We start from the raw sequence: 56478 nt of genomic DNA, 5'->3' as shown, positions 1-56478 counted from the left end.
CAGCCTTGTTGCCTGGCAACTTGCGCCCAAGGAACGGAACTGCCCATGACCTCTTTCTTCAAGCTCAAGAAGTTGATCTTCTTGTCGGCTGCGCTATTGGCCGCCTCCAGTTCGGCCATGGCCGAAGAGCCCAATCCGATTGGCGACTGGTGGATTATCTACGGCAACGGCGTGCCCCAGAAAAACATCATGTACGTCGCCGATGCGACGTCGGTGGTGCCTTCGCAGAAAACCAAAGGCGCGACCATGGTCGCGGTGACGCTGGTGTATGAAGAACCCGGCAAACCGATGATCGACGTCTACAACCTCGAAGCCCAATGCTCTACGGGCAAGGTGCGTTTCATCAATGGCCAGTCCATCGAGCGTTTGGCCTACACCATGCGTCATCTGAAAGTTGCCAACCAATGGCAGACCCCGAAAGAGTTCTGGGTCCAGCAAGCGCTGAAGTTTGCCTGCGCGCCGGGCAGTCGCGCGAAAAACGACATGGCCGCCGTGGGCAAGATGGAATACCTGCAGATGATCGAGATGCTGCAGCAGATGTTTTTCAAGCTCGCGCCGATTCAGCAAAAGAGCCAGATGATGGACAACATCGACAGCCTGCTCGAACTGAAGAAATAAGCCGAGGCATCCAATGACTTACACACGTTTATGGCTGGCAACCCTGCTGGCAGGATTGCTCTTGAGCGGCTGTTCCACTATCGCGCAGAGCCGCTGGGAAGGCCGTGATATGCAGGAAGCACTGGACCTGTTCGGCACGCCCGACGCGATGGCAAAGGAAACCGGGCCGAACGGCGAACCCTTGGCCGTACTGACCTGGCACAAGTCCGCGAGCTGGACCTCCACCGAAGCGGCCGGCACTTCGATGACCCATACCGGCAATGGCATGGTCTACACCGAGCACTATCAACAGGTCGGCCACAGTTCTACCTGCAAGTTGCAGGCGAAGATCAATCAGCAGAAGAAGATCGCCCAGTTCCTGATCGAAGACGGGCGAATACTGCACGGCAAGTGCGCCAATGTCCGCTATGTTCCGGGTTACGTTCCGCCCGGCTTATAAGGGCAAAGCGCTCAGGGCGCAGCGGGCAGGAGGAACCGCGCAATCACTGGCAAATGGTCGGAGATGCGCAGGGTATCGTCCTGCCGCACCTGCGCTTGCAGGCGTTTGAGCTTCGGGCTGTAGAAAAGATAGTCCACCGTGCGATCCGGACCGTTGAGGCCGGGGTCGTTGGGGTAATGGGTCAGCCATTTAGCCCGGTCGATGCCGCCGGCCTCGTTGTTGGTCGGGATCATCGGGTACTTGTCCCACAGCAGATGCAGTTCGCTGTCGGCAGAATAGGGCGTGCGCCGCTCGACCGGCAGGCGTCGATACTGGCCCAGCGGCAGCAGATTGAAATCGCCACCGATCAGCCACGGCAGGCCTTGGCTTTCATATTTGTCGAGGACTTTGGCCACGGCAGCCACTTGCGCCTGCACGTTGCCGTCCGCCTGGCTGGCGCGCTGCAAGTGGGTGTTGAACACGGTCAGTTGTCCGCCATCGCTGAGCGGCAGTTTGACTGCGAGCAAAGCGTCTTTGGGCTGGAACTGGCGGCTGATGAAGTTGCTCGGGGCCACGGGCAGTTGCAGGCGTTCGGCGTGTTCGATGCGATAGCGGCTCAGCGTGGCCAACTGGCGGCCGACGCTGCCGTAGATGTGGGGCTCGGGGACAAAATCGGCTTTCCAGTCGAAGGCGCTGGCACTGCACGGATACAGGTCGGCGACGCGTTCCTGCAACAGCTTGAGCTGATTCTGGTAGTCACTGGCCTTGGCGCCGTCGTCGAGCTCCTGCAACAGCACCACATCCGGTTGTTCGTCACGGATCACCCGCGCCACTTCGTCGAGGCTGAAGGCCATGTCTTCGGCGGTCGGCGCTTCATCGTCGCCTTCGGCCAGATCATTCCAGAACACGTAGCGCTTGCCGGCGAGGAACTGCACGTTCCAGGTCATGACTTTCAGTGCTTGCCCGGGCACCAGCGTCGGCGCGGTAGTGCCGCAACTGACCGGCAGGGTTTCGCGGGCATCGGGGCGCCAGGTCAGGCTGAACAGCAGTACGCCGAACAGGACGACGGCAAGGATGACGAGGAGCAGGGTGTAGCGCAGCAGACGGGTCATGGCTCGGCTTATAGCGTTACAGAAAGTGGCCCCGAGCATACCTGACGGCAGCGACGAAGCCCAAGCACGGCGCGGTCAGACTGCGCCGTTACGTTTGTCAGGCAATTCGCTGATCAGCATGAACAGGCGGAACAGCACCACACTGGTGAACAGTTGCAGGAAGCTGTGGGCGCTGTCGATCAGCCCGGCAATCAGCGGATTCTGCGGTTCGGGGTACACCGCCAGCGTCGCGCCCTTGAGCAGCCACAACGGGGTCATCACGCAGAGAATGCACAACAGGATGCGCCAGAAGTGCCCACGGGTCAGGCGCAGACTTTCCTTCATCGCCTGCAACGGTCCGAGGCCGCGCAGCACCAGCAGGTATTCGGCGAAGGCGAGCATGACCATCAGCATCAGGCCCGGCAGGAAGTACAACGACAGGCCGAGCAGAATCAGCAAGGTATTGAGCGCGGTCAGCACCGCGAAGCGCGGCCACAGGGTTGCGGCCATCGCCAGCAGGTCACGGTTGCGCGGCGACTCGCCACGGCTGCGCGCATCGAGAAACAGGATCAGCGCGGCGGTGTACAGCGGATACACCAGCAGGCCGACGATGATGCTGACGCCGGCGAAGGTGTCCGGTCCGGTGGCGTGATCGACTGCCTGCTGCAAGAAGGCTTCGACAATCACTAGCGGCAGGCACAACTGCACGATGCTGCCCAGATGGCGTTTGAAAAAATACAAAGAGTCGCGCAGTACTTCGAGGGCATTCATCAGTCGGTATCGCAGGTCGAAAACAGTGGCTCACTTTAACCGATGCAACGCGGGGCGACACAAACGTAAACATTCGGTAAAGGCCATTGAAACGTTTTGTCACTGTCTCCATTACAGGAGAGCACCGCGCTCAAAGTGGGCACGGGCATGTTATTACCGGCAATCTACGAGGTCGCCATGAACAGCGAAGAGCAAACCCTGATCGATGGACTGTTTTCCCGGCTGCAACAGGCCGAAACGGAGGCAGCCCCGCGCGACGCCCAGGCCGAGGCGCGGATCAAGGAACACCTGACGCGCCAACCGGCGGCAGGTTATTTCATGACCCAGGCGATTCTGGTGCAAGAGGCCGCGCTGAAAAGCCTCGACGAGCAGAACAAGCAACTGACCCAGCAAGTCCAGCGCCTGCAGGCCGAGCTGCAATCGGCCAAGGCCCAGAGTGGCGCTCCGTCAGCGAGCGGTGGCGGTGGCTTCCTGTCGAGCATTTTTGGTGGCGGCAATTCACGTCCGGCGCCGAGCCAGAGCGCAGCGCCGTCGTCCTCCGGCGGCTGGCGTGAACCGGCACCGCAGCAGAGCTACCAGGCACCGGCGCCACAACAGAGCTTCGCCGCCGCGCCGCCCAACTATGCGCAGCAGGCAGCCCCGGCGGCGGGCAACAGCTTTCTCGGCGGCGCGCTGAAAACCGCCGCAGGCGTGGCCGGCGGTGTGATGCTGGCGCAGGGCATCGGCAGCCTGTTCCACCACAATCAGCAACCTGAAGAAATCGTCGAGGTCATCAAGGAAGAACCGGCGCAGGTCGCCGACCAGAGCAACAACGGCTGGGGCGATGAGCAGCGCGTGGCGGACAACGGTTTCTCTGGCAATGACCAGGGCGGTTTCAGCGACGCCGATTACAGCAGCGACAATTCGTCGTTCTTCGATGACGACGACTCCTATGTCTGACATAGCCTCTGAAGGCTGACATGTACACTGTGGCGAGGGGATTTATCCCCGCTGGGCTGCGCAGCAGCCCCGCTTTTCCTGATTGGAGCGAGGACTGCTGCGCAGCCCAACGGGGATAAATCCCCTCGCCACACTCACCACTCGTCAGCAGCACCTTTGCGCCTGTGGCCGATTATTCGCGGAACCCTCCTTCGGGCTGGCATACTGAGCGCCTTTTTCAGGCCTGATCGCCTGACCCCGCTTCGTGCGCTTGCGCGCTCACAGGAACTCCGGTGAAAAAAATCGCAGTGTTCGCCGATGTGCAGAACCTCTACTACACCGTGCGTCAGGCCTATGGTTGCCACTTCAACTACGCCGCATTGTGGGCCGACATCAGCAAGAACGGGCAGATCGTCGAGGCTTACGCCTACGCGATCGACCGTGGCGACAGCAAGCAGCAGCAGTTTCAGCAGATCCTGCGCAACCTCGGTTTTACCGTGAAGCTCAAGCCCTACATCCAGCGCAGCGACGGCTCGGCCAAGGGCGACTGGGACGTGGGCATTACCCTGGACATCATGGACGCCGCCGACCATGTCGACGAAGTGGTGCTGGCCTCCGGTGACGGCGATTTCGACATGCTGCTCGAACGCATCATCAACAAGCACGGCGTGCAAGCAGTCGCCTACGGCGTGCCCGGCCTGACCGCCAACTCGCTGATCCGCGCCGCCAGCCGCTACGTGCCGATCGAAGGCGCGCTGTTGCTCAAGAGCTGAGCTGAACAACAGATTTGAACGGAGTACACCCCGGTTTGGAACGCATTGCAGTCATCGACTTTGAAACCACCGGCCTGTCGCCGAACAGCAGCTGCCGCGCCACGGAAATCGCCGTGGTCATGCTGGAAAACGGCCGCATCGTCGAGCGTTACCAGAGCCTGATGAACGCCGGCGTGCGCGTCCCCGCGTTCATCGAGCAACTGACCGGCATCAGCAACGCCATGCTGCGCACCGCGCCGCCGGCCGAGCGGGTGATGGAAGAGGTCAACGAATTCGTCGGTTGTACGCCGCTGTTGGCGCACAACGCCTCGTTCGACCAGAAGTTCTGGGATTTCGAACTGGGGCAGATCAAACGCACACGCCTGCAGAATTTTGCCTGTTCACTGCTGCTGGCGCGGCGCCTGATGCCGGCGGCGCCAAATCACAAGCTCGGTACGCTCACCACGTTCGCGCAGTTGCCGCATACCGGCCAGGCTCACCGGGCCATGGCCGATGCGGAGATGGCCGCCAATCTGATGGCGCATCTGGCTGAAGAGCTGCGGGGCAAACATGGAGTGCGCGAGTTGAATCACGACCTGTTGTGCAAATTGCAGAAAGTCCCTGCCGCAAAGTGGGCGAGCATTTGCAGCGTTATCGCTGATCCCTAGCCCACTGCAGAGTGCTGTACACACCACCTTAACCATTATGGGATAAGACGATGTGTACATTGGAACATCAAATGTCCTCTAGGAGCTGCCGAAGGCTGCGGGTTTGGCTTTAAGCCAGACTGTTGAATTGCTGGCTATTGATCTTGCTTACCGGCATGAAGCCTGTCGTTTTCTTGAAGTTCATAGCGTGTACAAAGTTCTTCATCGAGTCTGATGGATCGATGCTTTGCATGTTGAGCTTGGACAGTGTCTCGCGAGAAATAGCGACGCTGAGGATGGGCTGATCCTCTAAGTGGCCGGTCGCGGAGTTGAGGAGTAAGTCAACGGCCGTAACGATGACGAGGTGTTCGGGAAGAATATTTAGCAGTTCTTGACCCACACGCAGAACGCAGCTGGATACGTAGTCCTGTAACAGCTCATTAAATTTACTGATCGGCATTTTTTTCACCGACAGTTTTCCACTCTGTAGCAGCGACTTGATGTCTTGAGGAATCACTTTGGTCCCGTGTACCGAGAGTGTGCATTCGAGAATGCCGTTATCTGCGACCGAGAAATTAATTGACGTGCCCAAGTGGGAAATATCCGTGAACGGGTTCACGCGAAGAACTGCATCAATTTTCGATTGGCCATTGCCAGCGAGAATTCCTAGCGCGAGTTCGTGATCTATTTTCCAATCCTGATACTCGTTTTTCCACTCCGCTATTTCTTGAGCCAACTGCTGCGTGTCTTTGGCAACCGCTGCTTGAATAGCGTATTCCAGTTTTTTACGCTGTCTGGCCTCAAGTTTTAAAGTGCGCGTAATGAAGCCAGGTTTATAGCTAGCCTGTTTCGCCCTCGCTTGGTTTTCATGAGCATTTAGTGCGGCTGGTTTTATCGGTGGAGGTTGATTTGCGAACTCACTCCAGTCGATCCTTTCGCCGCAGTCTTTATGCACAGACAGCAACAAATCTATGTGATTTTCGTAGACCTCAACTTCGTAGGCGGCCTGCTCAAGGACCTCCATTTTTTCGAATTCTTTCTGACGCACCTGCAATTCCCTTTGCCGCCGTTTTGAGTTGCGCTCTGCTCTTCTCGCTGATGCCTGCATTGAGCGTAGGGTTCCCTTCCAAGTCATTTTTGAACTCCTTTCATGTCCATCGGTTTTTTGAGAACGGTCAATTCTCGGCATGTTCAGGACATTAGCCGCTGCGCTGGGTGGCGTCCATCGAACAAAAGTCTCCCGTAATCGGTTTGTTTAATTACGTGTATGGCTCGGCGAAGCATCCTACTGAAGTTTAGGGGGAATCCGTCTTGAGCCTAGATAACCCTGCCGTTAACCTCTGTGCGTCGCTGCAAATTCAGCGATCGGGACTGCAAGCCCGCCGATAGTTTGTTAGGAGACCACTGGCAAACCTATAATCGCGTCGCTTCAATTGGCGACTATCGATTTATGGTAGCTGTGTGCGGGAGACCTTCGGGTCTGCCGAGGTCTCCTACTCGGTCTTGCAGACCCGCGCACAGCTGCCACCCATCATCTGCAAGTGATGCGGGCAGCTCCGATGTTTTAAGGAGATTTGTCATGGTCAAGGTTGTCCCCACGCACTCAGAAAATTTCGATTCAGCATTCCCTCGTGAGCCGCTCATACAGCCCCAATTATTCATCCGTCATCACATTCAACTGCGGGCCACTCTGCAACATGCGGAGGCTTGGTTCTGTGCCCGAGACATCGGTCGTCTCATGGGGCTGGAAATCAATGCACGGCAAGTGCTCAAGCTGGATGAGGATCAGAGGCAGATGATGCATCTGTCTGGGCATGAAGGTGTTGACAAGGCTTTGATGCTGAGTGAGTCCGGTGTCTATTCGATGCTGATCTACCACTACTCCCCTGAGAACCGACACCTTCGCCAATGGCTTACGCATCAGGTCGTGCCCTTGCTTCGGCAGGACGCCAAGTCGGTTGCAGACCCGCATTTGCGTTTACTCGCGTGTGCCGGAGAAACGGTGAGGCTCCTGCATTGGCGCAATGAGCCTTGGATCCGTATGCGGGATATGCCGTATTTGCTGACCGAGGAGGGCCGCAGTTACGGTTGAATATTCGGCTGGTCGCTATGGCGGTGTGTCAGTCAGCTTTGTATTGATTGATGCACCGCCTTCGCGAGCAGGCTCGCTCCCACATTAATCTTTTCGGTGTGCCTGATTATTTACCGTTGCCTTCGATGTGTCCCAACGGCACACGCTTTTCGACTGCGCTTGAAAGCACAATCGACGTCTTGCTGAACCCGAACTTCGCCACCCGATCGATCAACTCTTCCAGCTCCGGCATCGAGGCCACCGCCGCTTGCATGATCACGCACGGGTCGCCGGTGACCCGATGGCATTCGGTGATCTGCGGGATTTTGATCAGTTCATCGTAGGCCTTCTGGTTGCCGTGCTGGTTCAGGCGCAGTTCGATCACGCACTGGATCGGCAGGCCGATTTTCGCCATATCGATTTTTGCTTGATAACCGGTGATCACTCCGGCCGCTTCTAGTTTGGCCACGCGTTCGGCGACGGCGGGGGCTGAGAGGTTGATCTTGCGCGCCAGATCAGCGTAAGACGCTCGGCCGTTTTCCAGAAGTGCGCCGAGCAGCATGCGGTCGTATTTGTCCAAGGCGAACTCCTGAAATGGCCAGACTTTAGAAATCGCGGCTTAACTCGGCGATCTCCGTGTTTTCCAAAGTGTACCGGCGCGAAAAACAGGTTTTGTAACTTATTTTTGCGCGGCGGCCTTTCTAGAATGACCGGTCCACAGAAATCTGACTGTCGAGCTGCCCATGCCTGCCTTGCGCCGTTTTTCCCTGTCGTTGATCGCTGCGTTTTTTGCGTTGTACGTGATCTGGGGGTCGACCTATCTGGTGATCCGCATCGGCGTCGAATACTGGCCGCCGCTGTTGCTGGCCGGGGTACGCTTCGTCATTGCCGGCAGCTTGATGTACGCCTGGCTGCGCTGGCGTGGGGCTCCGGCGCCGACCTGGGCGCAGTGGAAAGCGGCGGGGCTGGTCGGCATTCTGCTGCTCAGTTTTGGTAATGGCGCGGTCAGCGTGGCCGAGCACACTGGTGTGGCTTCCGGCGTTGCCGCGCTGGCGGTGGCGACGATGCCACTGTTCACCTTGTTGTTCGGCTACTTCTGGGGTGCGCGCAATACGCGGCTGGAGTGGGCCGGTGTCGCGTTGGGGATTATTGGCATCGCCATGCTCAACATGGGTTCCAACCTGCAATCGAGCCCGCTCGGTGCGATGTTGCTGATTTTCGCGGCGGCGAGCTGGGCGTTCGGTTCGGTGTGGAGCAAATACCTGCCATTGCCGGCGGGGGCGATGGCCAGCGCGGTGGAAATGCTGGTTGGCGGCGTGGTCTTGCTGATCGGCAGTGCGCTGAGTGGCGAGCACCTGCAAGCCATGCCGCCGCTCGAAGGGTGGCTGGCGCTGGCCTATCTGATTTTCTTTGGCTCGATCATCGCCTTCAATTCCTACATGTATCTGCTCAAACACGTGCGCCCGGCGGCAGCGACCAGTTATGCCTACGTCAACCCGGCGGTGGCGGTGTTGCTCGGCGTGGTGTTTGTCGGCGAGACCATCGGCATCGAAGAAGCGCTGGCGATGCTGGTGATCATCAGCGCGGTGCTGCTGATCAGCCTGCCGCAGTGGCGTCGACCTGCGCAGCCACCCGTGGAAGAGGCGAAAGCCGTTCCGACGGAAGCGCGTACGAATTAGGGTAAACTGCGCGGCATTGCATCCCCGCGTCATTTTTTCCTACGGTACTCCCATGACTTTCGCCTCCCTTGGCCTGATCGAACCCTTGCTGCGCTCCCTTGAGACGCTCGGCTACCAGACCCCGACGCCGGTGCAGGCGCAAGCCATTCCGGCGGTGCTGGCCGGTCGCGACCTGATGGCAGCGGCCCAGACCGGCACCGGTAAAACTGCCGGTTTCGCCTTGCCGCTGTTGCAGTTGCTGGCCATGGAAGGGCCGAAAGTCACCGCCAACTCGGCGCGTGCGCTGATTCTGGTGCCGACCCGCGAGCTGGCCGAGCAGGTCCACGAAGCCGTGCGCCAGTACGCGGAAAACCTGCCGCTGCGTACTTACGCGGTGTATGGCGGTGTCAGCATCAACCCGCAGATGATGAAGCTGCGCGGCGGCGTCGATGTGCTGGTCGCCACACCCGGTCGCTTGATCGACCTGTTCCGCCAGAACGCGCTGAAACTCAATCAGCTGCAAACGCTGGTGCTGGATGAAGCCGATCGTATGCTCGACCTGGGCTTCTCGGAAGAACTGGCGAACATTTACCGCATGCTGCCGAAAAAGCGCCAGACCCTGCTGTTCTCCGCGACCTTCTCCGATGACATCCGCCTGCTCGCCGGGCAGATGCTCAATGATCCTTTGAGCGTCGAAGTCAGCCCGCGCAACGTCGCCGCCAACACGGTCAAGCAGTGGATCGTCACCGTCGACAAGAAGCGCAAGGCTGAACTGTTCGTGCACCTGATGCGCAAGAACAAGTGGAAGCAGGTGCTGGTGTTCGCCAAAACCCGCAATGGCGTCGATGCGCTGGTGGAAAAACTTCAGGGCCTCGGTGTGAATGCTGACGGTATCCATGGCGACAAACCGCAGGCTACGCGCCAGCGCGCGCTGGACCGGTTCAAGCTCAGCGAAGTGCAGATTCTGGTCGCGACCGACGTCGCCGCTCGTGGTCTGGACATCGAAGATCTGCCGCTGGTGGTCAATTTCGATCTGCCGATCGTCGCCGAGGATTACATTCACCGCATTGGCCGCACTGGCCGCGCGGGTGCCACCGGTGAGGCGATTTCGCTGGTGTGTGCCGATGAAGTGAACATGCTCTCGGCGATCGAAATGCTGACGCGGCAGAACCTGAAGCGCCAGAACGAACCGGATTTCGAACCCGAGCACCGCGTGCCGGACACCGATGCCAGCGGTCAGGTGATCAAGAAGCCGAAGAAACCGAAGAAGCCGAAAGCGTCGGGCGGTGGCGGTGGTAAGCGCAATCTGGGCAAGTGGGTCGACAGCGGCGAGACCTCGGCACCGGAGCCATCGATCAAGCCGGTGCGCAAAGTGCCGGTGTTCAATACTGGACCGCGCAAGCGCAAGCCTTGAGATCAAAGATCAAAAGCCCCTCACCCTAACCCTCTCCCGGAGGGAGAGGGGACTGATTGGGGGATGCTTGTGAGTTACGCCGACCTGATATATCAGATGTGAATGCATAATCGACACGATCGCTCAGGTCGTGCATGACGTCAGACACCTCGGTCGGCTCCCTCTCCTAGGGGAGAGGGCTGGGGTGAGGGGGCGAGGGCGACTCAGTTCCCGCGCCCTAACCAGCTCAACATCCCCAACCCAGCCGCCCGCCCACTGGCAAAACACCCGGTCAGCAAATAGCCTCCGGTCGGCGCTTCCCAATCAAGCATCTCGCCCGCACAAAACACCCCCGGCAGGGCCTTGAGCATCAAGCGCTCATCCATCGCTTCGAATCTCACGCCACCAGCACTGCTGATCGCTTCATCCAGCGGACGGGTTTTCACCAGTGTGAGCGGCAACGCTTTGATCGCTCGCGCCAACAGCGCCGGATCGGCGAACGTTTCGGCGTCGGTCAGCTCGCGCAACAACGCGGCTTTAACCCCATCAATCCCCACCTGACTGTGCAGATGCTTGGCCATTGAGCGCGAACCACGTGGTTTGCTCAGCGCCGCCTGCAATTTATCCACAGGCCGGCCGGGCAGCAGGTCGATGTGGATAACCGCTGCGCCGTAGCGATTGATTCCCTCGCGTATCGGCGCCGACAGCGCATAGATCAGGCTGCCTTCAATGCCGGTCGCGGTGATCACGCATTCGCCCAAGCGCGGGATGTCGTCGTTCAAACCGATGGCAATGTTTTTCAGCGGTGCGCCGGCGAATTTGCTCACCATCAGCTCGCTCCAGGCTTGCACCTCGAAGCCGCAATTGCTTGGCTGCAACGGCGCCAGATCCACGCCGCGCTGCTCCAGCGGCAACATCCACGCGCCATCCGAGCCCAGGCGCGACCAACTGCCGCCGCCGAGGGCGAGCAGGGTGGCGTCGGGGTTTACGCTGATTTCGCCTTCCGGGCTGGCGATGCGCAGTGCACCGCTTGCGTCCCAGCCGAGCCAGCGATGGCGGGTGTGGATAACTACGCCGCTGTCGCGCAGGCGCTTGAGCCAGGCGCGCAACAGTGGCGCGGCTTTCATGTCGGTGGGGAACACGCGGCCGGAGCTGCCGATGAAGGTTTCGATGCCCAGTTCGTGAATCCACTGGCACAGCGCATCGGCATCGAATGCGCGCAGCAGCGGGGCGATCTGCGGTGCGCGCTCAGCGTAGCGGGAGAGGAATGCCGGGTAGGCTTCGGAATGGGTGATGTTCATGCCGCCGACCCCGGCCAGCAGGAACTTGCGCCCGACCGAGGGCATGCCGTCGTACACGTCGACGCGGATTCCGGCCTGACTCAGCACTTCGGCGGCCATCAGGCCGGCGGGGCCACCGCCAATGATGGCGACGTGGGTGTTGGCGGGGGCGGAATTCTGGGTCATGGGCGTGCGCTGCGGTATGGCGGGACAAGGCGCGCATTCTAACAGCGCTGAACCCTGTGGGAGACACCATGTGGGAGCGAGCCTGCTCGCGAACGCGGTCTGTCAGTCAATTAGATGTTGTGGGTGCTAAAGCTTTCGCGAGCAGGCTCGCTCCCACCGGGGCTGCGGTGTATTTCGAGGCTGGTTAAAAAATAAACAGTGCGCTGGGCGCCTTGGGCAGCATGGCCTGCAGTCCCTTTCGCTCAGGTTATCCACAGGCAGTTCCACAGCGATTGTGGGTAACGCAGCACGTTTCAATGACAGCCGTGTGAATCCCACACTCGTTGCGCGCTGTGATGGAGGATGCCGTGGCGGCGGGCGAGGGCGTGGCGGTCCTTGCTGTAGCCGCCGCCGATCACCCCGACCACCGGAATGTCGCGGCCCAGGCAATGGCGCATCACCCGTTCATCGCGCTCGGCCACCCCGGCGTCGGTCAGTTGCAGATAACCGAGGGCATCGTCCTTGTGCACATCAACGCCGGCGTCGTAGAGCACCAGATCCGGTTGATACAGCGGCAGCAGGTAATTGAGCGTGTCATCGACCACCTGCAGATAATCGGCATCGCCCATGCCTTTGGGCAGCGGAATGTCCCAGTCACTTTCGGCTTTGCGTGCGGGAAAATTCTTCTCGCAGTGCAGGGAAACGGTAATCGCCTCCGGCGTGTCGTGGAGAATTCGCGCAGTGCCGTCGCCCTGATGCACGTCGCAATCGAAGATCAGCACGCGATTGACCCGGCCGCTCTGCAACAGGTACTGGCTGATAATCGCCAGGTCATTGAAGATGCAGAACCCGGCGGGGTAATCGTAGTGAGCGTGATGGGTGCCGCCGGCCAGATGACAGGCCAGGCCATGTTCCAGCGCTTGCTCTGCGGCGAGAATCGAACCGCCCACCGCGCGCACCGTGCGTCGCGCCAGCGCCTCGTTCCACGGCAGGCCGAGGCGCCGTTGGTCTTCGCGGGACAACTCGCCGCTCATGTAGCGTTCGATATAGCTGCGGTCATGGGCGAGGGCGAGGATGTCGTTGGGACAGATCTGCGGGCGCAGCAGGTCGGCGTCGCGGGTCAGGCCGCTGTCGACCAGGTGATCACGCAGCAGCCGGAACTTGTCCATGGGAAAGCGGTGATCCGCGGGAAACTCGGGGCTGTAGTCTTCGTGATAGATCAACGGCAAGGGCATGGCTTGTTTCGCGCAGAACCAGGGAAAGAATGAACGATCCTACCAGCGATGTAGACTCAACGGCATGGAAATGGAGGGGACGATGGAGCCGATACTGGAGCTGCAAAGCGCGCGGTTGTTGATGCGTCAGTGGCAGGACGAGGATTTGCCGGCATTCGCCGCGATGTGCGCCGATCCACAGGTCATGCGCTACTTTCCGGCGCCGTTGACCCGGCTCGAAAGCGCCGCATTGATCGGCCGCGTGCGCGGGCATTTTGCCGAGCATGGCTTTGGCCTGTGGGCGCTGGAGCGCAAGGACACGGGCGAATTCATCGGTTTCACCGGGTTGGGCGTGGTCGGCTTCGATGCGCCGTTTACCCCGGCGGTGGAGATCGGCTGGCGGCTGGCCAAGGAACACTGGGGCCTGGGTTACGCCAGCGAAGCGGCGTGGACCGCACTGCGGGCGGGTTTCGACCAGTTGAAACTGGAGGAAATCGTCGCGTTTACCGCCGCGCAGAATGCGCAGTCGGAGAAGGTCATGCAGGCGATCGGCATGCATCACGATCCGCAGGATGATTTCGATCACCCCAAGCTTGCGCTCGATCACCCGTTGCGCCGCCATGTCCTGTATCGCATCAGCCGCGAACAATGGTTGCAAACCTTGCATGAATAAGCCGACACGGACGTTTACAATGGCCGCCATCGTATTTGGCCCGTGCCAGAACCTGAATCGTCCGCCGCAGCCAAGACTGCGCGGCCATTGCTTTGTGTGAGGAGAGTCTGAATGAGCCAAGTGCTGGAAGATCTGGTCGATCTGCTGACCCTGGAACCGATCGAAGAAAACCTGTTCCGTGGTCGCAGCCAGGATCTGGGGTTCCGCCAGTTGTTCGGCGGTCAGGTGCTCGGCCAGTCGCTGTCGGCGGCCAGTCAGACGGTGGAAGAGGCGCGCCATGTGCACTCGCTGCACGGTTATTTCCTGCGCCCGGGCGATGCCAAGTTGCCGGTGGTCTATTCGGTCGATCGCGTGCGTGATGGCGGCAGCTTCAGCACCCGCCGCGTGACGGCGATCCAGAAGGGCCACCCGATCTTCACGTGCAGCGCTTCGTTCCAGTACGACGAAAAAGGCTTCGAGCATCAGGGCCAGATGCCGGCGGTGGTCGGCCCGGAAAACCTGCCCTCGGAGCTGGAGTTGATCCAGCAGCGTGCGCACCTGATTCCCGAGCACATGCGTGAAAAACTGCTGTGCCCGAAACCGATCGAAGTACGCCCGGTCACCGAAAAGGATCCGTACAACCCGCAACCGGCCGATCCGATCAAATATGTGTGGTTCCGCGCCGACGGCGCCCTGGCCGACATTCCTGCGCTGCACAAATACCTGCTGGCCTACGCCTCGGACTTCGGCCTGCTGACCACGTCGATGCTGCCCCACGGCAAGTCGGTCTGGCAGAAAGACATGCAGGTCGCCAGCCTCGATCACGCGCTGTGGTTCCACAACGACCTGCGCGCCGATGACTGGTTGCTCTACGCGATGGACAGTCCGTGGGCCGGCAACTCCCGTGGTTTTTCCCGTGGCAGCGTGTTCAACCGCGCCGGGCAACTGGTCGCTTCGGTGACTCAGGAAGGCCTGATCCGCCATCGCAAGGACTGGGCATGAGCCTGACCGAGGTTCGTCATTGGGTGTTCGACATGGACGGCACGCTGACTGTCGCCGTGCATGATTTCGCGGCGATTCGTGTGGCGCTGGCGATTCCGCCAGAGGACGACATCCTCACCCATCTCGCTGCATTGCCAGCGGATGAAGCAGCGGCCAAGCATGCCTGGTTGCTCGAGCACGAACGCGATCTGGCGCTGGGCTCGACCCCGGCCACCGGCGCGGTTGAGCTGGTGCGCGACCTGCATGCGCGCGGTTATCGCCTCGGCATTCTCACGCGCAATGCGCGTGAGCTGGCGCACGTGACGCTGGAGGCGATCGGCCTGGCTGACTGCTTCGCGGTTGAGGATGTGCTGGGTCGCGACGAAGCACCACCGAAACCACATCCCGGCGGATTGCTGAAACTGGCCGAAGCCTGGCAAGTGCCGGCCAGTGACATGGTGATGGTCGGCGATTACCGTTTTGATCTGGATTGCGGTCGAGCAGCGGGGGCGCGGACGGTATTGGTGAACCTGCCGGATAACCCGTGGCCGGAGTTGACCGATTGGCATGCGAAGGATTGTGTTGAGTTGCGGCGGATGCTGTTTGCCTGACATCTTCGTCGCCTGAGCCGGCCCCTTCGCGAGCAAGCTCGCTCCCACATTGGATCTTCAGTGCACACATATTTTGTGCATGTCATAGAGCTATGTGGGAGCGAGCTTGCTCGCGAAGGGGGCGGTGAATTCAGCAAAAAAACCTACTGATCAAACAACGCCTTCTGCCCCTCCGCCGACGTCAGCATTCCATCCCCGTCATGCCCGACTCCAGGCACCTCCACCAGCCGCTGATTGACCCCCTCGGGATGCCGGCGCAGTAAGTAGCCGAAATACATTTTTCCGCGCATCAACCGGTAAGCCCCTTGCGCCTCGGCCGCGCAGCTCTTGTCCAGCGCCGGATGTTCCGGATCGACGTCCTGCTGCCCGAGCAGATAAATCACCTCGCGTTTGACGTAAGCGCTCTCGACCTGCAACGGCGTTTGCCCGCCGGCATACACCGGCATGTCCGCCAGGCCGTACTTCCAGCGATTGAAACCAGGACATTGCGCGTGATCGAACGCCACTGGCCGCTGCTCGTTGAAGTACGCATAAGAAGAAGGATTGGCCACCACATAGCGCAAGCGAATGCCGTTGGCCTTGAGCGCTGGCTGATCCTTGGCCAGCAGGGCGTAACGCTGCACCACTTGGCCCCCGCCAGAGTGGCCGAAGATCACGATCTGCTTCACGTCCGGAAACTGTTTGCGATCGCTGACCCGCGCGACGATTTCATCCAGCGCCGCGTAGGAGCTCAGCGGATTTGGCCCGGTGGACAAGCCGCCGCCCATCCACTCGTTGCCCTGCCAGCGCAGCACCGTCGGCGGCAAGGAATACAGGGTGACGTCACTTTCATTGAGAAACTGCGGAGCGATCACCAGCGTGTGCGCGGTCTGCCCGGCGAGTTCGGCGGCGCTTTCCGCGCTTTTGCGGTAGGTCTCGGCGTTGCGCAGGCGACCGTGAATGACGATCAGCACCCGCTCGATCTTCTCCGGTGCCGGGCCGATGCCCACCGCCATTTCCCCGGCCTTGAGTTGCAGGCGACCGGGGCTGATCGCATCGACGCCGGCCGCTTGCGCGGTGCCGACGATGAACAGTAACGCCACAAGCCATTTATGCATTTACAGGGTTTTCGCCGCGAAGGTGTCGCACTGGCTTACCTGGCCTTGCGCGAATCCGGTTTTGAACCAGCGCACCCTTTGCGCTGACGTACCGTGGGTAAACGAGTCCGGCACCACACGGCCCTGACCCTGTTGCTGCAAGCGATCATCGCCGATGGCGTTGGCGGCATTCAAGGCTTCCTCGATGTCGCCCGGTTCCAGCCAGTTCAGGCGTTTCTGCGCGTTATACGCCCAGACACCGGCGAGACAGTCCGCCTGCAATTCCTGGCGAACCAGCAAGCCGCCGTCGCCCTCCATCTGCCGGCCTTGCTGACGCGCCGCCTGCATCTTCGCCGAGACGCCCAGCAGCGTCTGCACATGATGGCCGACTTCGTGCGCAATCACGTAAGCCTGAGCGAAATCGCCGGCGGCTTTGAAGCGCTGCGACATTTCCTGAAAGAAGGCCATGTCCAGATAGACCTTCTGGTCGGCCGGGCAGTAGAACGGGCCGGTGGCAGAAGTGGCCATGCCGCACGCGGAGTTCACCCGATTGCTGAACAGCACCAGTGTCGGGTCTTTGTATTGGCGTCCGGCCTGCTGGAAGATCGGACCCCAGGTGTCTTCGGTGTCGCCGAGGATCGAGCGGACGAATTCAGCCTGTTCATCATTGGCCGGTGGCGCCTGGCGGGTTTGCGAGGTGGGCGCCGGCTGCTCCATCTGCCCGGTCAACTGGCCGAGAATCTGCATCGGGTCCTGGCCGGTGAGCCAGCCGATGCCGACAATCAGCACGATGGCCGTCAGGCTCAGGCCCTTGCCGCCGCCGAAGCGCATGCCGCCGCCACCGCCGGCATCATCACCCCGGGCGTCGACGACGTTGTCACTGCGTCGGCCTTTTTTCCATAGCATATGGGAATCCTCTTTTATTGCCGGTGATGAATCTGCTGGTGATGAGTGTTGCCGCTGTGTGAGTGTGGCGCCAGTCCGGTCGTCCGTCCATGCACACGCGCCCACATGGTGCGGGCCTGGTATTGACGGTCGAGCGGGCCGTGAATTCAATCCCGAGTGGAATTTCTTCCGTCGAATTCATGAACCCGCTGTTTCGACGGCAGTCTGTGATGTTGCACACTGGCCGGGCGCCGAAGTGGCGGGAATCTTGCCTCAAGGTTTTGCCTGGCGGCGGTTTCCCGGCGAAGAAGAGTGCAACCTGTGCGGTTGCTGAAAGCTCAGCCGACTATGATTGCCACAACGATTGCCGCCAGCGCGAACGCTCGCCCGGATTTTTTTCAGAGATTGCCAATGACCGTCAGCACCCCGCTCTCCGGTGTCAACCAGCCCTTCAAGGGGATTCTGCTGATTGTCGTGGCGACGTTCCTGTTTTCCAGTCACGACGCGCTGTCGAAATACCTCTCCGGTTTTTATCCGATCGTGATGGTGGTGTGGGCGCGCTATGTGGTGCACACCTTGTTGATGGCGGGGATTTTCCTGCCGCAGTCCGGCTTGCGTGTGCTGCGCACCAAAAAACCGTTATGGCAGCTCGCCCGTGCCCTGTGCCTGCTCGGCACCAGCCTGTTTTTCACCACGGCGCTGCTGTACATCCCGCTGGCCGAAGCCACGGCGGTCAACTTTCTCGCACCGGTATTGGTGACGGCATTGTCGGTGCCGTTGCTCAAGGAACGGGTGACGCGCGGGCAGTGGATCGCGGTGATCTGCGGCTTCATCGGCGTGCTGATCATCGTCCACCCGGGCGGCGAACTGTTCACCCCGGCGATCCTGCTGCCGTTCTGCTCGGCGCTGTTCTTCTGCTTCTACCAATTGCTGACGCGCAAGCTCGCCGAAGTGGACAGCCCGACCACCAGCAACTTCTTCGCCGGGCTGTGCAATACCTTGGTGATGAGCGCGCTGGTGCCGTTCTTCTGGCAGGTGCCGACGTTGCCTCATGCCGCGCTGATGCTGGCGCTGGGCAGCTGCGGGATGACGGCGCATCTGTTCCTGACCCAGGCCTTCCGTCACGCCGCACCGGCATTGCTGGCGCCGTTCGGCTATTGCCAGATCGTCTTTGCCGGGTTGTTGGGCTGGCTGCTGTTCAATCACACCCCGAGCGGGTTGACGGTGATTGGTATCGCAGTGATCTGTTGCAGCGGATTGGCGGCAGCGTGGCAGCAGAGCCGGCGCTGAGGGGGAGCAAAGATCCCTTGTAGGAGCTGACGAGTGAAACGAGGCTGCGATCTTTTGATCTTAAACAGCAAGATCAAAAGATCGCAGCGTTCCGCAGCTCCTACAGGGGCAATTTAGCGGGTTATTCGACGGTCGGAATCTTGCGCGGTGCCATGAAGTACATCCACGTCAGTGCGAGGAAGTACATCGCCGGGATCAGCGTGAACAGCACTGTGTAGTTGTTGTTGGTGACGGTGAGGATGTGGCCGACGATCTGGGTCATGAACATCCCGCCGATCGCCGCGCACATGCCGCCGAAGCCGAACACTGTGCTCATCATGTGCTTGGGCGTGTAGTCCATCACCAGGCTCCAGATGTTCGCAGTCCAGGCCTGATGCGCGCCGATCGCCAGCGAGATCGCCGCCACCGCCACCCACAGATTCGCCGAGCCGGCAGCCATGACCACGCCGATGATGCAGCAGGCAAACAGCAACATCGACAGCAGCCGCGCCTTGATCGAGTTCATCCCGCGACCGATCAGGAACGAGGACAGAATCCCGCCGCCGACACTGCCGAAGTCAGCCGTGACATAAATGATGATCAGTGGAATACCCATCTGCGTCACGTTGATGCCGAGGTTGTATTGCTGATTGAGAAACGGCGGCAGCCAGTACAGATAGAACCAGAACACCGGCGCGGTCAGCGAGTAGGCGAGGGCGAAGGCCCAGGTGCCGCGCATGCGCAGGATCTTGCTGAACGGCACGCGCGCCTGTTCCGGTTCGACTTGCTGCTGGATGTAATCGAGCTCCGACTGTTTCACCGTCGGGTGATCTTCCGGATTGAAGTATTTCAGGCCCCAGAACAACAGCCAGATCCCGCCGAGTGCGGCCATGCAGAGGAACGCCGCTTGCCAGCCCCACACATGCAGGACCAGTGGCAGCAGCATCGGCGTGAACATCGCGCCGACGTTGGTGCCGGCGTTGAAAATGCCGGTAGCGACTGCACGTTCACCGGCCGGGAACCACAGGCGCGTGGTCTTCACGCAGGCCGGGTAGTTGGCCGCTTCCGTCAGGCCGAGGATGAAGCGGCAGACCATGAAGCCGACCGCCGAAGTCGCCAGGCCATGGGCGCCGGTGGCCAGACTCCAGAGCAGCACGGCGCAGAAGAACACACGCTTGACGCCGACCCGGTCGATCAGGCGTCCCTGCAGGACAAAACCGATCGCGTAGCCGACCTGAAACCAGAAGTTGATGTTGGCGTAATCCATCGCCGTCCAGCTCATTTCCTTGGCGAGGATCGGCTGCATGACGCCGAGGGCGGCGCGGTCGATGTAGTTGAGGGTGGTGGCAAAAAACACCAGCGCCAGCATGCCCCAGCGGGTCTTGCCGACAGCCATGGCGCCGCGGATCTTGTCGCCAATGCCACCCGTGGCAGTGCTCATGGCCGGAGCCATGCGGGAAGTCTGTGAAGGAATCATGTGTTCCACCCGTTTTTGGATTTGTTATTTGGTGTTCTTTTCTGTCGAACACCTTGCCCGGCGGTTAGTGGCCGGACTCGATGTGCAACCGATGTTGGGCAGTGAACAAAAAATCGTCAATTCGCCAAATCGCCTTAGTGTTCGATAATCGCACGCAAAACTAACCGGGTAGTACACTTTAAATTGCTGCGCGCAGGGATGCAGCCAATAATTTCCCTCACTATAAAAACCCATTCCCCGGTAGGAGCTGCCGAAGGCTGCGATCTTTTGATTTTGCTGTTTTGGTAATCAAGATCAAACGATCGCAGCCTTCGGCAGCTCCTACAGTAAAGATAAAGCGGCGCAGTCCGGGAGTTGAAACATGCAGCGTTCCATTGCCACCGTTTCCTTGAGCGGCACCCTGCCGGAAAAACTCGAAGCCATTGCCGCCGCCGGGTTCGACGGCGTGGAGATTTTCGAAAACGACCTCCTGTACTACGACGGCAGTCCCCGGGAAATTAAACAGATGTGCGCCGATCTGGGGATCGCCATCACCCTGTTTCAGCCGTTCCGTGACTTCGAAGGCTGCCGCCGCGATCGCCTGGCGCGCAACCTCGAGCGTGCCGAGCGCAAGTTCGATCTGATGCAGGAACTTGGCACCGACCTGGTGCTGGTCTGCAGCAACGCCTCGCCGGACAGTGTCGGCGATCAGCAAATCCTCGTCGATGATTTGCGCCTGCTGGCCGAACGCGCCGGCGCCCGTGGCTTGCGCATCGGTTACGAAGCGCTGGCGTGGGGCCGTCACGTCAATACTTATCAACAGGTCTGGGACATCGTTCGTCAGGCTGATCACCCCAACCTCGGCGTGCTGCTCGACAGCTTTCACACCCTGTCGCTGAAGGGCGATCCCAGCGCGATCGCCGACATTCCCGGCGACAAGATCTTCTTCGTGCAAATGGCCGACGCGCCGATCCTGGCCATGGACGTGCTGGAGTGGAGCCGGCATTTCCGCTGTTTCCCGGGGCAGGGCGAATTCGATCTGCCGGGTTTCCTCGCACCGATCATCAAGAGTGGCTATACCGGGCCGTTGTCACTGGAAATCTTCAACGACGGCTTCCGCGCCGCGCCCCCGCGAGCTAACGCCGCCGACGGATTGCGCTCGCTGCTGTATCTGGAAGAGAAGACCCGTCAGCGTCTCGAGCAGGAAGCGCCGCCGGTGGCCAACCGTGACATTCTTTTCGAAACGCCGCCGGCCAGCGAATACAACGGGGTTGAATTTCTCGAGTTTGCCGTCGACGAAGCGTTGGGCGCGAAGCTCAGTCACTGGCTGCAACGCCTCGGTTTTGCCAAGGCCGGGCAGCATCGCTCCAAGAGCGTCAGCCTGCTGCGTCAGGGCGATATCAACCTGATCCTCAACTCCGAGCCGTATTCGTTCGCCCACAGCTTTTTCGAAGCCCACGGCCCGTCGCTGTGCGCCACGGCGGTGCGGGTCAAGGACAGCGCCAGTGCGCTGGCCCGCGCCGTCGCTTACAAGGGGCAGCCCTATCGCGGGCTGGTCGGGCCGAATGAACTGGAGCTGGCGGCGGTGCGCGCACCGGACGGCAGCCTGATTTATCTGGTCGATGCGGACGCCGACGTGTACGGCACCGATTTCAATCTGTTGCCGGACGCGCAGACCGGCGGCGGCCTCAAGCGTATCGATCACATGGCCATGGCCCTGCCTGCCGACAGCCTCGACAGTTGGGTGCTGTTTTACAAAAGCCTGCTGGATTTCGAAGCCGACGATGAGGTGGTCTTGCCCGATCCGTACGGTCTGGTGAAGAGCCGCGCACTGCGCAGTCGCGACAGCTCGATCCGGCTGCCGCTGAACATCTCCGAGAACCGCAACACCGCCATTTCGCATGCGCTGTCGAGTTATCGCGGCTCCGGTGTGCACCACATCGCCTTCGATTGTGACGACATCTTCACCCAGGTCAGTCGCGCCAAAGAGGCTGGCGTGCCGCTGCTGGACATCCCGCTGAATTACTACGACGACCTTGCGGCGCGTTTCGATTTCGACGATGAGTTTCTCAGCGAGCTGGCCTATTACAACGTGCTCTACGACCGTGACGCCCAGGGCGGCGAGTTGTTTCACGTCTACACCGAGCCGTTCGAGGGGCGTTTCTTCTTCGAGATCATCCAGCGCAAGAATGGCTATGCCGGCTACGGCGCGGCCAACGTTGCGGTGCGGCTGGCGGCGATGGCCAAATCCCGCAGCGGTGCGGTGCGTCAGGCGAAGTTGTAGGGAATTCGTAAACGCGGGATCAAACACCGGCTGCGCGGCTTCCTTCACTGTCCCGCGCGGCCCATAATCGCCAGCTTGTGCAGTGATGGCCGTGAGCCCGCGATGACCATGAATTCAGAACTTTCCGCCGCTGCTGTCGAGTCCGACGCAGTGCCGCGCAAGAGTCGCAAGAACAATCCGGAAAAGACCCGCGAGAACATTCTGCAGGAGGCGATCGTCGAGTTCGTCCAGCAGGGCTTGTCCGGCGCCCGCGTCGACGCGATCGCCGAGCGTATCCACACCTCCAAGCGCATGATCTATTACTACTTCGGCAGCAAGGAGCAGTTGTACGTCGAGGTGCTGGAGAAGCTTTACGGCGATATCCGCAGCACGGAAAACCGCCTGCACCTGGACGAGCTGCCGCCCGAGCTGGCGATCCGTCGGTTGGTGGAATTCACCTTCGATCACCATGACCACAACGTCGATTTCGTGCGCATCGTCAGCATCGAAAACATCCACAACGCCGAGTACGTAAAGCGTTCCGATGCGATCAAGGCGCTAAACAACACGATCCTCGATACCTTGGGCGGGATTCTGCAACGGGGCGCGGACGAAGGTCTGTTCCGGCGAGGCATCGATGCGCTGGACGTGCATCTGCTGATCAGTTCGTTCTGCTTCTATCGCGTGTCGAACCGCCACACGCTGGGGGAAATCTTCCAGATCGACCTGCCGGACGAAACCATCAAGCAGCGCCACCGCGAGATGATCTGCGAATCGGTGTTGCGCTACCTGAAGGCCTGACTCGATCTTCCCTGTGGGAGCGAGCCTGCTCGCGAAAGCGGTGTGTCAGTCGCCCTGTTCGTTGACTGAATCGACGCCTTCGCGAGCAGCTCGCTCCCACAGAGTTACCCTGTTGTTCAGCCATTCATGCTCTGAAAATGCTCGAGCATACGCTGCGCATCCGGCACCACGCCGCTGAACAGTTCAAACGCCTTCACCGCCTGAAACACCGCCATGTTGCCGCCATCCAGCGTGCGGCAACCCAAGGCGCGGGCGTCGCGCAGCAGTTCGGTTTCCAGCGGGAAATACACAATCTCCGCGACCCACATTTCCTTGCGCAGCAACCCGGCCGGCACCGGTGAACCCGGCAGCTTGGCCATGCCCATCGGCGTGGTGTTGACCAGACCATCGGCCTGCGCCAGCGCCACGGGCAAATCCCGCCCCGCCTGTGCGCGACCGGCGCCAAAATGTTGATTGAGATTGTTTGCCAGGCTCTCGGCACGCTCGCGGTCGACATCAAAAATCGTCAATTGCCGTACGCCTTCGCTGAGCAGCGCGTGGGCCACCGCCGCGCCAGCGCCACCGGCGCCCATCTGGACGACGCGTTCACGGGCAGCGTCTGTCAGACCCCGGCGAAAACCCTCGGCGAAACCGAGGCAATCGGTGTTGTGGCCGACACGCTTGCCGTCCTTCAGCACCACCGTGTTCACCGCGCCGATGCCACGGGCTTCCGGCGACAACTCATCGAGCAGCGGGATGACCGCCTGTTTGCACGGGAAAGTGATGTTCAGCCCGGTGTAATTCATTCGCTCCGCCGCCTGCAGCAAGTCGGGCAGGGCCGTGCTGTCGAGGCGCAATTGATCGAGGTCGATGAGCTGGTACAGATACCGCAGGCCCTGCGCATCACCTTCGTGCTCATGCAGTGCCGGCGTGCGTGAAGCCTGAATCCCGGCGCCGATCAGCCCGGCGAGTATCACCTTGGAACGCGACATGGTTTCTTACCTCTGCAACCGCTGGCTGAAATGCTCCAGCGCCAGGCGATAGCCATGGCTGCCGAACCCGCACATCACCGCCGTGGCAATGTCGGAAACAAATGAATGATGACGAAACGGCTCACGGGCGTGGACGTTGGACAGGTGCACTTCAATCACTGGCAGCTCGCTGGCGACCAAGGCATCGCGAATCGCCACGGACGTGTGCGTCCACGCCGCCGGATTGATCACGATCCCGGCACAACGACCACGCGCGGCGTGAATCCAGTCGAGCAGCTCGCCTTCATGATTGGTCTGGCGAAATTCCACGGTCAGACCGAACTCGTCAGCCGCGCGACCACACAGCGCGGAAATATCCGCCAGGGTTTCATGACCATAAGTCGCCGGCTCGCGAGTGCCGAGCAGGTTCAGGTTCGGGCCGTTAAGCACCAGAACGGTAGGGGACATGGGGTAACTCCACTTCTTGTTTTTGGCATCGGCCGAGAGGGTTCAGCCTGTGGAGATAAAATGTACTAGATGGTTACATCGGTCAATTGGACAGAAATGACCTTGGCGTTTTATGTTCGGTGATCGCACAGATCAAAAGATTCCCCACAAAAAAGCCGTCAATCACGACGGCTTTTCCGTATCAGCTACCCGCAATCAACGCCGGGTCAGCAGCACACCGGATTCCATGTGATGGGTCCACGGGAACTGGTCAAACATCGCGCACTTGGTAATGCGGTGGGTGTCATGCAACTGGGCGATGTTAGCCGCCAGGGTGTCCGGGTTGCAGGAAATGTAGAGGATGTTGTCGAAGCGCCGGGTCAGTTCGCAGGTGTCCGGGTCCATGCCGGCGCGTGGTGGGTCGACGAAGACGCTGCCGAATTCGTAGCTCTTCAGATCGATGCCGTGCAGGCGACGGAACGGGCGCACTTCGTTGAGCGCTTCGGTCAGTTCCTCGGCGGACAAGCGCACCAGCGTGACGTTATCCACAGCGTTTTCGCTGAGATTGCTCAGGGCCGCGTTGACCGAAGTCTTGCTGATTTCGGTAGCGAGCACTTTGCGCACGCGAGTCGCCAGCGGCAGGGTGAAGTTACCGTTGCCGCAGTACAGCTCGAGCAGATCGTCGCTGCGATCGCCCAAGGCTTCGTATGCCCAATTGAGCATCTTCTGGTTCACCGTGCCGTTGGGTTGGGTGAACGCGCCTTCGGGCTGGCGATAGCTGAAGGTGCGGCCGCCGACTTCGAGTTTCTCCACGACATAGTCCTGACCGAGCACTTCGCGCTTGCCTTTGGAGCGGCCGATGATGCTCACGCCCAGATCCGCCGACAACTGAGTTGCCGCCGCATGCCAGTGCTCGTCCAGCGGACGGTGATAGCACAGGGTGATCATCGCGTCGCCGGCCAGCGTGGTCAGGAATTCGACCTGGAACAACTTGTGGCTCAGCGCCGAACTGGCTTGCCACGCGGCCTTCAACTGCGGCATCAACTGGTTGATGCGCAGGCTGGCAATCGGGAATTCTTCGATGAGTATCGGCGTGCGCTTGTCGTCCTGAGAGAACATCGCGTAATGCCGCTCGCCGCCCTCGCGCCACAGGCGGAATTCGGCGCGCAGGCGGAAGTTCTGCAGAGGCGAGTCAAACACCGTCGGCTCGGGTGCATCGAACGATGCCAGCAGATCACGCAAGCGCGTGACCTTGGCCTCGAGTTGTTCGGCGTAGGCTTGGGAATCGAAACTCATGCGTTGAACCAACCCAACTTGATCACAAACAGAATCGACAGAATCACCAGAGCCGGGTTCAGCTCACGGGCACGGCCGGACAGCAGCTTGATGGCGGTCCAGGCGATGAAGCCGAAGGCGATGCCGTTGGCGATCGAATAGGTGAACGGCATGGCCAGTGCGGTGACCACAACCGGCGCCGCCACGGTGATGTCGTCCCAGTCTATTTCCGCCAGGCCCGAAGTCATCAGCACGGCGACGAACAGCAGCGCTGGCGCGGTGGCGAAGGCCGGAACGCTGGCCGCCAGTGGCGAGAAGAACAGCGCCAGCAGGAACAGGATTGCCACGACGATGGCGGTCAGGCCCGTGCGGCCACCGGCACTGACGCCGGCAGCGGATTCGATGTAACTGGTGGTGGTCGAAGTACCCAGCAGCGAGCCGGCCATGGCCGCCGTACTGTCGGCGATCAGCGCACGGCCCATTTTCGGCATGTGGCCGTCCTTGCCCATCAGGCCGGCGCGCTTGGCGACGCCGATCAGGGTCCCGGAGTTGTCGAACAGGTCGACGAACAGGAAGGCGAAAATCACGCTGACCAGACCGATGTCCAGTGCGCCTTTGATGTCCAGTTGCAGGAAGGTCGGCGCCAGCGACGGCGGCATCGACATGATGCCGCCGAACTCGGTGACGTTCAGTACGATCGAGGCGATGGTTACGGCGAGAATGCCGATCAGCACTGCGCCGCGCACTTTCAGTGCTTCGAGGGCGACGATCACGGCAAAGCCGACGGTGGCCAGAATCGGCGCCGGTTTGGTCAAATCGCCGAGGCCGACCATGGTCGCCGGGTTGCTGACCACGATACCGGCGTTGTGCAGGGCGATCAGCGCCAGGAACAGGCCGATACCGGCGGCAATCGCCGAGCGCAGTGGCAGCGGAATGGCGTTGATGATCCATTCGCGGATGCGGAAGATCGACAGCAGGAAAAACAGCACGGCGGAAATGAACACCGCACCCAGCGCCACCTGCCAGGTGTGGCCCATGTGCAGCACCACGGTGTAGGTAAAGAAGGCGTTCAGGCCCATACCCGGAGCGAGGGCGATCGGGTAGTTGGCGATCAGGCCCATCACGGTCGAGCCGATGGCGGCCGCCAGACAGGTGGCGACGAAAATTGCGCCCTTGTCCATGCCGGTCTCGCCGAGGATGCTCGGGTTGACGAACAGAATGTAAGCCATGGCCAGGAAAGTCGTGACGCCCGCAAGAATTTCGGTGCGCACGTTGGTGTTGTGTGCCTTGAGTTGAAACAGCCTTTCCAGCATGTCTGCTCCCCGTGGCGCGCGTGGCGCCGTGAATGTATCGACCTCAACAGCAAAGCACAGACCGTCGCAAGCGCCTGGGAAATTGTCGTGGGCCGGAAAAAGCCGCGCATCATACCAGCCGCGTGAGGAATTTGGCGGATGTTGGTGTCGATCGTCGGCGAAGTTTTGCGCAGCCGACAACTGCGCCATACTGCGCGCTGATTTTTTGGAGTGGGCAGGCATGCGCAACGGCGGGATCAGGATTTTCGGATGGATTGCAGCACTGCTGGCGACAGCTCCGGCGTTCGCGGCCTCGGCGCCGCCGTTGACCGAAGTGAAGGTGATCAAAGTGCAGTCACCTTCCTGCGGACTGGAAGATATTGCCGATAGCCAGCCGCAAACCCAATGCAATCACAGCGGGACGAATATCAAGGTCTTCGTGTTGGAAGTCGGCTATGGCCAGAACCAGCCACACGTGACTCTGGATGGCTTCGAGGTCAACGGCACCCGAAGCCCGGTGTGCGCCTTCGATAATGGCAATCTCACTGAATGCACCCCTGGCAGCAAAACCGTCGGTTCTCTTTATACCTTCGATCTGGCCGGCAAACAGCAAGGCACCTTCAACTTCAGCAACACCTCGATCAACGCCCCGCGCAACACGCTTTCGACCCAGCTTTACATCAAGTAACGGCTGTCTGCGAACAAGGTGGGACAAAGCTGACTACGCTTGACTGACTATCCAGCGGAAAGCGCCCATGACTTCCAGAGCCCTGATTGCCCTCGCCGAAGGCATCGACGATTTGCAAAGCGTGACCCTGATCGACGTGCTGCGCCGCGCCGGCATCGAAGTGGTCGCCGCCAGCATCGAAGGCCGGCGCATGCTGACCTGCGCACGCGGCACCCGGCTGACTGCCGACGGCATGCTCGTCGATGTACTGGCACAGACTTTTGACCTCATTGCCCTGCCGGGCGGTGTCGTCGGTTCGCAGCATCTGGCGGCGCATCAGCCCTTGCAGCAGTTGCTCAAGGACCAAGCCAGCGCCGGCCGACTGTTCGCCGCCATCGGCGAAGCCCCGGCTGTCGCCCTGCAAGCATCAGGCGTGCTGCGCCAGCGCCGCATGACCTGCCTGCCCGGCGCCAGCCATCAGTTGTCCGGCTGTACGTTTGTTGATCAACCGGTGGTGGTCGACGGCAACTGCATCACCGCCCAAGGCTCGGGCGCGGCACTGGAGTTTGCCTTGACCCTGGTCGAGCAGCTTGGTGGCAAGGCGTTGCGGGCGAGGGTGGCGGGGGAGTTGATGGCCTGAAAGATTCAGGCCTTCTCTTCCACCGGCACATGCATCCGGTCCCGATTCGCCAACGTCGGAAACAGTTTGATCCACGTCCCCGTCACCACCAGGGTGCCGATCCCGCCCATGACCACCGCCGGCACGGTGCCGAACCAGTGGGCAGTGAGGCCGGATTCGAATTCGCCCAACTGGTTCGATGCGCCGATGAACAGGCCGTTCACCGCGCTGACCCGGCCGCGCATTTCGTCGGGAGTTTCCAGCTGTACGAACGAGGCACGGATGACCATGCTGATCATGTCCGCTGCGCCGAGCACCACCAGCACCGCCAGGGAGAACCAGAACGAGGTCGACAGACCGAAAGCGATGGTCGCGACGCCAAAGATGCCGACGGCGGTGAACATCACTCGGCCCACGTTGCGTTCGACGGCATATCGCGCGAGAAACAGCGACATCAGCAGGGCACCCACCGCTGGTGCCGAACGCAGCAAGCCCAGACCCCACGGGCCGGTCAGCAGAATGTCCTTGGCGAACACCGGCAGCAACGCCGTGGCGCCGCCGAGCAACACGGCGAACAGGTCCAGCGAGATCGCGCCGAGGATGTCTGGGCGGCTGCGGATGAAGCGAATCCCCGCCAGCAGCGAGTCCAGCGTGGCTTTGCCTTTATTCAATGGCGTCTGGCGTGCCGGCAGGTTGAGCATCAGCGAACAGGCGATCACATACAGCAGCACGGTCGGGCCGTAGACCCAGACGCTGCCGAATGCATAGAGCAAACCGCCGAGGGCCGGGGCGACGATAGTGGCCGACTGCTGCGCCGATTGCGCGGCGGCAACTGCGCGGGGGAAAAGCGCACTTGGGACGATGCTCGGCAGCAGCGCCTGAGTCGTCGGCATCTCGAACGAACGGGCGGCGCCGAGCAGAAAGGCGAGGATGAAAATCATCTCGCGGGTGACGTGATCGGTGGCGCTGCCGATGGCCAGCGCCAAGGCAATCAACGCCTGCAACGACTGGCAAAGCGCGGCGACCTTGCGCCGATCGTAGCGATCAGCGACATGCCCGGTGTGCAGCATGAACAGCACCCGCGGGGCGAATTCGACCAGCCCGACCAGGCCCAGATCCAGCACGTTGCCGGTCAGTTGATACAGGTTCCAGCCAATTGCCACGGTGAGCATCTGGAACCCGCTGGCGGTGAAAATCCGCGCCAGCCAGAAAGCCATGAACGGACGATGGTGACGTAACAGCAGGGGCTCTTGTGTGGGCATCTGAAGGCAGGTCTTGGACGAGTGAACGGCGAGATTATCACCAGTCTGTAACAGGAAGTTGCTACGAGAAACAATTCAGTTAGCCAGACATCGATCTTTCATGCTGACAATCACCCCTGTGGTGAGGGGATTTATCCCCGTTGGGTCGCGCAGCGGCCCCAAAATCTCGAAACGACGACGACTGCTGCGCAGCCGGACGGGGATAAATCCCCTCGCCACAGGGGAGTGAGGCAACTTGTCACGCGGCAAACCACCACGCAGTTCATTGGCAAAAATGGGACTACTCTTTCAACGTTGCTTGATCCAGATCAAGACCCCGACCGGAACTGATCTGGCGGCCATTTGGCCAGACTCCCTGCGTTGCGATGGTTGCAAAAAAAGAACGAATCCGAATTCGCCGCACTCCATATCCGTGGGGGCAGTGGTGCAGGCCTCCGGGCCAGCTACCCGTATTACCTGACAGAGGAAGCCATATGTTCGGTTTAGAGGCTCTCGATCTCGCCCGAATTCAGTTCGCGTTCACCATCTCGTTCCACATTCTGTTCCCGGCCATCACCATTGGCCTGGCGAGTTACCTGGCGGTGCTCGAAGGCTTGTGGCTGAAGACCCGCAACGACACCTACCGCGATCTCTACCATTTCTGGTCGAAGATTTTTGCCGTCAACTTCGGCATGGGCGTGGTTTCCGGGCTGGTCATGGCTTATCAGTTCGGCACCAACTGGAGTCGTTTCTCCGACTTCGCCGGTGCCGTCACCGGACCGTTGCTGACCTATGAAGTGCTTACGGCGTTTTTCCTTGAAGCCGGTTTCCTCGGCGTGATGCTGTTCGGCTGGAACAAGGTCGGGCGCGGCCTGCACTTCTTCTCGACGGTGATGGTAGCGATCGGCACGCTGATTTCGACCTTCTGGATTCTCGCCTCCAACAGCTGGATGCAGACCCCGCAAGGCTTTGAAATCGTCAACGGTCAGGTGATCCCCACCGACTGGCTGGCAATCATCTTCAACCCGTCATTCCCTTACCGGCTGATGCACATGGCCACGGCCGCGTTCGTCGCGACGGCGTTCTTCGTCGGCTCGTCGGCGGCCTGGCACCTGCTGCGCGGCAGGGACAACCCGGCGATCCGCACCATGCTGTCGATGGCGATGTGGATGGCGTTGATCGTCGCGCCGATCCAGGCTGTGATCGGCGACTTCCACGGCCTCAATACGCTCAAGCACCAGCCGGCAAAAATCGCGGCGATCGAAGGCCACTGGGAAAACCATGGCGACGAAGCGACGCCGCTGATCCTGTTCGGCTGGCCGGACATGAAAGAGGAACGCACCAAGTTCGCCGTAGAGATTCCATACCTCGGCAGCCTGATTCTGACCCACTCGCTGGATAAACAAGTACCGGCGCTGAAGGAATTTCCACCGGAAGACCGGCCGAATTCGACCATCGTGTTCTGGTCGTTCCGGATCATGGTCGGCCTCGGTTTCCTGATGATCTTCACCGGTTTGTGGAGTCTGTGGCTGCGCAAGCGTGACTCGCTGTATACCTCGAGGCCGTTCCTGCATCTGGCCTTGTGGATGGGGCCGTCCGGTCTGATCGCGATTCTCGCTGGCTGGTTCACCACGGAAATCGGCCGTCAGCCATGGGTGGTCTACGGCCTGATGCGCACTGCCGATGCTTCGTCCAACCACAGCTTCATGCAGATGAGCATCACCCTGATCATGTTCGTCGTGGTCTATTTCGCCCTGTTCGGCGCCGGTCTCGGCTACATGATGCGCCTGGTGCGCAAAGGGCCGAAGATCAGCGAAGGCAGCGAAACACCGGACGGTGGTCCAGGCAAGAAACGCACCCCGGCACGTCCGTTGTCCGCAGCCGACGATCCGGCCGAGGGCGAGCACGAAGACAACACTCGCTTGACCAAGGAGATTTGACTCATGGGTATCGATCTTCCGCTGATCTGGGCCGTGATCATCATCTTCGGCATCATGATGTACGTGGTCATGGACGGCTTCGACCTGGGCATTGGCATTCTCTTCCCGTTCGTACCCGGCAAGACCGATCGCGACGTGATGATGAACACCGTCGCCCCGGTCTGGGACGGCAACGAAACCTGGCTGGTACTGGGTGGCGCGGCGTTGTTCGGCGCCTTCCCGCTGGCCTATTCGGTGGTGTTGTCGGCGCTGTACCTGCCGCTGATCTTCATGCTCATGGGCCTGATCTTTCGCGGCGTGGCTTTCGAGTTCCGCTTCAAGGCCAAGGATGAAAAACGTCATCTGTGGGACAAGGCATTCATCGGTGGTTCGATCGCGGCAACGTTCTTTCAGGGCGTGGCGCTGGGAGCGTTCATCGATGGTCTGCCGGTGGTCAATCGCCAGTTCGCCGGTGGTTCACTGGACTGGCTGACGCCGTTCACGCTGTTCTGCGGCGCGGCGCTGGTGGTGGCCTATGCCTTGCTCGGCTGCACCTGGCTGATCATGAAAACCGAAGGCAAATTGCAGGAGCAGATGCATGACCTGGCGCGACCGCTGGCATTCGTGCTGCTGGCAGTTATCGGTGTCGTCAGCCTGTGGACGCCTCTGTCGCATCCGGAAATCGCCTCGCGCTGGTTCAGCATGCCGAATCTGTTCTGGTTCATGCCGGTGCCGATTCTGGTGCTGGTCACCTTGTACGGCCTGATTCGCGCGGTGGCACGTAATGCCAACTACACGCCGTTCCTGCTGACCCTGGTGCTGATCTTCCTCGGCTACAGCGGCTTGGGCATCAGCCTGTGGCCGAACATCGTGCCGCCGTCGATCTCGATCTGGGACGCCGCCGCGCCGCCGCAAAGTCAGGGCTTCATGCTGGTCGGCACGTTGTTCATCATTCCGTTCATCCTGGGGTATACCTTCTGGAGCTACTACGTGTTCCGCGGCAAGGTCACCCACGAAGACGGTTACCACTAATCCCATGCTGGGCTTGCCCTGTGGGAGCGAGCCTGCTCGCGAAGGCGTCCGCAGTGACGCCTTGGCTTAACGGAGATCGATGCAATGACCGGCAAACATTCCCTGCACGACATTGAAAAAGCCGAAAAAAAGCCGCTGTGGCAGCGGCTCGGCTGGTTGGCTCTGATCTGGGTTGGCAGTGTCGGCGTGTTGTTCATCGCCGCCAGCCTGATGCGCATGTTCATGAATGCCGCAGGTTTGACCACCCACTGAAACATCCCGTCCCGGCGCCTTCGGGTATGGATTTGCAACCCTCCTCACGGAGGGTTTTTACGCCGCAGTTTTATTTGCGCGCCTTGAGGATGACGAATTTCGGCGTCGCCGCCACTTGCTCGACACCACGAAACAGGCGCGCCAGTTTGCTGTGATAGCCCAGATGCCGGTTGCCGACTATGTACAGCGCACCACCAACCACCAGTGCCTCGCGCGCCTGCTGGAACATGCGCCAGGCGAGGAAATCGCCAACCACCTGCTGCTGATGGAACGGCGGGTTGCACAGCACCACGTCCAGCGACTGCGGCGCCTGCCCGGCCAGACCATCGCCAGCGCGCACGATGACCTCGCGATCGGCCAATGCCGCGCGCCAGTTCTCGGCAGCCGATTGCACCGCCATGAACGATTCGTCGACCAGCGTGTAATGCGCATCCGGGTTCTGCAGGGCGCTGGCGATTGCCAGAACACCGTTGCCGCAACCGAGATCGGCGACTCGCGCGTGGCCAAGGTTTTTCGGCAGATGCGGCAAAAACGCGCGAGTGCCGATGTCGAGGCCTTCGCGGCAGAACACGTTAGCGTGGTTGAGCAATTCGATCGCTGGTTCGTCGAGGCGATAGCGAGTGGGATAGGGCGATGTGGCGGGCGCTTTGCTTTCAGGTGTGGCGATCAGCAATCGCGCCTTTTTCACTGCCAGCGACGCCTGTACCGGTCCAATGTAGCGCTCCAGCAGATCGCCGGCAGCACGCGGCAGATGCTTGACCATGGCGGCGGCGATCACTTGCGCGCCGGGAGCGAGTTGTCCTTGCAGGCGGATCAGCTGTTCTTCCAATAGCGCCAGAGTTTTGGGGACGCGGATCAGCACCCGGTCAAACGGCCCGACCAAGGGCTCACTGGCCGGAATCGGACGAATCGCATCGAACGCCTGACCATTGCGCAGCAGATTCTTTTCCAGCCCGACGAAACCCAGGAACGAATCGCCGCTACTGCTCACCTCGACCTTGTCCAACAGACTGATCGCCAAGGCGCCAAAGCTGTCATTGAGCACCAGCACGCGCGTGCTGCTCGCAGGTTGTTCGCTGGCGAGATGATTGAGCAGGTATTCGTCCGCCGCATCGAAGGCTTGCAGCGGTTCATTCTGCTGTTCAGGCTGGCGGATCAGGTCGAGCTGGGCGAAAGGCGTTTCGAGCAAAGGCATGGGGCGGGGACTCAGGATATTCGGCAGATATCCCGTTGCCGGCAGATGGTGCGACGGGATCCGATCGAGTGGACTGCGATGCAAGCAGGTTGCGTCATCACTCGGAAAGGCCTGAATGGTACGTTTTTTTGCGCCTAAATACTCGCAGGATTACCGCGCGATAACGCTCAGCTTTCAGATGATGCCGGCACGAGCGGCGGCAATCACTGCGGAAATCTTGTTGCAGACGTTGAATTTTTCGATGACGTTTTGCACATGATAGTTAACGGTGCGTTCGCTCAGGCTGAGTATTCTCGAAATATCGTGAGCGGTCTTGCCCATGGCGGACAATTTCATGATCTCCAGCTCCCGGGACGATAGCCTCGGCTTGCTGGGCTTGGCCGGTGTGGGAACGGTGCGGGCATACAGGTCACTGAAGTGTCGGTTGGCAAAAAACAGATAACCGTAATGCTCATACAGTTCGAGCGGGCTGATCGGGCAGTGGGTGCGCGCCAGGCTGATGATGCTGCACAAACCACTGGTTTCGTCATGAAAGGCCTGCGACCAGCCATGCTGTAGTCCATTCTGTTTCAACGCCTGCCACAATTCTGGCGCATCGGTGAATACTCTTTCTTCCCAGACGATCGGCAATACCGAATGATTGCAATGCGCTATTACCGGATCAATATTCCGGTAGTTCTCTTTGTTGTACTGGATGTTCCATTCTTTCGGATAGTTATTGATTTGCAAGGCATTCAAATGGACATCGCGATGGGGGGAGGTGACCGCTATCGCACAATAGTTAAAGCCCAGATTCTCGGCAAATCTCAGCAGTATCGGGTATGCCGCCTCAATGCCTTTGGCAAATGTCAGTTGTTTCAATTGTGATTCCTTCCACGTTTCCATGAACTTTGCCTCCATCCTGATATAGGGGCGCCAAATGGATCCAAAAAATCCGGCACGAATCGAAGTGTAGGATCTTTCCTGCGAAACGCCTTACATTTTTTCGAGATTGAAACTTTGCTGTTTTTTATAAAGTGTTCTTAGCAATACAGGCTGTTATATTTTAACTGGCATCTTAAAGTTATTGCTCTAGATCCAGCATTGCCAGCGAATCGAATGTTTAGCGCTGATCCCGTCAATACCATTACCAATCACGAGTGTTTGGCAGCGCGATTTTGCGGGACACTGTGGGCAATCGTTTCAAGGAGTGCCTCATGACTGCCAGTGCCGAGAAGTACACCACCCAGACCTTGCTCGATGTGCAACCGTTGACGCCGAACCTGTTCACGCTGCGCACCAGCCGTGATCCCGGCTTTCGCTTCCGTGCCGGCCAGTTCGCCCGGCTGGGCGTCACCAAGGCCGATGGCAGCACGGTCTGGCGCGCCTATTCGATGGTGTCGTCGCCGTTCGATGAGTTTCTCGAGTTCTTTTCCATCGTCGTGCCGGGCGGCGAATTCACCAGTGAGCTGAGCCGGCTACAGGTCGGCGACAGCTTGATGGTCGAGCGCCAGGCGTTCGGCTACCTGACGCTGGATCGTTTTGTCGACGGCCGAGACCTGTGGTTATTGTCGACCGGCACCGGGGTGGCGCCCTTTCTGTCGATCCTGCAGGACTTCGAGGTCTGGGAGAAATTCGAGCGGATCATTCTGGTTTACAGCGTCCGGGAGGCGCGGGAACTGGCCTATCAAGAGTTGATCGCCGGGTTGGCGCAACGTGACTATCTGAGTGAATACGCCCACAAGCTGCAATTCATCCCCACTGTCACCCGCCAAGCCCACCCAGGCGCATTGCAGGGCCGGATTACCACGTTGATCGAAAACGGCGAACTGGAACGAGCGGCAGGGGTTGAGCTCTCGCCAGAGCATTCGCGAGTGATGCTGTGCGGCAATCCGCAGATGATTGACGACACCCGCGCCTTGCTGAAACAGCGCGACATGCGCCTGAGCCTGACGCGCAAGCCGGGGCAGGTTGCGGTGGAGAATTACTGGTAACGAAAACGGCACCCGCGGGTGCCGTTTTGATGTGTAGCGAATGCCTCAGGGCCGCTCGTTCTGCGCCTTGAGCAGGTCGCGGATTTCGCCCAGTAGTTGCTCTTCCTTGCTCGGGATCGGCGGCGCGGTCGGCGCCACGGCTTCTTCGCGCTTGAGGCGGTTGATGGCTTTGACGCCCATGAAGATCGCGAATGCGACGATCACGAAATCCAGCACCGTCTGCAGGAATTTGCCGTAAGCCAGCACCACGGCGGGCGCATCGCCCTGGGCGGCTTTGAGCGTGACGGCCAGATCACTGAAGTCCACCCCACCGATCAACAGGCCAATCGGCGGCATGATCACGTCGCCGACAAACGACGAAACGATCTTGCCGAACGCCGCGCCGATGATGATACCGACGGCCATGTCGACCACATTGCCTTTGACCGCGAAGGCCTTGAACTCGCTAAGCACGCCCATAGTTATTTCCTTGTTACAGATGAGTTTGGTGTAGGCAGTGTAAATCAGCGAAACGCCTCCTGCGCGAAACACCTTCTTACAATGCCCGTTTTTATCGACACATCAATTGACGATTAGTTTGCAAAATGCCAGCAATCGCGCGCGGAATACGCGCTAACCCGCTGACGGGAAAGCCAATTTCTTCAATCATGGCGTTACGTTCTTTCTATTTATGTTCCTCTGCGGGGGCCTCTAGCCTTGCTGTGGCGCACCTGGATGCGCTCAATAAAACCAGAGGAACCTGATATGACTTCCGCTCTTGGACTGGGGGCTTTTCCCCATCGCCGCACTCTCGGCGTTCTCACCGCCAGCCTGCTGACCTTCTCGGTCAACGCCGCTCCGCTGACCCGCGATAACGGCGCTGCTGTCGGTGACAATCAGAACTCGCAAACCGCCGGCGCCAACGGCCCGGTGCTGCTGCAGGATGTGCAACTGATCCAGAAACTGCAGCGCTTCGACCGTGAGCGTATTCCCGAGCGCGTGGTACATGCACGCGGCACCGGCGCTCATGGCACCTTCACCGTGACCGATGACCTCAGCGATCTGAGCAAGGCCAAGGTGTTCGCCGCAGGCCAGAGCACGCCGGTATTCGTGCGTTTCTCGGCGGTGGTGCATGGCAACCATTCCCCGGAAACCCTGCGTGACCCGCGGGGTTTCGCCACCAAGTTCTACACCGCTGACGGTAATTGGGATCTGGTCGGCAACAATTTCCCGACCTTCTTCATCCGCGATGCGATCAAATTCCCGGATATGGTGCACGCCTTCAAGCCCGATCCACGCACCAACCTCGATGACGATTCGCGCCGGTTCGATTTCTTCTCCCATGTACCGGAAGCCACCCGCACACTGACCGAGTTGTATTCCAACTACGGCACTCCGGCCAGTTACCGGGAGATGGATGGCAATGGTGTTCATGCCTATAAGCTGATCAATGCCAGGAATGAAGTTCACTACGTTAAGTTTCACTGGAAGAGTCTTCAAGGCATCAAGAACCTTACGCCAAAACAAGTTAGCGAAGTTCAAGGTCAGGATTACAGTCATATGACCAACGACTTGGTGAGTAATATCAACAAGGGCAACTTTCCGAAGTGGGACTTGTACGTGCAAGTTCTCAAGCCGCAGGATTTGTCCAAGTTTGATTTCGATCCACTGGATGCAACCAAGATCTGGCCGGGTATTGCCGAGCGCAAAGTTGGACAAATGGTCTTGAACCGTAATCCGGCCAATGTCTTCCAGGAAACTGAACAAGTTGCCATGGCACCGGCCAACGTAGTTCCGGGTATCGAGCCTTCGGAAGATCGTTTGTTGCAGGGCCGAGTGTTCTCTTACGCCGATACGCAGATGTATCGCCTCGGCGCCAACGCTTTGCAATTGCCGATCAACGCACCGAAAACCGCAGTGAACAATGGCAATCAGGATGGCGCGATGAATTTTGGCGCCAGCCAGTCCGGCGTCAACTACCAGCCGAGTCGTCTGCAACCGCGTGAAGAGACGCCAGCGGCGCGTTACAGCCAGTCGGCGCTGGCGGGCAGCACGCAACAGGCGAAGATCCAGCGTGAGCAGAACTTCAAGCAGGCCGGTGATCTGTATCGCTCGTACAGCAAGCAGGAACGTCGCGACCTGATCGACAGCTTCGGCGGCTCGCTGGCCACCACCGATGACGAGAGCAAGCACATCATCCTGTCCTTCCTGTACAAGGCTGACCCCGAGTACGGCAGCGGTGTGACCGAAGTGGCCAAGGGCGACCTCAGCCGTGTGAAAGCACTGGCGGCCAAACTGACCGACTGATAGCGATGCGGCGCACGCGAGGGCCTGTGCGGCCTCGCGTGCGCTCAAGGAGAGCCCGATGCGTATTTTTCTTTTGTGCCTGGCCGGGTGCCTGTCGTTCACCGTGTGGGCGGCACCGGTCGAGCAAAGCCCCGAGGCAATCAAGGCGCAGTTGCAGGATTACTACTTCGACGCCGCTCGCCGTGGCGATGTGCCAATGCTCGAGACCTTCATCGAGTCCGGCTATTCCCTCGATACCCGCGACAGCAAGGGTTACACCGCGCTGATTCTGGCGGCCTATCACGGTCAGGCGCCGGCGGTTGAACGCCTGCTCGCCGCTGGCGCAGATGCCTGTGCTCAGGACCAACGCGGTAACACGGCGCTGATGGGCGCGATTTTCAAAGGCGAGTTGCAGATCGTCCGGCGCCTGATGGCCACCGATTGCAGCCCCGACCAGCGTAACGGCGCCGGGCAGACTGCGGCGATGTACGCCGGGCTGTTCAAGCGTCTGGAATTGCTTGATGCGTTGAAAGCCAAGGGCGCCGACCTCAACGCCGAGGATCCGCTGGGTAACAGTGCCGCGCGTCTGGCCAGCGGCGAAATCCGTACCGCTGCGCCGCGCTGATCAGCGATGGCTGCGTTATCATCGCGTCTTTTGCTCCGGGGGTTCTGATGGCCAAGGCCAAGCGCATGTACGGCTGCACCGAGTGCGGCGCAACCTTTCCCAAGTGGGCCGGGCAGTGCGGCGAGTGCGGTGCCTGGAACACCCTGACCGAAACCATGATCGAAAGCGGCGGCGCCACGGCACCCACCGGGCGCACCGGTTGGGCTGGCCAGCAGGCGCAGATCAAGACGCTCGCGGAAGTCAGCATCGAAGAGATTCCACGTTTTTCCACCGCGTCCGGTGAGCTCGACCGCGTGCTCGGCGGTGGTCTGGTCGATGGCTCGGTGGTGCTGATTGGCGGTGATCCGGGGATCGGTAAATCGACAATCCTGCTCCAGACCCTGTGCAATCTGGCCAAAAGCATGCCGGCGCTGTACGTCACTGGTGAGGAATCCCAGCAGCAGGTGGCCATGCGCGCTCGCCGTCTCGGCCTGCCGCAGGATCAACTGCGGGTGATGACCGAAACCTGCATCGAAACCATCATCGCCACCGCCCGCCAGGAAAAGCCCAAGGTGATGGTGATCGACTCGATCCAGACCATTTTCACCGAACAACTGCAATCGGCCCCGGGCGGCGTGTCGCAGGTGCGTGAAAGTGCGGCGTTGCTGGTGCGCTACGCCAAACAGAGCGGCACGGCGATCTTCCTCGTCGGCCATGTCACTAAAGAAGGTGCGCTGGCCGGTCCACGTGTTCTGGAACACATGGTCGACACGGTGCTGTATTTCGAAGGTGAATCCGATGGTCGTCTGCGTCTGCTGCGGGCGGTGAAAAACCGTTTCGGAGCGGTCAACGAGTTGGGCGTGTTCGGCATGACCGACAAGGGCCTGAAAGAAGTCTCCAACCCATCGGCGATTTTTCTTACCCGTGCTCAGGAAGAAGTCCCGGGCAGTGTGGTCATGGCGACGTGGGAAGGCACCCGACCGATGCTGGTCGAAGTGCAGGCGCTGGTCGATGACAGCCATCTGGCCAACCCGCGTCGGGTGACGCTGGGGCTGGATCAGAACCGATTGGCGATGTTGCTCGCGGTGCTGCACCGCCACGGCGGGATTCCGACCCACGATCAGGACGTGTTCCTCAACGTGGTGGGGGGCGTGAAGGTGCTGGAGACGGCGTCGGATCTGGCGTTGATGGCAGCGGTGATGTCGAGTTTGCGCAACCGGCCGCTGCCCCATGACCTGCTGGTGTTCGGCGAAGTCGGCCTGTCCGGCGAAGTGCGCCCGGTGCCGAGCGGGCAGGAGCGGTTGAAGGAAGCGGCCAAACACGGCTTCAAACGCGCGATCATGCCCAAGGGTAACGCTCCGAAGGAATCGCCTCCCGGCTTGCAGATCATCGCCGTGAGCCGCCTTGAACAAGCACTTGACGCATTGTTTGAGTGAACGCCGGACCTCTGTGGTGAGGGGATTTATCCCCGTTGGGCTGCGCAGCAGACCCGCTTTTCAGGGCCGCTGCGCGCCCCAACGGGGATAAATCCCCTCGCCACATAAATCCTCTCACCCCATAAATCCTCTCACCCCATAAATCCCCTCACCCTATAGATCCCCTCACCACAGGGCATTCCAAATCGGGATTGGGGGGCCTAGATTTCGATCAGGGCACCCAGTTCGCGTTCCAGCTCGGCCTCATCCGCCAGATTCAGTTCGATCAAGCGGCGCAGGCGCTGGATCGATTCCAGGCTGATGTGCCGGCAGATGAACCCCAAGTGGCCGTTTTCCTCATGGGCCAGATGCACGTCCATCTCGATATCGACGTCTTCGCTCAGATGAATGTCGACGAAGAAGTCCTGGTCTTTATCCCCGAGCCACGGCTCCGGTCGCTCGATCAGCAGGCCCTTGAGCGACAGGTCGATCAGTTTGACCGGCCAGATGTACTCGCCCTGTTTCAGCTCGGTTCGGGCATCGAACGCAATACGTTTGAAACGACGTCGATTGGCGGGGTGCTCGCTCATGGCGCAATCCTCATGAAGGTTCGCTGACTATAGACCGCGAATGCGGGCGCCAGCCAATCGCTCAAGCGTCTAGACCTATGTCGGGGTATGGCCTTTGGCGCCGTAAGCGCTAAACTCGGGGTGGCTGTCTTTCTTGTCCACCCTGGCTGGAATAATAAAATGAAAAATAATAATAGCCTGCTGCGCCACTTACCCTGGCTCGTGCTGGCAATCGTAGGAGCGTGCGCCCTTGGCGTAGTGGCATTGCGCCGCGGCGAGGCGATCAACGCCTTGTGGATTGTGGTCGCTGCCGTGGCCATTTATCTGGTTGCGTACCGTTACTACAGTCTGTTCATCGCCAACAACGTGATGCAACTGGATCCGCGTCGGGCCACCCCCGCCGTGCTCAACAACGATGGTCTGGACTATGTGCCGACCAACAAACACATTCTTTTCGGTCACCACTTCGCGGCCATCGCTGGCGCGGGGCCACTGGTCGGTCCGGTGCTGGCGGCGCAGATGGGGTATCTGCCCGGCACACTCTGGCTGATTGCCGGTGTGGTGCTGGCGGGCGCGGTGCAGGACTTCATGGTCCTGTTCATGTCGACCCGACGCAACGGACGTTCCCTGGGCGACATGGTGCGTGAAGAGATGGGCCGGATTCCCGGAACCATTGCACTGTTCGGCTGCTTCCTGATCATGATCATCATCCTGGCGGTGCTGGCGCTGATCGTGGTCAAGGCCCTCGCCGAGAGCCCGTGGGGCATCTTCACCGTGATGGCGACCATCCCGATCGCGATGTTCATGGGCATCTACATGCGCTACATCCGCCCGGGCCGCATCGGCGAAATCTCCGTGGTCGGTGTATTGCTGCTGCTCGGTTCGATCTGGCTGGGCGGGCAGATCGCTGCCGATCCGGTATGGGCCAAAGCCTTTACCTTCACTGGTGTGCAGATTACCTGGATGCTGGTCGGCTATGGTTTCGTCGCTGCATCGCTGCCGGTCTGGCTGATCCTCGCGCCACGCGACTACCTGTCGACCTTCCTCAAGATCGGCACCATCGTCGCCCTGGCGATCGGCATCCTGATCACCATGCCCGAGCTGAAAATGCCGGCGCTGACCCAGTTCGTCGACGGCACCGGGCCGGTATGGAAGGGCGGTCTGTTCCCGTTCCTGTTCATCACCATCGCCTGCGGCGCGGTATCGGGTTTCCACGCACTGATCTCGTCGGGCACGACGCCGAAGCTTTTGGATAACGAAACCAACGCCCGCTACATCGGTTACGGCGGCATGCTGATGGAATCGTTCGTGGCGATCATGGCCATGGTTGCCGCTTCGGTGATCGAGCCGGGTGTATATTTCGCCATGAACAGCCCGGCCGCAGTCGTCGGCAGTGACGTCGCTTCGGTGGCGCAGGTTGTCACGAGCTGGGGCTTTGCGATCACACCGGAAGCGCTGCAAGCGGTTGCCCATGACATCGGCGAAACCACCATTCTGGCTCGCGCCGGTGGCGCGCCGACTCTGGCGGTCGGTATTGCGCAGATCCTGCACAGTGTCCTGCCGGGTGAAAACACTATGGCGTTCTGGTACCACTTCGCGATCCTGTTCGAAGCGCTGTTCATCCTCACCGCTGTGGACGCCGGCACCCGTGCCGGACGCTTCATGCTGCAGGACCTGCTCGGCTCCTTCGTACCGGCGCTGAAACGCACCGAGTCGTGGGGCGCCAACCTGATCGCCACCGCCGGTTGTGTGGCGATGTGGGGCTGGTTGCTGTATCAGGGCGTGATCGATCCACTGGGCGGCATCAACACCTTGTGGCCATTGTTCGGCATCTCCAACCAGATGCTCGCCGGTATTGCGCTGATGCTCGGCACCGTGGTCCTGATCAAGATGAAGCGCCAGCGCTACATCTGGGTCACCCTGTTGCCGGCCACCTGGCTGTTGATCTGCACCACTACTGCTGGCTTCATCAAGCTGTTCGACGCCAACCCGGCGATCGGCTTCCTGTCCCTGGCCAAGAAGTACAGCGATGCGCTGGCCAACGGTCAGGTGCTGGCACCGGCTAAAAGCGTCGAGCAGATGCAGCACGTGATCTTCAACGCCTACACCAACGCCACACTCACCGCGCTGTTCCTGTTCGTGGTGTTCAGCATCCTGCTCTATGCGCTCAAGGTCGGCATTGCCGCCTGGGGCAAAAAAGAGCGTACGGATAAAGAATCGCCATTCCAGGCCCTGCCGGATGCGTAACCAGAGGATTGCAGCATGTTCAATGACCTGAGTCGCCTCGGTAAATACCTCGGTCAGGCCGCACGCCTGATGGTCGGCATGCCCGACTACGACACCTACGTCGAGCATATGCAAACCAAACACCCGGACAAACCGGTGATGAGCTACGAGATGTTCTTTCGCGAACGTCAGGAAGCCCGTTACGGTGGCAAGGGTGGGCCGAAGTGCTGTTGAGCTGACAGCATCAGGTTGAGGTAATCCCCTGTGGGAGCGAGCCTGCTCGCGAATACGGAGTGTCAGTTGATGAATGTTTTGACTGACACACCGCTTTCGCGAGCAGGCTCGCTCCCACATTTGTTTTTGTGTTCTTTTCAGGAGATCGGGTTTTGTCTTCTCCCATACCGGTAACGGTTCTCAGCGGTTTCCTCGGCGCCGGCAAGACCACCTTGCTGCGTCATTTATTGAAAGCCGAGCACGGCCTGAAAATCGCCGTGATCGAAAACGAATTCAGCGACGCCGGCATCGACACTCAGTTACTGGGTGACGAGCCGGTGCAAGTCATGACCCTGGCCAACGGCTGCGTCTGCTGCACCATTCACACCGATCTGACCAAGGCGCTGTACCTGCTGCTCGAACGCCTGGACAGCGGCGAGATCGCCTTTGACCGTCTGGTAATCGAGTGCACCGGTCTGGCCGATCCGGCGCCGGTGGCACAGACCTTTTTCATCGACGAAGAGCTGCGCGAGCGTTATCTGCTCGACGGCATCATCACCCTGGTCGACGCCGCTCACGCCGACGTGCACCTGACGCAGACCATCGCCCAGGCGCAGATCGGTTTCGCCGATCGCTTGCTGGTGAGCAAGACCGACCTGGTCGATGAGGCGACGTTCACCGCGCTGAGCGAACGCCTCACGCGAATCAACCGCCGCGCGCCGATCCGCGTGGTCGAGCATGGCAACATCGATCTGGCCGAATTGCTGGATGTGCGTGGTTTCAACCTCAATGCTGACCTGGGCGGCGGTTTGAGCCTGCGTCCGGTGAGCAAGGCGCCGTCGATCGATCGCATCTCCAGCCTGGTGCTGCGCACCGATCAGGCGCTGGATATCGATCAGCTCAGCGAGTTCATGAACGAGTTGCTGGAAGAGCACGGCAAGCAGTTGCTGCGCTACAAAGGCGTGCTGAACATTGCCGGCGAAGATCGGCGGTTGGTGTTTCAGGGTGTGCTGAAACTCTATGGTTTCGACTGGGACACCGAATGGGCCGAGGGCGAGGCGCGGGAGAGTGTGATCGTGTTTATTGCCGATGACTTGCCGGAAGAGAAAATTCGGGCGGGGTTTGCCAGGGTTGCTTCTGCCTGATGGATCTTGGTTGTCAGTGATGGCGTCTTCCCGAGCAAGCTCGCTCCCACAGGAGACCGTATTCCGTCCAGAGAAATGCGGTCAACTGTGGGAGCGAGCTTGCTCGCGAAGGCGGTCTAACCGACAGCACAATGCTCAAGGTCTGGACCGAGCAGTTTCTGCTCAAGATGATCCAGATGCCGATTCATCAACATGCCGGCCTTGGAAACATCACCTCGCTCCACAACCTCAACCAACGCCAAATGCTCCTGCCGTGCGCAACAGCTTCGCGTCGAGCCCTGACCCCGCGCAATCGCCAACGACGTAAGCGGCACCAGACTGCGCAGAAAATGCGCCAGCGGCAGATTTCCCGCCATCCGTGCCAACTGTAGATGAAACTCCCCCGACAACCGAATCGCCGCTCCGCGCCGATCCTGCTCGACGGCGCGCTTCTCGCGCTCTAGCAACGTGCGCAAGCATTTCAGATCGTCTGGCTGCGGACGCTGACACGCCAACCGCACCAAGGTGTTTTCAGCCAGCCGTCGCGCATGCAAGGTCTGCCGGATCAGTTCCCGATCAGGCGCGGCCACTCGTGGTCGATGATTGGCGCGCAACACCACGATCTGCTCATGGGACAACTGCGTCAGCACCCGTCGTACATCGGCGCGGCCGGCGCCGAACATCGCTTGCAGACTGTGCTCGGTAAACCGGCTGTCTTCATCGATACGCTGTTCGAGGATCGCGTCGAACAGTCGCGGATACAGATCCTCCGTCGGCGTGCCCAGGCGAGAGACGGGCAGGGCGGTCGAATGCGCATGCGAGGCTGAAGCAAAACTGTTCATGGCCGTTCTCCTGGCAAATCAGGTGGGCAGGTTGTCGTCCGGGATATTCAGCTCAACGCCCATGCGCTGGCCCTCGCGCAGAATGTGCCGACGCATTTCGGCGCTGGCCTGAGCGCTGTTCTTGCTGCGGATCGCGCGGACTACCGCTTCGTTTTCTTCCAGGCGTTCGGCCAGATGTTCCGGGGAATTGCGCAATACCTCGGCGCTTTGCTTGAGGGCGTTGCTGGTCTGCTGTACCACGCTCTGGAAAATCGGGTTCGAGGTCAGCGTGAACAGTTCTTCGTGGAAAGCGATGTAGGCACTGACTCCGGCCTCACTGTCACCGGCCTCGAGGGCTTCGCGCATGTCCATCAGGGTCAGGCGCAATTGGCCGACTTCCTTGCTGCTGATCGATTGCGCGACCAGCCCGACGATGAACGGCTCAAGGGTGTAGCGCAGTTGCAGCACGTCTTCGAGACTGGCGCCGGCGACTGCGCTGTCGTGGCTCTGGCTGTCGCTGACTTGCGCATCAAGGACGACCACGCCTTTGCCCGGCATCGAGCGCACCAGGCCGAGGGTTTCGAGGACGATCACCGCTTCGCGCAGGCTCGGCCGGCTGATGCCCAGCTGTTCGGCCAGTTCGCGCTGGCCCGGCAGCATGTCGCCGGAGCGCCATTGCCCTCGAGCCAACGCGGCGCGGAGTTTTTCCACCACTGAATTGACGACGGTTGAAGTTGTAATCACGTATTGGCTCCCTGCGCCGTGCCTGCATATTGGCAGGCACGGCACTCATTCAGAATTCTTTGGCCGCCGCCTGAGCGACGGTTTTTCGCGGTTGAAAGTTATAGCCCTGCTCACCGTTGAGCACCTTGTTCGCGCGCTGTACATCGATGTCCTTTTCCCAGCGGGCGATGGCCACGGTGGCGACGCAGTTGCCGATCAGATTGGTCAGCGCGCGGCCGATGCCCATGAACCAGTCCACCGCCAACACCAGCACCAGACCGACTACGGGAATCGCCGGGATCGCCGTCAGCGTCGCGGCGAGAATCACCAGCGCCGAACCGGGAATGCCGTGGGCGCCTTTGGAGGTGATCAGCGACACCAGCAGAATCGTCAGCAAGTCGGTCATCGCCAGCGGTGTGCCGGTGGCGTTGGCGATGAACACGATGGCCAGGGTCAGGTAGATCGAGAAACCGTCGAGGTTGAACGAGTACCCGGTCGGGATCACCAGACCGACCGTCGAACTGCCGATACCGAGGTGTTCGAGCTTGCGCATGATCTGCGGCAGCACGGCGTCGGAAGAGGCGGTGCCCATCACGATCAGCAGTTCTTCCCGCAGGTACTTGAGCAGCGGCCACATGCGCAGACCGGAAACGCGCATCACCAGACCGAGGATCAGCGCGACGAAGGCGACGCAGGTCAGGTAGAACAGACCGACCAGACTGCCCAGGTGCTGCAGCGAGTCGAGACCGTATTTGCTGGTGGTGAAGGCGATGGCACCGAACACGCCGATCGGCGCCAGACGCACGATCATGCCCATGATGCGGAAGATCACGTGGCTGAGTTCGTTGATCAATCGCGAAATCCCGGAAGCGGCTTCGCCAACCAGATTCAGCGCACTGCCGAACAGCACCGAGAACAGCAGCACTTGCAGAATATTGTTGTCAGCGAAGGCGCCGATCACCGAGGTCGGGATCAGGTCCATCAGAAATTGCGTGGTGGTGTGCATGTGCTGGCCGCGCTCGGCGAGGTCGCCCATGTCGGCGCTGGAGAGCTGCTCCAGATGAATGTTCGCGCCGCTGCCAATGCCGGTGCTGAAGGCGAACACCAGACCGATCACCAGAGCGATGGTGGTCAGCACTTCAAAGTAGATCACCGACTTCAGGCCGATGCGTCCGACCTTCTTCAGATCGCCCGCGCCGCTGATGCCGCTGACCACCACACAGAACACGATCAGGCCAATCAGCATCTTGATCAATTTGATGAAGCCATCGCCGAGCGGTTTCAGCTGGGCGGAGTATTCAGGAAGGGTCAGCCCGCAGACGATGCCGAGCATCAGTCCGAGAACCACTTGAAGGAAGATTGAACGCGAGCACCATCTGAGCATGGGAGGAATCCTGGGTCGGTGTCCTGGCTGCCGTACGCGTGGCGCAGCGGATTCAGGACTTAATTATTGTGGTCTTACCGGTATGTCCAGTGCAGGCGCAGTCTAGGCGCAGGTTTTCGCGGATCGCAAGGGAAAATTAGAAAATTGGCATGACCGGTCTTACCAGTTGTCTGGATGGCCCGGTCTTGAGCATTTGAGAAAAATTGGCGGCTATGCCTTTTTTTCTGGGCGGGGCGTGAGTCACGTTTTGATGACTGGTACATGTCTTTCGACGATGCTCAGGATGAAAGTGATCTTTGAACGTTCTTCGGTTTTGCCCAGATAGACGTAAGGCAGACTTCTGATTTTTATACCGCCCAGATAGGCATGATTTTTCAGTTTGAGAGAAACAGCTGTATGTACACCCGTTAAGTTGTCCAGCGTTATAGCGGTGCCGCTACGGTCGACAAGAATAAAAGTGGTCAAGTTGTCAGTCTCTGGCTTGACGGCCTCGACGGTGTCCAGCCAGTGATTGCTGATTACCTGATTGAAATAGTTGCCCTGGTTTTTCACGGTGAGGATGTAGCCGTCAGGGGTATGAGCGAAATGCAGCTTCAGCGGTTTTATCCGGCCGCTCTGCTCGTTGCTCCGGATGCCGAGCAGGTGGGACTGATCCCGTGTTTGCGGGCGTCCGGTATAGAAACCGCCGCTGAACAGACTGATGGTAGCCATCGCCGGTTTGCCGTACAGCTGTTCAAGAAAGCCGACCCTGTGGTCGAACATTCTCAATGTTGCGATGAAAGATTTTTCGATATTGCCCGTCATGATGAAATCCATTTATCAAGTCGGGTTTCAGACTAAGCGGTTTTCATCTATGGCGGTTTGCATGTGTGTTGCAAGAGTTTGGTTTGAACAACGAGATGAACAATCCTGCTGGACGGGATTAGCAGGTTGCTGCTTTATTCGGGTGGTATTTTTTTATTGAATTCATGGCAATAAAAAACCGGCCATCGTGACCGGTTTTTTATTGCGGATTAACGAGGCATCAAGCGCCGTACACCGGCAGTTTCTTGCAGATGGCTTTGACTTTCTCGCGAACGGCGTCGATCACCGCTTCGTTGTTCAGGTCAGCCAGGATGTCGCAGATCCAGCCGGCCAGCTCTTTGCACTCAGCCTCTTTGAAACCGCGAGTGGTCACAGCCGGAGTACCGAAGCGCAGGCCGGAGGTGACGAACGGCGAGCGTGGATCGTTAGGCACGGAGTTCTTGTTCACGGTGATGAACGCTTTGCCCAGAGCGGCGTCGGCATCTTTACCGGAGATGTCCTGCTTGATCAGCGACAGCAGGAACAGGTGGTTTTCAGTACCGCCCGAAACCACGTCGAAACCGCGTGCGATGAACACTTCGGCCATGGCCTTGGCGTTCTTCACCACTTGTTGCTGGTAAGCCTTGAACTCAGGCTGCAGCGCTTCCTTGAAGCAGATCGCCTTGGCCGCGATCACGTGCTCCAGCGGGCCACCCTGGGCGCCCGGGAATACTGCGGAGTTGAGCTTCTTCTCGATCTCGGCGTTGGCACGGGCCAGGATCAGACCGCCACGTGGACCGCGCAGGGTCTTGTGGGTGGTGGTGGTCACGACGTCGGCGAACGGCACCGGGTTCGGGTACACACCCGCGGCAACCAGACCGGCGACGTGAGCCATGTCGACGAACAGGTAAGCGCCGACCTTGTCAGCGATTTCGCGGAAGCGCGGGAAGTCGAGGATCTGCGAGTAGGCCGAGAAACCGGCAACGATCATTTTCGGCTTGTGCTCGACCGCCAGGCGCTCGACTTCGTCGTAGTCGATCAGGCCGTTGGCATCGATACCGTATTGAACGGCGTTGTACAGCTTGCCCGAGGAGGAAACGCTGGCGCCGTGGGTCAGGTGACCACCATGGGCCAGGCTCATGCCCAGAATGGTGTCGCCACCTTGCAGCAGAGCCAGGTAAACAGCGGCGTTGGCCTGGGAACCGGCGTGCGGCTGAACGTTGGCGTAATCGGCGCCGAACAGTTCCTTGGCGCGGTCGATGGCCAGTTGTTCAACCACGTCCACGTATTCGCAACCACCGTAGTAACGCTTGCCCGGATAGCCTTCGGCGTACTTGTTGGTCAGGACCGAGCCTTGAGCTTCCATCACCGCTGGGCTGGTGTAGTTTTCCGAAGCGATCAGCTCAATGTGTTCTTCCTGACGCTGAGCTTCTTGCTCCATGGCGGCAAAAAGGTCGGCGTCGTACTTGGCAATAGTCAAATCACGGCTGAACATGGCGGTCCTCAAGGATCGGGGGCAGAAAAGGGGGGCATTCTAACCCAACCGCTTTTGGATGACATATGAAACGACGTCATGTCGCAGACAAGTGGCGTTCATGACAGATGTGCGGTGCTTTTGCCGGCCCCTTCGCGAGCAGAGGGGCATTGATCGTTCCCACGCTCTGCGTGGGAATGCAGCCCGTGACGCTCCGCGTCAACTGCCGAAGCGGACGCAGAGCGTCCAGTGAGGCATTCCCACGCGGAGCGTGGGAACGATCGAAGGCTGCGATCTTTTCGGGCGCGCCGCAGATCGTCAGTCGAACATGAACAGCGCGTCGTTACAGAACTGCGCTTCAAACCGTCCCGCCGGCATCGGCCGGCCGAACAGATATCCTTGCACCTCATCGCAGCCATGCTCGCGCAGGAAGTCCAGTTGCTCATGGGTTTCCACACCCTCGGCGATCACCGCCAGGTTCAGGCTGTGGGCCATGGCAATGATCGCCCGGGCGATCTGCGCGTCCTGTTCGCCGGACGGCAGGCCGTCGACGAAAGTACGGTCGATCTTCAGCACGTCGATCGGGAATTGCTTGAGGTAGTTCAGCGATGAATAACCGGTGCCGAAGTCATCGACCGCGATGCTCAGGCCGAGGTTTTTCAGCCCGGCAAGAATCTGCATCGCCTCGCTGACTTCGCGCATCAGGATGCTTTCGGTCAGTTCCAGCTCCAGACACGCCGGCGGCAGGCCGGTTTCGCGCAGGATCGTCGCGATTCGCGTGCCCAACTGGCCGTCGGAGAACTGCCGTGCGGAAATGTTCACCGACACCTTCGGCACCCGCACCCGTTGCTGGTGCCAGGTTTTCAGCTGTCGACAGGCCTCGCTGATGACCCAGTCGCCAACGTCCACCACCAGACCAAGCTCTTCCAGCACCGGAATGAAATCCCCCGGCGGCACCAGCCCGCGACGCGGATGGCGCCAGCGCAGCAGCGCTTCGGCGCCGGTCAGGCGCTTGCCGTCGCCACTGAACTGCGGCTGGTAATACAGGACGAATTCGTTCTGCTCCAGCGCATGGCGCAGATCGCTTTCCAGTTCCAGACGCTCCAGCGCACTGGCGTTCATGTCGGCCTGATAGAACTGGAAGTTGTTCTTGCCGCGCTCCTTGGCGTGGTACATCGCCGTGTCGGCGTTCTTCATCAACTGGCTGAGTTCGTTGCCGTCCTGCGGACTCAGGGCGATGCCGATACTGGCGGTGACGAAGAACTCGCGGCCCTCGAGCACGAACGGACGCACCAGGCTGGCGAGAATCTGCTCGGCCACGTGAATTGCCCGGTTCAGTGCCAGTTCGCGGTTGGAGCGATGCTGCAGCAGCAGGGTGAATTCGTCGCCGCCCATGCGCGCCACGGTGTCATCGTCATCGACGCAGGCCAGCAGGCGCGTGGCCATGTCCTTGAGCATGCGGTCGCCGGCGGCGTGGCCCAAGGAGTCGTTGATCGGTTTGAAACGGTCGAGGTCGAGGAACATCAGCACCACCCACGACTTCTGCCGTTCGGCCGCTTGCAGCGCGGTGTGCAGACGATCCTGGAACAGCGTGCGGTTCGGCAGGTGGGTGAGGGCGTCGTAATAGGCGAGGCGGTGGATGCGCTGCTCGCTGGCCTTGCGCTCGCTGATGTCGCTGAAGAAACACACGTAACTGGCTAGATCGCCCTCATCGTCGAGCACGGCAGTAATGCCGACCCACGCCGGGTAATGTTCGCCGTTACGGCGCTTCATCCACACTTCGCCTTCCCAGGTGCTGTGCTCGTGCAACTGCTTGAGCACGTAGCGCAAGTGCGCGTCCTGCTGCTCGTCGACAGTGAGCATGTTCGGCAACTGGTCGAGCACTTCGCCGACGCTGTAGCCGCTGACCCGACTGAACGCTTCGTTGGCCTGGACGATGTACCCAGCGGGGTCGGTGATCAGGATTGCCGAAGTCGAGTGCTCGAATACCGTGGCGGCCATGCGCAGATCTTTTTCGGCACGGCGCTGTTGACTGATATCGCGGCCGACACCGAGCACGCCTTCGAACGCGCCGTGTTCGTCCCACACCAGCACCAGGCGCAGTTCGATCGGAATCTTGCGGCCGTCGGCGCGCAGGCAATCGAAGAGGAACAGCTGCGTTTGCACCTGACTGCGCAGCAATGCCAGTTGCTCGGGCTTGTCCAGCGCCTTGCTGACGCGGTCCATCAGCACATGAATGCCGTTCAGTTGCCCGGGATTGGCGATGATCGATTGCCAGCCGTTCTGGAAAATCCATTCGGCGTTGTAACCGAGCACGGCCTGCACCGAGGGGCTGACGTAGTTCAGCGAGAGCTTGCTGTCGGTGGAGAAAATCACGTCGCTGATGCTCTCGGCGAGCATGCGGTAGCGCTGCTCGCTGTCACGCAGCGATTCGCTGGCCTCGATCTGTTCGGTGATGTCCTTTGCCACGCCGATGATCCGCGTGACCTGATCGTGCTTGTCCCGCGCCAGCGCCTGTTCACGGATGTCGAAGCGCCGCCACTTGCCGTCGCGATGGCGGAAGCGCAATTGGCATTGCAACAACTGGCTGTAACCGGCGTGACGCTGCAACTGCCGCGAACGATGGTAATAGTCGGCGTCTTCCGGGTGCAGGAGGATTTCCCAGAAGTACTCGCCCATCTGATGCAGTTCAGTGCGGTTGTAGCCCAGGGTCTGGCCGAGGTGGTGGTTGCTGAAAATCATCCGCTGGCTGATCACGTCCTGCACATACAGATGATCCGGTACGGTGCGCACCACGTCCGACCAGAAACCTTCGCGCTCCAGCAGCGACAGCTCGATCAGCTTGCGGCTGGTGATGTCGTTGATGCTGAGAATCACCGCTTTATAGTCGTGCTGCTCGCTCGGCAGGCGCAAAACCATCCACAGATGCTGGTCGCGACCGTTGCTGTTGGGCAGTTTGATTTCCAGTTCCAGCTGTTTCTGCTGCTGCAGGACGGCGTCGAGGATCTGCTGACCGATCGCGCACTGCGGATGGCGCTGGCCATCGATCAGCAGTTGCCAGGCATCGTCGCAGGAGTGCACATCGAGCAGTTGCAGGGCGACCTGATTGACTTCGGTGACGCGCATTTCCGCGAGCAACTGCTGGCGCTGCTGCGGTTGGTCGAGCCAGGCCTTGAGCTGGTCACTGGTCTGGATCTGCGCCTTGTCGAACATCTGCTTGAGGCCGGACAGGTCGAGTACGCACAAGGCCACGCCGGTGCCTTCGAAAATATCCTGATAACGCCGCCGGCCTTCATGCACCTGGCGCTGGCGCCGACGCATGTTCAGCAGCGCGATCACCGGCAACATCGAAAACGCCAGGCCGAGCAGGCATTTGCCGATGAACGCCGGCAGCAATTCTTCCAGTACGCGCTGGCGGTCGAACAGCCCGCGCAATTGCCAGTCGCTGCTGCTCAGCGGCACGGTCAGCACGGTGTTGGCGACATCGTCGGGCGTCAGCCCGCCAGCCTTGACCGAGGGCAGCCCGGCGTCGCGGCTGATGATCTGGTGATTGAGGCGGTTTTCCACCAGCCACAACGGGCGCAGGGCGGTGGCGTCCTGTTTGGTCAGCGAGTCGAAGAAGGTTGGCGTCAAACGCAAGGCCCAGTAACCGCGACTGCTGCCGCTGGCCTGATGCAGTAGCAGATGCACCACCGAGCCGTCATCGGCATTGCTGAAGTAATGCGCCTGGGCACGGCTGCGGCGCACCAGTTCGGTCAGGTAATCGGCGTCGGAACTGTCGGTGGCGCTGTCGCTGATGATCCGGCCGGAGGGCGAGAGCAGGGCCATGCTGCGCAGGTCGGGCAGCGAACGCTGCAACTTGCGCAGGAGCATCTGCTGTTCGTCGGCGGTTTGCGGTTGTTCGACGATCGGTAGCAGATTGAGGGCAATTTGCGCGTTCAGCGCCATGTTCAGGCTGACCTGGGCGGCGAGGTCGGCGGTGTAGTCGATGGTGTATTGGCGCTGATTTTTCTGAGTTTCGCGCAATTGATCGAGCAGTTGCCAGAACAGCAACGCGAGCAATAACAGCACGAGGGTGGCCAGCGCACCCTTTAATGTCCCGCGCAGGGGCGAGCCGGGCGCCGGTGGGGTGCTGCTCACAGAGGCTGGCGGAGTGACATTGGTCAAGCTGTGATCCTGCGATTTGGCTGGACTGGCGCGACGTGCACTATAAGCCGGACGCCCGAAGGGCGGCTAGCATGCCTTGACTCGTGGCGAAGTGCCAGCCCCTCTCGGCTGGACTGCCTTCCAGCATTAAGGTAGCTTTGCCGGTTAGACCGGGGGCGTTCCAGCCCCTACAATCAGACTTTTTCCAGCGCGCACGCATTGATTGCGATCAAGTGAACGACGCGCACAGTCTGGCCAGGCATCGCCTGCGCTCCAATCATTCATCTGTCACTGACCCAAGGTTCTCCATGGCTCAATACGTCTTCACCATGCATCGGCTGGGCAAAGTTGTTCCGCCGAAGCGGGAAATCCTCAAGAACATTTCGCTGTCCTTTTTCCCCGGCGCCAAGATCGGCGTGCTCGGCCTCAACGGTTCGGGTAAATCCACGCTGCTGAAAATCATGGCCGGCGTCGACACCGAGTTCGAAGGCGAAGCCCGTCCGATGCCGGACCTGAACATCGGTTACCTGCCGCAAGAGCCGCAGCTCGACCCTGCCAAGACCGTGCGTGAAGTGGTCGAGGAAGCGGTCAGCGTGATCAAGGATGCGCAAGCGCGTCTGGACGAGGTCTACGCGGCCTACGCCGACCCGGATGCCGACTTCGACAAGCTTGCTGCTGAACAGGCCAAGCTCGAAGCGATCCTGCAGGCCAGCGACGGCCACAACCTTGAGCGGCAGCTGGAAGTCGCCGCCGATGCGCTGCGTCTGCCAGCCTGGGACGCGAAAGTCGAACACCTGTCCGGTGGTGAAAAGCGCCGTGTCGCCCTGTGCCGTCTGCTGCTGTCCGCGCCAGACATGCTGCTGCTGGACGAACCGACCAACCACCTGGATGCTGATTCGGTGGCGTGGCTGGAGCATTTCCTCCACGACTTCCCGGGCACTGTGGTCGCGATCACGCACGACCGCTACTTCCTCGACAACGTCGCCGGCTGGATTCTGGAACTCGACCGCGGCGCGGGCATTCCTTACGAGGGCAACTATTCGGGCTGGCTCGAAGCCAAGTCCGATCGTCTGGCCCAGGAATCCAAGCAGCAGTCGGCTCACGAAAAAGCCATGAAAGAAGAACTGGAGTGGGTGCGCAAAGGCGCCAAGGCCCGCCAGTCGAAATCCAAGGCACGTCTGCAACGCTTCGAAGAAATGCAATCGCAGGAATTCCAGAAGCGCAGCGAGACCAACGAGATCTACATCCCGGCCGGTCCACGCCTGGGCGACAAGGTCATCGAATTCAAGAACGTCACCAAGGGCTACGGCGATCGCGTGCTGATCGACAACCTGTCGTTCTCGATGCCGAAGGGCGCCATCGTCGGCGTGATCGGCGGTAACGGTGCCGGTAAGTCGACGCTGTTCCGCATGCTGATGGGCAAGGAAACTCCGGATTCGGGCAGCATCGAAATCGGTGAAACCGTGCAGCTGGCCTGCGTCGACCAGAGCCGTGAAGACCTCGACGGCAGCAAGACCGTGTTCCAGCAGATTTCCGACGGTTCCGACCAGATCCGCATCGGCAACTACGAGATCCCGTCGCGCACCTACGTCGGTCGCTTCAACTTCAAGGGCGGCGACCAGCAGAAGTTCGTCAAGGATCTGTCCGGCGGTGAGCGCGGTCGTCTGCATCTGGCGCTGACCCTGAAGGAGGGCGGCAACGTCCTGCTGCTCGACGAACCGTCCAACGACCTCGACGTGGAAACCCTGCGTTCGCTGGAAGAAGCCCTGCTGGACTTCCCGGGCGCCGCCATTGTGATCTCTCACGATCGGTGGTTCCTTGACCGTGTCGCCACGCACATTCTGGCGTACGAAGACGACTCGCAAGCGGTGTTCTTCGAAGGCAACTACACCGAGTACGAAGCCGACCGCAAAAAACGCCTCGGCGAAGCAGCGGCCCAGCCACACCGGGTACGTCACAAGAAACTGGCCTGATATCGGGTTGGTTGCAGAAAGAGCGGAGCCTTCGGGCTCCGTTTTTTTTGCCCTGGGTTTTTCCTGATAAACCGAGTTGCGGCTTTCGCGAGCAGGCTCGCTCCCACAGGGGTAACGCATTTCAAATGTGGGAGCGAGCCTGCTCGCGAAGACGGTGTAACTGTTGGTGCAAGTCTTGGATCTGAACTCCCCACTCAGGTGCAAAAACGGATCAAAAACCCCTCGGATTTATATCCTGTGCACCATTTAATTTCATAACTGCGACATCTTGCTCTGTTCCTGTGCGCAATTCGTTTGTTACAGTCCGGCCCAATCTCCTCCAACGACAATAAATTTGCCGAGACTTTGCCCATGATCGAATCCGTCGAATCCTTCCTTGCGCGCCTGAAAAAACGCGACCCGGACCAACCCGAATTCCACCAGGCTGTCGAAGAAGTCCTGCGCAGTCTGTGGCCGTTTCTTGAAGCCAATCCGCATTACCTGACTTCGGGCATTCTGGAGCGCATCTGCGAGCCGGAGCGCGCGGTGGTGTTTCGCGTATCGTGGGTCGACGATCAGGGCAAGGTCCAGGTCAATCGCGGCTTCCGTATCCAGATGAACAGCGCCATCGGCCCGTACAAGGGCGGCTTGCGTTTTCATCCGTCGGTGAACCTCGGCGTGCTGAAATTTCTCGCCTTCGAGCAGACCTTCAAGAACTCGCTGACCTCCCTGCCCATGGGCGGTGGCAAGGGCGGTTCGGACTTCGATCCGAAGGGCAAGAGCGATGCTGAAGTCATGCGTTTCTGCCAGGCGTTCATGAGCGAGCTGTATCGCCACATCGGCGCCGACGTTGACGTGCCGGCCGGTGATATCGGTGTCGGTGCGCGGGAGATCGGTTTCCTCTTTGGCCAGTACAAGCGCCTGAGC

51 protein-coding genes and 1 pseudogene are annotated in these 56478 nt (G+C 60.1%); 28 read left to right on the top strand and 24 right to left on the bottom strand.

Annotated elements, in window-relative coordinates; all coding sequences use genetic code 11:
• The first annotated feature begins 45 nt into the window (after positions 1 to 45).
• Both V8J63_RS14565 and V8J63_RS14560 read left to right on the top strand, forming a co-directional pair.
• The gene (locus tag V8J63_RS14565; RefSeq protein ID WP_024014429.1) at positions 46 to 618 is read left to right on the top strand and encodes a hypothetical protein; all 573 of its coding nucleotides are present in this window, start codon (positions 46 to 48) and stop codon (positions 616 to 618) included.
• A 13-nt stretch (positions 619 to 631) separates the two neighbouring features.
• Positions 632 to 1057, top strand: coding sequence for a hypothetical protein (locus V8J63_RS14560; protein ID WP_024014428.1), 426 nt, complete (start codon positions 632 to 634; stop codon positions 1055 to 1057).
• A gap of 11 nt (positions 1058 to 1068) precedes the next feature.
• Here V8J63_RS14560 and V8J63_RS14555 read toward each other — a convergent pair whose 3' ends face one another.
• Positions 1069 to 2148, bottom strand: a complete 1080-nt coding sequence (locus V8J63_RS14555) for an endonuclease/exonuclease/phosphatase family protein (RefSeq protein ID WP_130927847.1) — start codon at positions 2146 to 2148, stop codon at positions 1069 to 1071.
• A gap of 75 nt (positions 2149 to 2223) precedes the next feature.
• Positions 2224 to 2898 carry a YciC family protein gene (locus V8J63_RS14550; RefSeq protein ID WP_016773061.1) on the bottom strand — a complete coding sequence of 225 codons (675 nt, stop codon included), beginning with the start codon at positions 2896 to 2898 and terminating at the stop codon, positions 2224 to 2226.
• Positions 2899 to 3075: 177 nt separating this feature from the next.
• Here V8J63_RS14550 and V8J63_RS14545 point away from each other — a divergent pair, with 177 nt between their 5' ends.
• The 3 genes and pseudogenes from V8J63_RS14545 to V8J63_RS14535 all read left to right on the top strand — a co-directional run bounded on the left by V8J63_RS14545 (position 3076) and on the right by V8J63_RS14535 (position 5229).
• Positions 3076 to 3837: a DUF2076 domain-containing protein gene (locus tag V8J63_RS14545; protein WP_130927880.1), complete on the top strand. Its 762-nt coding sequence runs from the start codon at positions 3076 to 3078 to the stop codon at positions 3835 to 3837.
• Between the two features lie 272 nt (positions 3838 to 4109).
• Complete coding sequence (locus V8J63_RS14540; RefSeq protein WP_056790604.1) at positions 4110 to 4589, top strand: LabA-like NYN domain-containing protein; 480 nt, start codon at positions 4110 to 4112, stop codon at positions 4587 to 4589.
• A 35-nt stretch (positions 4590 to 4624) separates the two neighbouring features.
• Positions 4625 to 5229: pseudogene (locus V8J63_RS14535) on the top strand (3'-5' exonuclease).
• A gap of 116 nt (positions 5230 to 5345) precedes the next feature.
• Here V8J63_RS14535 and V8J63_RS14530 read toward each other — a convergent pair.
• Positions 5346 to 6350 carry a hypothetical protein gene (locus V8J63_RS14530; RefSeq protein ID WP_122506648.1) on the bottom strand — a complete coding sequence of 335 codons (1005 nt, stop codon included), beginning with the start codon at positions 6348 to 6350 and terminating at the stop codon, positions 5346 to 5348.
• 444 nt (positions 6351 to 6794) lie between these two features.
• Here V8J63_RS14530 and V8J63_RS14525 point away from each other — a divergent pair, with 444 nt between their 5' ends.
• On the top strand, positions 6795 to 7307 hold the full coding sequence (locus V8J63_RS14525) for a BRO-N domain-containing protein (RefSeq protein WP_122506649.1): 513 nt from the start codon (positions 6795 to 6797) through the stop codon (positions 7305 to 7307).
• 106 nt (positions 7308 to 7413) lie between these two features.
• Here the strand turns inward: V8J63_RS14525 and V8J63_RS14520 are convergent, their stop codons facing one another.
• Positions 7414 to 7866, bottom strand: coding sequence for an AsnC family transcriptional regulator (locus V8J63_RS14520; RefSeq protein ID WP_122506650.1), 453 nt, complete (start codon positions 7864 to 7866; stop codon positions 7414 to 7416).
• A 163-nt stretch (positions 7867 to 8029) separates the two neighbouring features.
• Here V8J63_RS14520 and yedA point away from each other — a divergent pair, with 163 nt between their 5' ends.
• Both yedA and V8J63_RS14510 read left to right on the top strand, forming a co-directional pair.
• Complete coding sequence (yedA, locus tag V8J63_RS14515) at positions 8030 to 8965, top strand: drug/metabolite exporter YedA (RefSeq protein WP_336464228.1); 936 nt, start codon at positions 8030 to 8032, stop codon at positions 8963 to 8965.
• Between the two features lie 52 nt (positions 8966 to 9017).
• Positions 9018 to 10358 (top strand): DEAD/DEAH box helicase, encoded by a 1341-nt coding sequence (locus V8J63_RS14510; RefSeq protein WP_024014423.1) that lies wholly within the window; start codon positions 9018 to 9020, stop codon positions 10356 to 10358.
• A 203-nt stretch (positions 10359 to 10561) separates the two neighbouring features.
• Here the strand turns inward: V8J63_RS14510 and V8J63_RS14505 are convergent, their stop codons facing one another.
• Positions 10562 to 11803, bottom strand: a complete 1242-nt coding sequence (locus V8J63_RS14505; RefSeq protein ID WP_130902268.1) for a TIGR03862 family flavoprotein — start codon at positions 11801 to 11803, stop codon at positions 10562 to 10564.
• A 293-nt stretch (positions 11804 to 12096) separates the two neighbouring features.
• On the bottom strand, positions 12097 to 13017 hold the full coding sequence (locus V8J63_RS14500) for a histone deacetylase family protein (RefSeq protein WP_024014421.1): 921 nt from the start codon (positions 13015 to 13017) through the stop codon (positions 12097 to 12099).
• Between the two features lie 82 nt (positions 13018 to 13099).
• Here V8J63_RS14500 and V8J63_RS14495 point away from each other — a divergent pair, with 82 nt between their 5' ends.
• The 3 genes from V8J63_RS14495 to V8J63_RS14485 all read left to right on the top strand — a co-directional run bounded on the left by V8J63_RS14495 (position 13100) and on the right by V8J63_RS14485 (position 15240).
• Complete coding sequence (locus V8J63_RS14495; protein ID WP_016773072.1) at positions 13100 to 13669, top strand: GNAT family N-acetyltransferase; 570 nt, start codon at positions 13100 to 13102, stop codon at positions 13667 to 13669.
• A 111-nt stretch (positions 13670 to 13780) separates the two neighbouring features.
• On the top strand, positions 13781 to 14650 hold the full coding sequence (gene tesB, locus V8J63_RS14490; protein ID WP_016773073.1) for an acyl-CoA thioesterase II: 870 nt from the start codon (positions 13781 to 13783) through the stop codon (positions 14648 to 14650).
• Positions 14647 to 15240, top strand: a complete 594-nt coding sequence (locus tag V8J63_RS14485) for an HAD family hydrolase (protein WP_016773074.1) — start codon at positions 14647 to 14649, stop codon at positions 15238 to 15240. The genes tesB and V8J63_RS14485 overlap by 4 nt, the downstream gene beginning before the upstream one ends.
• A gap of 143 nt (positions 15241 to 15383) precedes the next feature.
• Here V8J63_RS14485 and V8J63_RS14480 read toward each other — a convergent pair whose 3' ends face one another.
• Complete coding sequence (locus tag V8J63_RS14480) at positions 15384 to 16337, bottom strand: alpha/beta fold hydrolase (RefSeq protein ID WP_130887736.1); 954 nt, start codon at positions 16335 to 16337, stop codon at positions 15384 to 15386.
• A complete protein-coding gene (gene ypfJ / locus V8J63_RS14475) occupies positions 16338 to 17222 on the bottom strand; it encodes a KPN_02809 family neutral zinc metallopeptidase (RefSeq protein ID WP_016773076.1) in 885 nt (294 codons plus the stop codon). It abuts the gene before it with no gap.
• Between the two features lie 390 nt (positions 17223 to 17612).
• Here ypfJ and V8J63_RS14470 point away from each other — a divergent pair, with 390 nt between their 5' ends.
• The gene (locus V8J63_RS14470; RefSeq protein WP_041477756.1) at positions 17613 to 18491 is read left to right on the top strand and encodes a DMT family transporter; all 879 of its coding nucleotides are present in this window, start codon (positions 17613 to 17615) and stop codon (positions 18489 to 18491) included.
• Between the two features lie 121 nt (positions 18492 to 18612).
• Here V8J63_RS14470 and V8J63_RS14465 read toward each other — a convergent pair whose 3' ends face one another.
• Positions 18613 to 19947, bottom strand: coding sequence for an MFS transporter (locus V8J63_RS14465; protein ID WP_041477757.1), 1335 nt, complete (start codon positions 19945 to 19947; stop codon positions 18613 to 18615).
• Positions 19948 to 20308: 361 nt separating this feature from the next.
• Between V8J63_RS14465 and quiC the strand changes: the two genes are divergently transcribed.
• Together quiC and V8J63_RS14455 are read left to right on the top strand one after the other, a co-directional pair.
• Entirely contained in the window at positions 20309 to 22210 is a 1902-nt protein-coding gene (quiC, locus tag V8J63_RS14460; protein ID WP_125925956.1) for a 3-dehydroshikimate dehydratase QuiC, read from the top strand.
• Between the two features lie 102 nt (positions 22211 to 22312).
• The gene (locus tag V8J63_RS14455) at positions 22313 to 22990 is read left to right on the top strand and encodes a TetR/AcrR family transcriptional regulator (protein WP_016773079.1); all 678 of its coding nucleotides are present in this window, start codon (positions 22313 to 22315) and stop codon (positions 22988 to 22990) included.
• Positions 22991 to 23106: 116 nt separating this feature from the next.
• Here V8J63_RS14455 and V8J63_RS14450 read toward each other — a convergent pair whose 3' ends face one another.
• The 4 genes from V8J63_RS14450 to V8J63_RS14435 form a co-directional block, all read right to left on the bottom strand.
• Entirely contained in the window at positions 23107 to 23961 is an 855-nt protein-coding gene (locus V8J63_RS14450; RefSeq protein ID WP_130927854.1) for a shikimate dehydrogenase, read from the bottom strand.
• A gap of 6 nt (positions 23962 to 23967) precedes the next feature.
• Positions 23968 to 24408, bottom strand: a complete 441-nt coding sequence (aroQ, locus tag V8J63_RS14445) for a type II 3-dehydroquinate dehydratase (protein WP_130927855.1) — start codon at positions 24406 to 24408, stop codon at positions 23968 to 23970.
• Positions 24409 to 24603: 195 nt separating this feature from the next.
• Entirely contained in the window at positions 24604 to 25683 is a 1080-nt protein-coding gene (gene trmA / locus V8J63_RS14440; protein WP_123443299.1) for a tRNA (uridine(54)-C5)-methyltransferase TrmA, read from the bottom strand.
• Positions 25680 to 26975: an NCS2 family permease gene (locus V8J63_RS14435; protein WP_016773083.1), complete on the bottom strand. Its 1296-nt coding sequence runs from the start codon at positions 26973 to 26975 to the stop codon at positions 25680 to 25682. The genes trmA and V8J63_RS14435 overlap by 4 nt, the downstream gene beginning before the upstream one ends.
• Positions 26976 to 27195: 220 nt before the next feature.
• On the opposite strand from V8J63_RS14435, the gene V8J63_RS14430 reads away from it, so the two are divergent.
• Both V8J63_RS14430 and V8J63_RS14425 read left to right on the top strand, forming a co-directional pair.
• Positions 27196 to 27642 carry a DUF4879 domain-containing protein gene (locus V8J63_RS14430; RefSeq protein ID WP_336464227.1) on the top strand — a complete coding sequence of 149 codons (447 nt, stop codon included), beginning with the start codon at positions 27196 to 27198 and terminating at the stop codon, positions 27640 to 27642.
• 67 nt (positions 27643 to 27709) lie between these two features.
• A complete protein-coding gene (locus tag V8J63_RS14425; RefSeq protein WP_336464226.1) occupies positions 27710 to 28261 on the top strand; it encodes a DJ-1 family glyoxalase III in 552 nt (183 codons plus the stop codon).
• A gap of 5 nt (positions 28262 to 28266) precedes the next feature.
• Here V8J63_RS14425 and V8J63_RS14420 read toward each other — a convergent pair whose 3' ends face one another.
• Positions 28267 to 29502, bottom strand: coding sequence for an MFS transporter (locus tag V8J63_RS14420; RefSeq protein WP_336464225.1), 1236 nt, complete (start codon positions 29500 to 29502; stop codon positions 28267 to 28269).
• A gap of 473 nt (positions 29503 to 29975) precedes the next feature.
• On the opposite strand from V8J63_RS14420, the gene V8J63_RS14415 reads away from it, so the two are divergent.
• The 3 genes from V8J63_RS14415 to V8J63_RS14405 all read left to right on the top strand — a co-directional run bounded on the left by V8J63_RS14415 (position 29976) and on the right by V8J63_RS14405 (position 32684).
• Positions 29976 to 31421 carry a cytochrome ubiquinol oxidase subunit I gene (locus tag V8J63_RS14415; protein ID WP_024014409.1) on the top strand — a complete coding sequence of 482 codons (1446 nt, stop codon included), beginning with the start codon at positions 29976 to 29978 and terminating at the stop codon, positions 31419 to 31421.
• Positions 31422 to 31424: 3 nt separating this feature from the next.
• Positions 31425 to 32432, top strand: a complete 1008-nt coding sequence (cydB, locus tag V8J63_RS14410) for a cytochrome d ubiquinol oxidase subunit II (RefSeq protein WP_024014408.1) — start codon at positions 31425 to 31427, stop codon at positions 32430 to 32432.
• An 84-nt stretch (positions 32433 to 32516) separates the two neighbouring features.
• Positions 32517 to 32684, top strand: a complete 168-nt coding sequence (locus V8J63_RS14405) for a DUF2474 domain-containing protein (RefSeq protein ID WP_336464224.1) — start codon at positions 32517 to 32519, stop codon at positions 32682 to 32684.
• A 70-nt stretch (positions 32685 to 32754) separates the two neighbouring features.
• Here the strand turns inward: V8J63_RS14405 and V8J63_RS14400 are convergent, their stop codons facing one another.
• Positions 32755 to 33879 (bottom strand): class I SAM-dependent methyltransferase, encoded by a 1125-nt coding sequence (locus V8J63_RS14400; RefSeq protein WP_336464223.1) that lies wholly within the window; start codon positions 33877 to 33879, stop codon positions 32755 to 32757.
• Positions 33880 to 34053: 174 nt separating this feature from the next.
• Positions 34054 to 34764 carry an autoinducer binding domain-containing protein gene (locus tag V8J63_RS14395; RefSeq protein WP_177434131.1) on the bottom strand — a complete coding sequence of 237 codons (711 nt, stop codon included), beginning with the start codon at positions 34762 to 34764 and terminating at the stop codon, positions 34054 to 34056.
• Positions 34765 to 35075: 311 nt separating this feature from the next.
• Here V8J63_RS14395 and V8J63_RS14390 point away from each other — a divergent pair, with 311 nt between their 5' ends.
• Positions 35076 to 35852 (top strand): ferredoxin--NADP reductase, encoded by a 777-nt coding sequence (locus tag V8J63_RS14390; RefSeq protein WP_024014405.1) that lies wholly within the window; start codon positions 35076 to 35078, stop codon positions 35850 to 35852.
• Positions 35853 to 35897: 45 nt separating this feature from the next.
• Here V8J63_RS14390 and mscL read toward each other — a convergent pair whose 3' ends face one another.
• The gene (mscL, locus tag V8J63_RS14385; RefSeq protein ID WP_024014404.1) at positions 35898 to 36311 is read right to left on the bottom strand and encodes a large-conductance mechanosensitive channel protein MscL; all 414 of its coding nucleotides are present in this window, start codon (positions 36309 to 36311) and stop codon (positions 35898 to 35900) included.
• Between the two features lie 285 nt (positions 36312 to 36596).
• On the opposite strand from mscL, the gene katB reads away from it, so the two are divergent.
• Genes katB through radA form a run of 3 tightly spaced genes read left to right on the top strand, consistent with a single transcriptional unit; the run spans position 36597 to position 40157 of the window.
• A complete protein-coding gene (gene katB / locus V8J63_RS14380; RefSeq protein ID WP_336342442.1) occupies positions 36597 to 38138 on the top strand; it encodes a catalase KatB in 1542 nt (513 codons plus the stop codon).
• A gap of 58 nt (positions 38139 to 38196) precedes the next feature.
• Complete coding sequence (locus V8J63_RS14375; RefSeq protein WP_336464222.1) at positions 38197 to 38742, top strand: ankyrin repeat domain-containing protein; 546 nt, start codon at positions 38197 to 38199, stop codon at positions 38740 to 38742.
• A gap of 47 nt (positions 38743 to 38789) precedes the next feature.
• Complete coding sequence (radA, locus tag V8J63_RS14370; RefSeq protein WP_336464221.1) at positions 38790 to 40157, top strand: DNA repair protein RadA; 1368 nt, start codon at positions 38790 to 38792, stop codon at positions 40155 to 40157.
• 200 nt (positions 40158 to 40357) lie between these two features.
• Here radA and V8J63_RS14365 read toward each other — a convergent pair whose 3' ends face one another.
• Entirely contained in the window at positions 40358 to 40726 is a 369-nt protein-coding gene (locus V8J63_RS14365; RefSeq protein ID WP_039761738.1) for a PilZ domain-containing protein, read from the bottom strand.
• Between the two features lie 159 nt (positions 40727 to 40885).
• Between V8J63_RS14365 and V8J63_RS14360 the strand changes: the two genes are divergently transcribed.
• The 3 genes from V8J63_RS14360 to yjiA all read left to right on the top strand — a co-directional run bounded on the left by V8J63_RS14360 (position 40886) and on the right by yjiA (position 44289).
• The gene (locus tag V8J63_RS14360) at positions 40886 to 42952 is read left to right on the top strand and encodes a carbon starvation CstA family protein (protein ID WP_336464220.1); all 2067 of its coding nucleotides are present in this window, start codon (positions 40886 to 40888) and stop codon (positions 42950 to 42952) included.
• A gap of 15 nt (positions 42953 to 42967) precedes the next feature.
• Complete coding sequence (locus tag V8J63_RS14355; protein ID WP_003228401.1) at positions 42968 to 43165, top strand: YbdD/YjiX family protein; 198 nt, start codon at positions 42968 to 42970, stop codon at positions 43163 to 43165.
• Positions 43166 to 43317: 152 nt separating this feature from the next.
• On the top strand, positions 43318 to 44289 hold the full coding sequence (gene yjiA, locus V8J63_RS14350; protein WP_064364097.1) for a GTPase: 972 nt from the start codon (positions 43318 to 43320) through the stop codon (positions 44287 to 44289).
• Positions 44290 to 44405: 116 nt separating this feature from the next.
• Here the strand turns inward: yjiA and V8J63_RS14345 are convergent, their stop codons facing one another.
• From V8J63_RS14345 to morA, 6 genes are all read right to left on the bottom strand, one after another.
• Positions 44406 to 45110 (bottom strand): GntR family transcriptional regulator, encoded by a 705-nt coding sequence (locus tag V8J63_RS14345; RefSeq protein ID WP_336464219.1) that lies wholly within the window; start codon positions 45108 to 45110, stop codon positions 44406 to 44408.
• Between the two features lie 18 nt (positions 45111 to 45128).
• The gene (locus V8J63_RS14340) at positions 45129 to 45833 is read right to left on the bottom strand and encodes a FadR/GntR family transcriptional regulator (RefSeq protein WP_197892630.1); all 705 of its coding nucleotides are present in this window, start codon (positions 45831 to 45833) and stop codon (positions 45129 to 45131) included.
• A gap of 49 nt (positions 45834 to 45882) precedes the next feature.
• Positions 45883 to 47196, bottom strand: coding sequence for a C4-dicarboxylate transporter DctA (locus V8J63_RS14335; RefSeq protein ID WP_110603140.1), 1314 nt, complete (start codon positions 47194 to 47196; stop codon positions 45883 to 45885).
• A gap of 240 nt (positions 47197 to 47436) precedes the next feature.
• A complete protein-coding gene (locus V8J63_RS14330; protein ID WP_130887748.1) occupies positions 47437 to 48012 on the bottom strand; it encodes a hypothetical protein in 576 nt (191 codons plus the stop codon).
• Between the two features lie 208 nt (positions 48013 to 48220).
• Complete coding sequence (gene glyA / locus V8J63_RS14325; RefSeq protein ID WP_016773106.1) at positions 48221 to 49474, bottom strand: serine hydroxymethyltransferase; 1254 nt, start codon at positions 49472 to 49474, stop codon at positions 48221 to 48223.
• A gap of 297 nt (positions 49475 to 49771) precedes the next feature.
• Positions 49772 to 53620 (bottom strand): cyclic di-GMP receptor MorA, encoded by a 3849-nt coding sequence (morA, locus tag V8J63_RS14320; protein WP_110603143.1) that lies wholly within the window; start codon positions 53618 to 53620, stop codon positions 49772 to 49774.
• Between the two features lie 287 nt (positions 53621 to 53907).
• Between morA and ettA the strand changes: the two genes are divergently transcribed.
• Together ettA and V8J63_RS14310 are read left to right on the top strand one after the other, a co-directional pair.
• Positions 53908 to 55572, top strand: coding sequence for an energy-dependent translational throttle protein EttA (ettA, locus tag V8J63_RS14315; protein WP_016773108.1), 1665 nt, complete (start codon positions 53908 to 53910; stop codon positions 55570 to 55572).
• Positions 55573 to 55923: 351 nt separating this feature from the next.
• Positions 55924 to 56478: Glu/Leu/Phe/Val dehydrogenase dimerization domain-containing protein (locus V8J63_RS14310; protein WP_336464218.1), on the top strand; the 555-nt coding region annotated here is incomplete at its 3' end.

The sequence above is a fragment of the Pseudomonas sp. CCNWLW23 genome, from assembly GCF_037095675.1.
Classification (GTDB): domain Bacteria; phylum Pseudomonadota; class Gammaproteobacteria; order Pseudomonadales; family Pseudomonadaceae; genus Aquipseudomonas; species Aquipseudomonas atacamensis.
The sequence above is the reverse complement of the archived record's forward strand: the minus strand, read 5'-3'. Positions and strand labels throughout refer to the sequence as shown.

Bases quoted from the DNA above. Each gene is read 5' to 3' on its own strand.
- trmA (WP_123443299.1), bottom strand. From the start codon at position 25,683: ATGAGTTTCGATTCCCAAGCCTACGCCGAACAACTCGAGGCCAAGGTC.
- V8J63_RS14455 (WP_016773079.1), top strand. From the start codon at position 22,313: ATGACCATGAATTCAGAACTTTCCGCCGCTGCTGTCGAGTCCGACGCA.
- V8J63_RS14360 (WP_336464220.1), top strand. From the start codon at position 40,886: ATGAAAAATAATAATAGCCTGCTGCGCCACTTACCCTGGCTCGTGCTG.
- V8J63_RS14470 (WP_041477756.1), top strand. From the start codon at position 17,613: ATGACCGTCAGCACCCCGCTCTCCGGTGTCAACCAGCCCTTCAAGGGG.
- V8J63_RS14555 (WP_130927847.1), bottom strand. From the start codon at position 2,148: ATGACCCGTCTGCTGCGCTACACCCTGCTCCTCGTCATCCTTGCCGTC.
- V8J63_RS14430 (WP_336464227.1), top strand. From the start codon at position 27,196: ATGCGCAACGGCGGGATCAGGATTTTCGGATGGATTGCAGCACTGCTG.
- V8J63_RS14400 (WP_336464223.1), bottom strand. From the start codon at position 33,879: ATGCCTTTGCTCGAAACGCCTTTCGCCCAGCTCGACCTGATCCGCCAG.
- V8J63_RS14375 (WP_336464222.1), top strand. From the start codon at position 38,197: ATGCGTATTTTTCTTTTGTGCCTGGCCGGGTGCCTGTCGTTCACCGTG.
- V8J63_RS14480 (WP_130887736.1), bottom strand. From the start codon at position 16,337: ATGCATAAATGGCTTGTGGCGTTACTGTTCATCGTCGGCACCGCGCAA.
- ettA (WP_016773108.1), top strand. From the start codon at position 53,908: ATGGCTCAATACGTCTTCACCATGCATCGGCTGGGCAAAGTTGTTCCG.
- V8J63_RS14565 (WP_024014429.1), top strand. From the start codon at position 46: ATGACCTCTTTCTTCAAGCTCAAGAAGTTGATCTTCTTGTCGGCTGCG.
- V8J63_RS14330 (WP_130887748.1), bottom strand. From the start codon at position 48,012: ATGGATTTCATCATGACGGGCAATATCGAAAAATCTTTCATCGCAACA.
- V8J63_RS14505 (WP_130902268.1), bottom strand. From the start codon at position 11,803: ATGACCCAGAATTCCGCCCCCGCCAACACCCACGTCGCCATCATTGGC.
- V8J63_RS14335 (WP_110603140.1), bottom strand. From the start codon at position 47,196: ATGCTCAGATGGTGCTCGCGTTCAATCTTCCTTCAAGTGGTTCTCGGA.
- glyA (WP_016773106.1), bottom strand. From the start codon at position 49,474: ATGTTCAGCCGTGATTTGACTATTGCCAAGTACGACGCCGACCTTTTT.
- V8J63_RS14425 (WP_336464226.1), top strand. From the start codon at position 27,710: ATGACTTCCAGAGCCCTGATTGCCCTCGCCGAAGGCATCGACGATTTG.
- V8J63_RS14390 (WP_024014405.1), top strand. From the start codon at position 35,076: ATGACTGCCAGTGCCGAGAAGTACACCACCCAGACCTTGCTCGATGTG.
- V8J63_RS14435 (WP_016773083.1), bottom strand. From the start codon at position 26,975: ATGCTGGAAAGGCTGTTTCAACTCAAGGCACACAACACCAACGTGCGC.
- cydB (WP_024014408.1), top strand. From the start codon at position 31,425: ATGGGTATCGATCTTCCGCTGATCTGGGCCGTGATCATCATCTTCGGC.
- V8J63_RS14525 (WP_122506649.1), top strand. From the start codon at position 6,795: ATGGTCAAGGTTGTCCCCACGCACTCAGAAAATTTCGATTCAGCATTC.
- V8J63_RS14560 (WP_024014428.1), top strand. From the start codon at position 632: ATGACTTACACACGTTTATGGCTGGCAACCCTGCTGGCAGGATTGCTC.
- V8J63_RS14345 (WP_336464219.1), bottom strand. From the start codon at position 45,110: ATGAACAGTTTTGCTTCAGCCTCGCATGCGCATTCGACCGCCCTGCCC.
- V8J63_RS14485 (WP_016773074.1), top strand. From the start codon at position 14,647: ATGAGCCTGACCGAGGTTCGTCATTGGGTGTTCGACATGGACGGCACG.
- V8J63_RS14450 (WP_130927854.1), bottom strand. From the start codon at position 23,961: ATGTCGCGTTCCAAGGTGATACTCGCCGGGCTGATCGGCGCCGGGATT.
- V8J63_RS14510 (WP_024014423.1), top strand. From the start codon at position 9,018: ATGACTTTCGCCTCCCTTGGCCTGATCGAACCCTTGCTGCGCTCCCTT.
- tesB (WP_016773073.1), top strand. From the start codon at position 13,781: ATGAGCCAAGTGCTGGAAGATCTGGTCGATCTGCTGACCCTGGAACCG.
- V8J63_RS14465 (WP_041477757.1), bottom strand. From the start codon at position 19,947: ATGATTCCTTCACAGACTTCCCGCATGGCTCCGGCCATGAGCACTGCC.
- V8J63_RS14530 (WP_122506648.1), bottom strand. From the start codon at position 6,350: ATGACTTGGAAGGGAACCCTACGCTCAATGCAGGCATCAGCGAGAAGA.
- V8J63_RS14355 (WP_003228401.1), top strand. From the start codon at position 42,968: ATGTTCAATGACCTGAGTCGCCTCGGTAAATACCTCGGTCAGGCCGCA.
- radA (WP_336464221.1), top strand. From the start codon at position 38,790: ATGGCCAAGGCCAAGCGCATGTACGGCTGCACCGAGTGCGGCGCAACC.
- V8J63_RS14420 (WP_336464225.1), bottom strand. From the start codon at position 29,502: ATGCCCACACAAGAGCCCCTGCTGTTACGTCACCATCGTCCGTTCATG.
- V8J63_RS14405 (WP_336464224.1), top strand. From the start codon at position 32,517: ATGACCGGCAAACATTCCCTGCACGACATTGAAAAAGCCGAAAAAAAG.
- V8J63_RS14395 (WP_177434131.1), bottom strand. From the start codon at position 34,764: ATGGAAACGTGGAAGGAATCACAATTGAAACAACTGACATTTGCCAAA.
- V8J63_RS14550 (WP_016773061.1), bottom strand. From the start codon at position 2,898: ATGAATGCCCTCGAAGTACTGCGCGACTCTTTGTATTTTTTCAAACGC.
- quiC (WP_125925956.1), top strand. From the start codon at position 20,309: ATGCAGCGTTCCATTGCCACCGTTTCCTTGAGCGGCACCCTGCCGGAA.
- V8J63_RS14495 (WP_016773072.1), top strand. From the start codon at position 13,100: ATGGAGCCGATACTGGAGCTGCAAAGCGCGCGGTTGTTGATGCGTCAG.
- V8J63_RS14365 (WP_039761738.1), bottom strand. From the start codon at position 40,726: ATGAGCGAGCACCCCGCCAATCGACGTCGTTTCAAACGTATTGCGTTC.
- V8J63_RS14545 (WP_130927880.1), top strand. From the start codon at position 3,076: ATGAACAGCGAAGAGCAAACCCTGATCGATGGACTGTTTTCCCGGCTG.
- aroQ (WP_130927855.1), bottom strand. From the start codon at position 24,408: ATGTCCCCTACCGTTCTGGTGCTTAACGGCCCGAACCTGAACCTGCTC.
- yedA (WP_336464228.1), top strand. From the start codon at position 8,030: ATGCCTGCCTTGCGCCGTTTTTCCCTGTCGTTGATCGCTGCGTTTTTT.
- ypfJ (WP_016773076.1), bottom strand. From the start codon at position 17,222: ATGCTATGGAAAAAAGGCCGACGCAGTGACAACGTCGTCGACGCCCGG.
- V8J63_RS14415 (WP_024014409.1), top strand. From the start codon at position 29,976: ATGTTCGGTTTAGAGGCTCTCGATCTCGCCCGAATTCAGTTCGCGTTC.
- katB (WP_336342442.1), top strand. From the start codon at position 36,597: ATGACTTCCGCTCTTGGACTGGGGGCTTTTCCCCATCGCCGCACTCTC.
- mscL (WP_024014404.1), bottom strand. From the start codon at position 36,311: ATGGGCGTGCTTAGCGAGTTCAAGGCCTTCGCGGTCAAAGGCAATGTG.
- V8J63_RS14500 (WP_024014421.1), bottom strand. From the start codon at position 13,017: ATGCCCTTGCCGTTGATCTATCACGAAGACTACAGCCCCGAGTTTCCC.